39 protein-coding genes (1 of these 39 running past the window's edge) are annotated in these 57671 nt (G+C 41.8%); 25 read left to right on the top strand and 14 right to left on the bottom strand.

What is annotated here, in order from left to right; genetic code table 11:
• The 4 genes from BLS32_RS17775 to BLS32_RS17760 all read right to left on the bottom strand — a co-directional run.
• On the bottom strand, positions 1–588 hold the 5' end (the start) of the coding sequence (locus BLS32_RS17775; protein WP_170227613.1) for a T9SS type A sorting domain-containing protein. The gene continues 918 nt to the left of window position 1, outside the view; 588 of the gene's 1506 nt are visible here — the first part of the coding sequence; the start codon lies at positions 586–588; the stop codon falls past the left edge of the window.
• Positions 589–742: 154 nt separating this feature from the next.
• On the bottom strand, positions 743–1132 hold the full coding sequence (gene msrB, locus BLS32_RS17770) for a peptide-methionine (R)-S-oxide reductase MsrB (RefSeq protein WP_091399305.1): 390 nt from the start codon (positions 1130–1132) through the stop codon (positions 743–745).
• A 22-nt stretch (positions 1133–1154) separates the two neighbouring features.
• Positions 1155–1655 carry a peptide-methionine (R)-S-oxide reductase MsrB gene (msrB, locus tag BLS32_RS17765; RefSeq protein ID WP_091399301.1) on the bottom strand — a complete coding sequence of 167 codons (501 nt, stop codon included), beginning with the start codon at positions 1653–1655 and terminating at the stop codon, positions 1155–1157.
• Positions 1656–1658: 3 nt separating this feature from the next.
• A complete protein-coding gene (locus BLS32_RS17760) occupies positions 1659–2522 on the bottom strand; it encodes an alpha/beta fold hydrolase (protein WP_091399298.1) in 864 nt (287 codons plus the stop codon).
• A 74-nt stretch (positions 2523–2596) separates the two neighbouring features.
• Here BLS32_RS17760 and BLS32_RS17755 point away from each other — a divergent pair, with 74 nt between their 5' ends.
• From BLS32_RS17755 to BLS32_RS17720, 7 genes are all read left to right on the top strand, one after another.
• Complete coding sequence (locus tag BLS32_RS17755; RefSeq protein WP_091399295.1) at positions 2597–4531, top strand: alpha-1,4-glucan--maltose-1-phosphate maltosyltransferase; 1935 nt, start codon at positions 2597–2599, stop codon at positions 4529–4531.
• Positions 4528–6159: a maltokinase N-terminal cap-like domain-containing protein gene (locus BLS32_RS17750; protein ID WP_091399292.1), complete on the top strand. Its 1632-nt coding sequence runs from the start codon at positions 4528–4530 to the stop codon at positions 6157–6159. The genes BLS32_RS17755 and BLS32_RS17750 overlap by 4 nt, the downstream gene beginning before the upstream one ends.
• Before the next feature lie 306 nt (positions 6160–6465).
• A complete protein-coding gene (locus BLS32_RS17745) occupies positions 6466–7827 on the top strand; it encodes an RCC1 domain-containing protein (RefSeq protein ID WP_091399289.1) in 1362 nt (453 codons plus the stop codon).
• Positions 7828–7859: 32 nt separating this feature from the next.
• The gene (glgB, locus tag BLS32_RS17740) at positions 7860–9764 is read left to right on the top strand and encodes a 1,4-alpha-glucan branching protein GlgB (RefSeq protein WP_091399285.1); all 1905 of its coding nucleotides are present in this window, start codon (positions 7860–7862) and stop codon (positions 9762–9764) included.
• Between the two features lie 204 nt (positions 9765–9968).
• Entirely contained in the window at positions 9969–12365 is a 2397-nt protein-coding gene (locus BLS32_RS17730; protein ID WP_091399279.1) for a glycoside hydrolase family 31 protein, read from the top strand.
• A gap of 41 nt (positions 12366–12406) precedes the next feature.
• Positions 12407–13225, top strand: coding sequence for a M48 family metallopeptidase (locus tag BLS32_RS17725; protein ID WP_091399277.1), 819 nt, complete (start codon positions 12407–12409; stop codon positions 13223–13225).
• Between the two features lie 128 nt (positions 13226–13353).
• Positions 13354–14682: an MFS transporter gene (locus BLS32_RS17720; protein ID WP_091399274.1), complete on the top strand. Its 1329-nt coding sequence runs from the start codon at positions 13354–13356 to the stop codon at positions 14680–14682.
• Between the two features lie 30 nt (positions 14683–14712).
• On the opposite strand, the gene BLS32_RS17715 is transcribed toward BLS32_RS17720, so the two are convergent.
• From BLS32_RS17715 to BLS32_RS17700, 4 genes are read right to left on the bottom strand one after another with little or no spacing between them, the layout of a single operon-like run.
• The gene (locus BLS32_RS17715) at positions 14713–15435 is read right to left on the bottom strand and encodes a head GIN domain-containing protein (protein WP_091399270.1); all 723 of its coding nucleotides are present in this window, start codon (positions 15433–15435) and stop codon (positions 14713–14715) included.
• A 19-nt stretch (positions 15436–15454) separates the two neighbouring features.
• Positions 15455–16522, bottom strand: a complete 1068-nt coding sequence (locus tag BLS32_RS17710) for a DUF4097 domain-containing protein (RefSeq protein WP_245699508.1) — start codon at positions 16520–16522, stop codon at positions 15455–15457.
• Positions 16506–17051: an anti-sigma factor gene (locus BLS32_RS17705; protein ID WP_091399264.1), complete on the bottom strand. Its 546-nt coding sequence runs from the start codon at positions 17049–17051 to the stop codon at positions 16506–16508. The genes BLS32_RS17710 and BLS32_RS17705 overlap by 17 nt, the downstream gene beginning before the upstream one ends.
• On the bottom strand, positions 17045–17602 hold the full coding sequence (locus BLS32_RS17700) for an RNA polymerase sigma factor (RefSeq protein WP_091399261.1): 558 nt from the start codon (positions 17600–17602) through the stop codon (positions 17045–17047). The genes BLS32_RS17705 and BLS32_RS17700 overlap by 7 nt, the downstream gene beginning before the upstream one ends.
• Positions 17603–17766: 164 nt before the next feature.
• Between BLS32_RS17700 and BLS32_RS17695 the strand changes: the two genes are divergently transcribed.
• The 5 genes from BLS32_RS17695 to BLS32_RS17675 all read left to right on the top strand — a co-directional run bounded on the left by BLS32_RS17695 (position 17767) and on the right by BLS32_RS17675 (position 24736).
• Positions 17767–18954, top strand: coding sequence for a fibronectin type III domain-containing protein (locus BLS32_RS17695; protein ID WP_091399257.1), 1188 nt, complete (start codon positions 17767–17769; stop codon positions 18952–18954).
• 185 nt (positions 18955–19139) lie between these two features.
• Positions 19140–21590 (top strand): endopeptidase La, encoded by a 2451-nt coding sequence (gene lon / locus BLS32_RS17690; RefSeq protein ID WP_091399255.1) that lies wholly within the window; start codon positions 19140–19142, stop codon positions 21588–21590.
• Between the two features lie 87 nt (positions 21591–21677).
• On the top strand, positions 21678–22706 hold the full coding sequence (porQ, locus tag BLS32_RS17685) for a type IX secretion system protein PorQ (protein ID WP_091399253.1): 1029 nt from the start codon (positions 21678–21680) through the stop codon (positions 22704–22706).
• Between the two features lie 11 nt (positions 22707–22717).
• Entirely contained in the window at positions 22718–23410 is a 693-nt protein-coding gene (gene cmk, locus BLS32_RS17680; protein ID WP_091399250.1) for a (d)CMP kinase, read from the top strand.
• A gap of 69 nt (positions 23411–23479) precedes the next feature.
• Entirely contained in the window at positions 23480–24736 is a 1257-nt protein-coding gene (locus tag BLS32_RS17675; RefSeq protein WP_091399248.1) for a nucleoside permease, read from the top strand.
• A 48-nt stretch (positions 24737–24784) separates the two neighbouring features.
• Here BLS32_RS17675 and BLS32_RS17670 read toward each other — a convergent pair whose 3' ends face one another.
• Positions 24785–28039 (bottom strand): T9SS type B sorting domain-containing protein, encoded by a 3255-nt coding sequence (locus BLS32_RS17670; RefSeq protein WP_139171809.1) that lies wholly within the window; start codon positions 28037–28039, stop codon positions 24785–24787.
• Between the two features lie 273 nt (positions 28040–28312).
• Here BLS32_RS17670 and rpsA point away from each other — a divergent pair, with 273 nt between their 5' ends.
• From rpsA to BLS32_RS17645, 6 genes are all read left to right on the top strand, one after another.
• Entirely contained in the window at positions 28313–30094 is a 1782-nt protein-coding gene (gene rpsA, locus BLS32_RS17665; protein WP_091399242.1) for a 30S ribosomal protein S1, read from the top strand.
• A gap of 147 nt (positions 30095–30241) precedes the next feature.
• A complete protein-coding gene (locus tag BLS32_RS18780) occupies positions 30242–30376 on the top strand; it encodes a hypothetical protein (protein WP_255314675.1) in 135 nt (44 codons plus the stop codon).
• A 345-nt stretch (positions 30377–30721) separates the two neighbouring features.
• Positions 30722–31600 carry a hypothetical protein gene (locus BLS32_RS17660; RefSeq protein ID WP_139171808.1) on the top strand — a complete coding sequence of 293 codons (879 nt, stop codon included), beginning with the start codon at positions 30722–30724 and terminating at the stop codon, positions 31598–31600.
• A 49-nt stretch (positions 31601–31649) separates the two neighbouring features.
• Complete coding sequence (locus tag BLS32_RS18735; protein WP_245699507.1) at positions 31650–35399, top strand: DUF7619 domain-containing protein; 3750 nt, start codon at positions 31650–31652, stop codon at positions 35397–35399.
• Positions 35400–35505: 106 nt separating this feature from the next.
• Positions 35506–38310 (top strand): T9SS type A sorting domain-containing protein, encoded by a 2805-nt coding sequence (locus tag BLS32_RS17650; protein ID WP_091399237.1) that lies wholly within the window; start codon positions 35506–35508, stop codon positions 38308–38310.
• A gap of 73 nt (positions 38311–38383) precedes the next feature.
• Positions 38384–38881 carry a DoxX family membrane protein gene (locus tag BLS32_RS17645; RefSeq protein WP_091399234.1) on the top strand — a complete coding sequence of 166 codons (498 nt, stop codon included), beginning with the start codon at positions 38384–38386 and terminating at the stop codon, positions 38879–38881.
• A gap of 54 nt (positions 38882–38935) precedes the next feature.
• On the opposite strand, the gene fumC is transcribed toward BLS32_RS17645, so the two are convergent.
• Positions 38936–40333: a class II fumarate hydratase gene (fumC, locus tag BLS32_RS17640; RefSeq protein WP_091399230.1), complete on the bottom strand. Its 1398-nt coding sequence runs from the start codon at positions 40331–40333 to the stop codon at positions 38936–38938.
• A 290-nt stretch (positions 40334–40623) separates the two neighbouring features.
• On the opposite strand from fumC, the gene BLS32_RS17635 reads away from it, so the two are divergent.
• On the top strand, positions 40624–40803 hold the full coding sequence (locus BLS32_RS17635) for a hypothetical protein (RefSeq protein WP_091399228.1): 180 nt from the start codon (positions 40624–40626) through the stop codon (positions 40801–40803).
• A gap of 45 nt (positions 40804–40848) precedes the next feature.
• Here the strand turns inward: BLS32_RS17635 and BLS32_RS17630 are convergent, their stop codons facing one another.
• Both BLS32_RS17630 and arsC read right to left on the bottom strand, forming a co-directional pair.
• Positions 40849–43308 carry a TonB-dependent receptor gene (locus tag BLS32_RS17630; RefSeq protein ID WP_091399225.1) on the bottom strand — a complete coding sequence of 820 codons (2460 nt, stop codon included), beginning with the start codon at positions 43306–43308 and terminating at the stop codon, positions 40849–40851.
• A 94-nt stretch (positions 43309–43402) separates the two neighbouring features.
• On the bottom strand, positions 43403–43744 hold the full coding sequence (gene arsC, locus BLS32_RS17625) for an arsenate reductase (glutaredoxin) (protein ID WP_091399223.1): 342 nt from the start codon (positions 43742–43744) through the stop codon (positions 43403–43405).
• Positions 43745–43843: 99 nt separating this feature from the next.
• On the opposite strand from arsC, the gene BLS32_RS17620 reads away from it, so the two are divergent.
• From BLS32_RS17620 to BLS32_RS17610, 3 genes are read left to right on the top strand one after another with little or no spacing between them, the layout of a single operon-like run.
• The gene (locus BLS32_RS17620) at positions 43844–44833 is read left to right on the top strand and encodes a CPBP family intramembrane glutamic endopeptidase (protein ID WP_091399220.1); all 990 of its coding nucleotides are present in this window, start codon (positions 43844–43846) and stop codon (positions 44831–44833) included.
• Entirely contained in the window at positions 44820–45884 is a 1065-nt protein-coding gene (locus BLS32_RS17615) for an AMP-binding protein (protein ID WP_091399326.1), read from the top strand. The genes BLS32_RS17620 and BLS32_RS17615 overlap by 14 nt, the downstream gene beginning before the upstream one ends.
• A 12-nt stretch (positions 45885–45896) precedes the next feature.
• Positions 45897–46178, top strand: coding sequence for a GNAT family N-acetyltransferase (locus BLS32_RS17610; RefSeq protein ID WP_170227614.1), 282 nt, complete (start codon positions 45897–45899; stop codon positions 46176–46178).
• Between the two features lie 2 nt (positions 46179–46180).
• Here the strand turns inward: BLS32_RS17610 and BLS32_RS17605 are convergent, their stop codons facing one another.
• Positions 46181–47803 (bottom strand): M1 family metallopeptidase, encoded by a 1623-nt coding sequence (locus tag BLS32_RS17605; RefSeq protein ID WP_091399324.1) that lies wholly within the window; start codon positions 47801–47803, stop codon positions 46181–46183.
• Positions 47804–47853: 50 nt separating this feature from the next.
• Positions 47854–49482, bottom strand: a complete 1629-nt coding sequence (locus BLS32_RS17600; RefSeq protein WP_091399321.1) for an acyl-CoA carboxylase subunit beta — start codon at positions 49480–49482, stop codon at positions 47854–47856.
• Between the two features lie 202 nt (positions 49483–49684).
• Between BLS32_RS17600 and BLS32_RS17595 the strand changes: the two genes are divergently transcribed.
• From BLS32_RS17595 to BLS32_RS17585, 3 genes are all read left to right on the top strand, one after another.
• A complete protein-coding gene (locus tag BLS32_RS17595; RefSeq protein ID WP_091399214.1) occupies positions 49685–50329 on the top strand; it encodes a DUF47 domain-containing protein in 645 nt (214 codons plus the stop codon).
• A gap of 28 nt (positions 50330–50357) precedes the next feature.
• A complete protein-coding gene (locus BLS32_RS17590) occupies positions 50358–51437 on the top strand; it encodes an inorganic phosphate transporter (protein WP_091399211.1) in 1080 nt (359 codons plus the stop codon).
• Between the two features lie 227 nt (positions 51438–51664).
• Positions 51665–57671 (top strand): beta strand repeat-containing protein (locus BLS32_RS17585; RefSeq protein WP_091399209.1); only part of this gene is annotated, 6007 nt, incomplete at its 3' end.

Raw genomic sequence — 57671 nt, 5'->3', positions numbered from 1 at the left:
TACAAGCCAGCCGTCGATAAATCCGTGAAAATTGGTCACATCGCCATTCACAACCCTGATATTGCCATCATAAGAATACGTTTGTCCGGCCACAATGTATCCGCCATCGGTAGTTTGCCTGATTTCATAAGCCGATTCTTTGTCGTCGCCACCGTATTTGTGCTGCCATTCAATCGTTCCAACGGCATCAAGCTTTATGATCCAGTAATCTTTGTCGCCGTGGTCATTCGTAATGTCGCCATTATTGGAATCAGAATAACCTGCCACGATATAACCGCCGTCGGTGGTTTGAATGACACTGTTTGCCTGGTCGTCAAAAGTACCGCCGTAGGTTTTTTGCCACTCGATAGTTCCGGTATTATCAATTTTTACAACCCAATAATCGTTGCCGCCGTGGTTGGAAACAACATCTCCATTTGTTGAATTGGTATAACCGGCAATAATATATCCACCATCATTCGTTTGGGCGATGCTGTTTGCATTTTCATTCCCTGTTCCGCCATAGCATTTCTGCCATTGAATGGCCGGCGCTTGTGCAAATGTTTGTAAAGCTGTGAAGAGCAATGCGCAGAGTAGTATTTTTTTCATTTTCCGTTTCATTATTTTCGCGAAGGTATTGTATTCTTTTAAAACGGTATAATTTTGAGTGTTAACATTTTATTGTAATGCATTTGATGCAAAAAGCGCCCATTTACAAGAATATATTTCCGCAAATGGGCGCTCTTGTTTTGTGTTAAGATTGCTATTTTTTCAAATCTACCGACAGCGAATTCACGCAATACCGCGTTCCGGTTTCTGTAGGGCCGTCATCAAATACGTGTCCAAGATGGCTTCCGCAGGTTGCACATAAAATCTCTGTACGCAGCATCCCGTGCGTCGAGTCCTTAATATATTCGACTTTTCCAGGAATGGATTCGTCGAATGAAGGCCAGCCACAGCTTGAATTGAATTTAGAACTGCTTTCGAATAAAGGTTCGCCGCAGGCTCCGCAGCAATACGTGCCTTTTTCAAAATCTAAATTGTATTTTCCGGAATGCGGCATTTCAGTGCCTTTTCCACGAAGAATGCGGTAACGTTCCGGGCCGAGTTCGGCTTTCCATTCTTCTTCTGATTTTTTAATTGGATAATCCATGGTGTTTTGTTTTTGGTTGAAATTATTTCTTCTCCGGAATGAATTTAATGGAAACCGAATTGGTGCAAAACCGTTGTCCGGTCGTTTCTTTCGGGCCATCGTCAAAAACATGTCCTAAATGTCCGCCGCATTTGGCGCAGGTCACTTCAGTACGCGACATTCCGAATGTATTGTCGGTCGTATAATTTACCGAGCCTTTGATGGCTTTGTCGAATGAAGGCCAGCCACAATCCGAATGGAATTTCGAATCTGAATTGAAAATGACATTGCCGCAGGCGGCACAAACGTATTTTCCTTTTTCGAAGGTATTGACATAGTCCCCTGTAAATGGCCTTTCGGTTTCTTTTTCGCGCAAAACCGCATATTGATCCGGCGTTAAAACTTTTTTCCATTCCTCATCTGTCTTTACCACTTTACCAGTTGGCGGCGTTGGTGTGGCAGGAGGTGTGGGTTTTTTCTTTTCCTGCCCTTGGCAAGAAGCCATTGAAAACAGGATCATAAATAAGAATGCTAATTTTTTCATGGTTTAATTTTTAATAAAGTTGATTGTTTTTTGGATCACTTCGTCATTGCCGAGAATTTTGCGGTGTCCGAGCCCTTTGGTGATCATTAGTTGTCCGTTTTTGAGATGTTTGTGGATGTGGATCCCGGCTTTTACAGGAACATCTTCATCGTCGTTGTCGTGAATAACAAGTACCGGGATTTCGGTTTTCCCTGCCGCTATATACGCAGAATAGCTGTCCATGGATTGCTGTATTTTCTTTTCAAAATGCTCGCGGAGCAAAGCGCTGAATTTGTGTTTCAATCCGAGTTGTAAAATAAAATCGTCTATAATATCGCTTACAATATCGCCGCTTCCAATTGTCACCAGATGATTGATTTTTAAGCCTCTTTTTACCGCATTTAACGATGACATTCCACCAAGCGAATGGCCGATTGCTGCTTCAAACGGGCCGAATTGTTTTTCAATTTCGAGGATGCTTTCAATGAACTCGGTCATGATCGTGGTTTTTCCTTCCGATTTTCCGTGGGCAGGCGCGTCAAAACTGATGGTGGAATAGCCTTGCTTGATCAATTCATCTGCAAATTTCACGAGTTGTGTGCCGCGCCCTGACCAACCGTGAACCAGCAGGGTTTTTTTATCTGAAGTTCCGTATTTATAAACAACAATATCTTTTTGGATAGAAGGAATGTTTATCGTTTTTTGCAAACTATTGGCGTCCATTTCGATTTCACGTTTCGGAATCTTGTGTTTCATCGGGGTTGTGAATAATCTCGCGGCAAAAAGCACGGCCAGTTTCGGTGAAATAAACGCTAAAAATTTAGCAGAGGCAATAATAAACTTAGGAATTTTCAACGATTGAGCCGCTTTCTTTGATTTCTTTGCCATTTCACTAATTTTCCATGCAAGTTATTATTTTATGCAAATTTTATTAAATTTAGAAGTCATAAATAAAACATAAAATGCAGAATCAAACCCGAATAGTTATTGAAAACGTTTTACCGCAACTCGACAGCGGCGCTTTTTTTATCAAGAGAATTACAGGCCAAACCGTTACTGTTACTGCAGATGTTTTTTCAGATGGGCACGATGTCATCGAATGCTGCGTCAAATTCAAACATGAGAACGATGACAATTGGCAGGAAGTGCGGATGCAAGCCACTGAAAATGATGCTTGGACAGCCGAATTCAAAGTTGAAAAACAAGGCCATTATACTTATTTTGTTGAAGGTTGGGTCGATTATGCATTGAACTGGCAACACGGCACCGAACGAAAGATCCAGGACAACCAGCATGTAAAATCAGAATTGCTTGAAGGTGCAGAGTATGTCAATGCAATTTTAAAAAGTGCCGATAAACTAGAAGCCGCTTATCTTAAAACCGCCGCCAAATCATTTGCAAACGAAAAAGACTATGACAAAGCTATTGAAACGGCAATGTCGCACGAATTGACAGCAATCTTCAAAAAATATCCTGTCCGTTATCTCGCCAATCAATCGATTGCGTTGAAGGTTTACGTAGATAGGCCGAAAGCTTTATTCAGTACTTGGTATGAATTTTTCCCACGCTCGGCTTCAGAAATCGACGGCAAGCACGGTACTTTTAAAGACTGTGAACGCTTATTGCCAAGAGTGGCTTCGATGGGTTTTGACACGTTGTATTTTCCGCCGATCCATCCTATAGGGGAAGTCAACCGCAAAGGAAAAAACAATGCAACGAACGCGCTGAAAGGCGATGTGGGTTCGCCATGGGGAATCGGATCACAATATGGCGGGCACAAATCGACACATCCTGAACTCGGAACGATTGACGATTTTAAAGCATTGGTCAACAAAGCAAAGGAACTCGGCATTGAAGTGGCGATGGATTATGCTTTGCAGGCTGCGCCCGATCATCCGTATGTAAAAGATTTTCCACAATGGTTCAAATGGCGTCCGGACGGAACAGTGCAATATGCCGAGAATCCGCCAAAAAAATACCAGGACATCCAACCGATTTATTTTGAAAGCACAGATTGGAAAAACCTCTGGAAAGAACTTTTAGACGTAGCATTATTCTGGATCGAAGAATGCGGAATCCATATTTTCCGTGTAGACAATCCGCATACAAAGCCGTTTTATTTCTGGGGCTGGCTAATCGCCGAAATCAAAAAAAAACATCCCGATGTGTTGTTTTTGGCCGAAGCTTTTACGCGTCCTAAAATCATGAATGAGCTGGCCAAACAAGGCTTTTCGCAATCATACACTTATTTCACCTGGCGGAATTCCAAAAAGGAACTCATTGAATACGTCACCGAACTTACCCAGACGGAACAAAAAGAATTTTACCGCCCGAATTTCTGGCCGAATACGCCTGATATCAATCCGTATGCGCTTCAAGGCAGCAACGAAGCGGTGCATTTGCAAAAATATTTTTTAGCAGCAACGCTGAGTTCGAGTGTCGGGATTTACGGGCCGGTTTTCGAATACATGGTTTCGGCAGCAATACCAGGAAAAGAGGAATACCTCGATTCTGAAAAATACGAATTCATCAAATGGGATTGGAATAAAACAAATAAACTGACCACCGTGATTTCGCGACTGAACCACATCAGGAAAGAACGTCCTTCATTGCAACAAACTAACAATATCGTATTCTGCGACACGACAAGTGACCAGGTCATTGCGTATTATAAATATGATGATGATAAGGAAGATGAAACATTAATGATTGTTAGCCTGGATCCTTATTACCCGAAACAAGCGACTGTTCGCCTGCCATTAAAATCTATTGGAAACCAACCCATAAGAGTTCATGATTTAATCACCGGAAACAGTTACATTTGGGATAAAGAATGGAATTTTGTCGAATTGCACCCGGCACTTCCGTTTCACTTGTTTAAAATTCAAAGGCAATGATAGAAAATAAAATCAATGAGGATGGATTCCAAAATCCGTTTGTATTTAAAACCGACTGGAAAAATGCCCTTGAAGATCCTGAATTTGTCAAGATATTTTCATCTGATATTTTAGAGCAATACATTGTCAACAAGCGTTGGTATGGCGGAAAAGCCAGCACATTAAAGTATATTGAGATCGTAGATTCTTTCAAAATTACCTCAAAGAAAAATACCTATTTCGGTGTGTTGCTGGAAGTGAATTTCAAGGAAGCTTTTTACCAGCATTATTTCATGCCAATTTCATTCATGTCGGAAGAAGAGCTTGATACGAATACCATCATTGCTCCTGTAAAAATGAACGGACAGGAAGGTTTTTTAGTTGATGCTTTGCATCAGGAAGATTTCCGTAAACTGCTGTTTGATAAAATTGTAAGTGAAAAAACAAAAGACCATAAAGTTAAATTCCACCGCGGCGAAAAGCTCGAAGAAACCGAATATGTGAGTTCGAAATTCATGGGTGTTGAGCAAAGCAATACATCGATCATTTACAACGGAACTTTAGTCTTAAAGATCTTCCGACGCATTTATATGAGCACCAACCCGGATTATGAAATCAGCCGCTTCTTAACCGAACGCATGGATTTCAAAAGCTCGCCCGCTTACAAAGGCAGCATCAGCGTGAATTTATCCGAAGGAAATATGACGCTTGGACTCATGCAGGAACTCGTTCCAAACCAGGGCGATGCCTGGCAATTTATGCTTGAAGAAGTTGACCGTGTTTTCGATAACCTCAAAACCAAGAAAATAAAAGTTGCGAAACTACCTGATATTGACTTGTTCAAAAGACTGAAAATCAACGAAGTGCCGCACGAAATAATTGATTGGGCGGGATTGAGCATTTTCATGCGAATGCATACTTTAGCCACGCGTACCGCAGAAATGCACATCGCCCTTGGAAGCGATATTCACGATACGGCTTTTACGCCAACGACTTACAACGGCGATTATACCGTTTGGCTCAAAAATCGCCTGACCTATCAGTTTCAAAACCGCTTAAACATACTCGAAAATAATCTGCACAAACTCGACGGGCTTGCGCTTGAACTTGCAAATCAATTTCTTGACAACAAAAAGGAAATCCGTAAATTATTCCTCGATTTCGACTGGACAAAGATGAAATCGGAACGCATCAGGATTCACGGTGATTACCATTTAGGGCAGGTTTTGGTGAATGGCGACGACTTTTATTTGCTGGATTTTGAAGGAGAGCCTGAAAGTACGATCCGCGATCGAAAAGTGAAGCAGCCGCCATTGAAAGATGTGGCCGGCATGTTCCGCTCGTTCCATTATTCAATTTATGCGACGATTTTTAACAACAAAGACAAATATCCATACGACCAGAAAGAACTGTTCCAGGCCGGGGAAATCCTGTTCAAATATTTCGTCGGCGTGTTCATCCAAACGTATACTGAAGTCGCACAGGCCGGAAATTTAAACATTGGTTATAGAAAAGAAATCGACTTTTTACTCAAATATTGCATTCTGGAAAAAGCGGTTTACGAACTTGGATATGAACTCAACTCGCGCCCACGCTGGGCTGTGATTCCGCTCACTGGAATTTCGAGTATTATGGAATTTAAGCAATAATATCAATTAAGTGATTTATAATCAGGAGCCCTTTCCTGCTGTCCGCTTTATCTTTTGCTTTGCTGCGCTCCACAAAAGGATGCCGCTTCCATCAGGGCTAGGGCATTTAATTAAAAAGAACATTGTCCAAATGCATAAAATGATTCGAATAAGGAGCAGTTTCATGTGTCAGTTTATCGATGCTTGTTCATTGGTTCTCAACTATATTTCTTTGTTTCGACATATCGGAGCCAATTGAAAAATATTGAAAATTGGAGCTAAAATTTCACAGCATTCAATAAATTAAAACAATAACACAGCAACCAAATGAAAAAAATTATTCCGCTCTTCCTAATTTTAATATCCGGATACACACGGGCACAATGCTTTGAATCCATCGCTCCAGGTTATCAGCATACGCTAGCGTTAAAATCCGACGGAACTTTATGGGGCTGGGGAAATAACAATTCTGGTCTTTTGGGAAACGGCTCCCAGGAACCTTTGAATTTGCCAACACAGATTGGTGTTGAGAACAATTGGAAGACATTAACCTCCGGATCCTCATACCACAACGCCGGGATTAAAAATGACGGAACTTTGTGGGCTTGGGGCAATAATGAGTATGGGCAATTGGGTGATGGAACAGCAACTTCAAGTTCAATTCCGATACAGGTCGGCCACGAAACCAACTGGGTTGCAGTCGATGCAAGTTTTAGATATACGGTCGCTTTAAAAAACGATGGCACGTTATGGGTCTGGGGTGGAAACAACTCGGGCCAGTTTGGAAACGGTACTTTAGCAGGCAACCTTCTTCCTGAACAAATAGGACACGACACCGACTGGAAATCTTTTGAAGCAGGCCAAAATAACATCAGCGCTATTAAAACCAATGGTACTTTATGGATATGGGGAAATGGTCCCGCGCTTGGCAACGCGACTCCAGGAGATAACTTGTTTCCAAGGCAGGTCAACAACGATAACGACTGGAAATCGATTTCCCTTGACTCTTCATTTGCCATCGCTCAAAAGACAGATGGTACTATATGGTCGTGGGGAGATAACGTTAACGGCGAGTTGGGAAATGGCACTTTCATAAGCAGTACGCTTCCAACGCAAATTGGATCAGACACCGACTGGGAAATTGCTGCGGCTACAGCCGGGTCATCGGTTGCTGTTAAATCTGACGGAACTTTGTGGACCTGGGGCTTCAATATGTTTGGAGCACTTGGAAATGGCAATTTCACAAACAATCCGTTTCCAATTCAGGTTGGTACTGCGAATGACTGGCAATCTGTTTTTCCGGGAAATGCGCACGTTTTTGCATTGAAAACCGATGGAACATTATACGGCTGGGGCTGGAATATTTTCAATCAGGTTGGTAACAATACTACGACAGATATTAATGTTCCAACGTTAATTACAGGTGTTTGTAGCTTGTCTGATCAAGGCTTTACTACAGAAAACACATTTGTAGTTTATCCGAATCCAGCAAATGATGTTATTTACATTCAAAATGTTCAATCCAAAACTATAGATGGTTTTATGATCTCAGACTTATCAGGAAAGAAAGTAGTCAGCAATGCCGGAAATATATCCCAAATAAATATCACAGCATTACAAAAAGGCGTTTACATTTTACAAACCTTTTCAGGAGCTGAAACTTTCATCCAAAAAATAATCAAACTATAACTCGATATATACAAGCGCAAAAAATACAACTGATGAATCAAACCATATCACATTCACTTTTCACCGATTTCGACATCAACCTTTTTAAAGCTGGAAAACATTTCCGCCTCTACGAAAAACTAGGTGCGCACCTCATAGAAGTTGATGGCGTCAAAGGAACCTATTTCGCAGTCTGGGCGCCATCTGCACGCTCGGTTTCTGTCGTAGGCGATTTCAATTACTGGATTCAGGGCGAACATCAGTTGTTCGTGCGCTGGGATGGAAGCGGCATCTGGGAAGGCTTTATTCCAGGAATCGAAAAAGGCGCGGTTTACAAATACAAAATCCAATCAAATAACAACGGTGTTATTACCGAAAAAGCCGATCCATTTGCGTTATACTGCGAACATCCACCGCAAACAGCTTCTGTCGTTTGGGATCTCGAATACAAATGGTCCGACAAAGATTGGATGGAAAAGCGCCGCGAAACAAACGCGCTCGACAAACCCTATTCTGTTTATGAAGTGCATTTGGGTTCCTGGAAAAGAAACGCCGAAGGCAAATTCTTTACCTATTTAGAACTTGCCGAAGAACTCGTAAACTACATCAAAGAAACGGGATTCACACATGTTGAATTCATGCCGATCATGGAATATCCATACGATCCGTCCTGGGGTTACCAACTGGTAGGCTATTTTGCGCCAACGTCGCGTTTTGGGAAACCGCAGGATTTTATGTTTTTAGTCGACAAATTACACCAAGCCGGAATCGGGGTCATTTTAGACTGGGTTCCGTCACATTTTCCAAGCGACGCACATGGTTTGGGATTTTTCGACGGTTCAAATTTGTACGAACATCCCGACATGCGAAAAGGCTATCATCCTGACTGGAAAAGCTTGGTTTTCAACTATGGACGAAACGAAGTGCGTTCCTTTTTGATCAGCAACGCGATCTTCTGGCTTCAGCATTATCACGCCGACGGTTTGCGTGTGGATGCAGTCGCTTCGATGCTGTATCTTGATTATTCCAGAAAAGACGGCGAATGGGAACCGAATATTTTCGGAGGCCGCGAAAACCTCGATACGATCAGTTTCCTTAAAGATTTTAATGAAGCCGTGTATTCCAATTTTGATGGCGTCCAAACTATTGCTGAAGAAAGCACGTCTTTTCCGATGGTTTCGCGCCCGACATTTTTAGGCGGACTCGGTTTCGGGATGAAATGGATGATGGGTTGGATGCACGATACACTACAGTATTTCCAAAAAGAACCGGTTTACCGAAAATACCACCAAAACGACCTGACATTTTCGATGACCTACGCATTTAGTGAGAACTTTATGTTGCCGTTGTCGCATGATGAAGTTGTGTATGGAAAGAAGTCAATTGCAGGCAGAATGCCGGGCGACGAATGGCAGAAATTTGCGAATTTAAGATTGCTTTACGGCTACATGTTTACGCACCCGGGAACAAAATTGTTGTTCATGGGTGCCGAATTCGGGCAAAGCAGGGAATGGAATTTCGAAGGCAGCCTTGATTGGCACTTGCTGGAATTCGGGTATCACGATGGCGTCAAAAAACTAATTACCGATCTGAACAAATTGTACAAAACCTATCCGGCTTTATACGAAAAGCAATTTAACGCCGACGGTTTTGAATGGATTAATTATTCTGATCACCAGAATGCCGTAATGTCTTACATCCGCAAAGGAAACAACCCAAAAGAAGATGTAGTCGTTGTATTGAATTTTACGCCCGTCGTTCGCGAAAATTACCGCATCGGATTGCCTAAAAAAGGAAAACTTACACAGATTTTCAACAGCGACGAAACCAAATACAACGGAAGCGGCATCGGGAATTCAAAAGCGATCAAAATTGCAGCTGAACCTTGGAACGGACGCGAGTTTTCAGCTGAATTGGTTTTACCGCCATTGGCGGTTACCGTTTTTAAAATGTCTTAGATAAACCGTTTTTTAACCACAAATTACACGAATCCTCACTAATTTTAAATTTGTGTAAATTTGTGTGATTCGTGGTTAAATTTTTAAAAGCATTACGACAACGTTTGCGTGAAAAACTTCTGAAATCGTTTTCAGAAACCACAGGATTTTGTATGTTTGGAACCGTTGCAATCATGCATTTTAGCTCATTAGAACCCCATAATTATGATCACAAATACAGAACTCGAATTTAAAGGCGATTTATATCCATCGAAAATAGTTGAAGTAAAAAAAGATGTTGATTCTGTGTTTTTTTATACCGATAACAATGTCATCCTGAAACTTACAGTACTTCGCGACAGCCTGATTCGCTTTAGATATACGACAAAAGGCTATTTCAGCAAAGACTTTTCGTATGCGATCGATAAAACGCAATCGCATGGTTACAACTTTCTCGAACTGACAGAAGAAACTGATAATTACGTCGTAACGACTAACAAAGTCATTGTTAAAATCCATAAAGTCGATTTGCGGATTGACATCACAGATCTTGAGGACAATTCGATTCTCGAAGATGAACTCGGATTTCACTGGGAAGAAAGCTATCAGTTTGGCGGGAATATCGTCAAAATGAGCAAGACTTCCAAAGATGGCGAAAGCATTTACGGGCTGGGAGACAAGGCTTCACACCTGAACTTAAAAGGAAAAAGGGTTGAGAATTGGGCTACCGATCAATATGCGTTTCACAAAGACCAGGAACCGTTGTATAAAGTCGTTCCGTTTTACATCGGGCTTCAAAACAAGCAATCTTACGGTGTGTTTTTCGACAATACGTTCCGTACTTTTTTCGATTTTTCTCATGAAAGACGAAACGTCACCAGCTTTTGGGCAGAAGGCGGCGAAATGAATTATTACTTTATTTATGGCCCGCAAATGTCGGATGTCATAACAACTTATACACATTTAACAGGAAAACCTGAACTGCCACCGTTGTGGGCTTTGGGTTACCACCAATGCAAATGGAGTTATTTTCCGGAAAGCAAAGTGAAGGAAATCACGAGCAAATTCCGGGAACTCAAGATTCCGTGCGATGCGATTTATCTCGATATCGATTATATGGAAGGTTTCAGGTGCTTTACCTGGAACAAAGAATATTTCCCCGATCCGAAACGAATGGTTGCCGAACTCGCCGAAGACGGTTTTAAAACAGTCGTTATCATTGATCCCGGAATCAAAATCGATAAAGATTACTGGGTATATCAGGAAGCGCTTGAAAAAGATTATTTCTGCAAACGCGCCGATGGCCCGTACATGAAAGGAAAAGTATGGCCGGGTGAATGCAATTTTCCCGATTATACCAATCCGGCAGTCCGCGAATGGTGGGCCGGATTGTTTAAAGAACTGATCTCCGATTTTGGCGTTAAAGGCGTTTGGAACGATATGAACGAACCGGCCGTCATGGAAGTTCCAGGCAAGACTTTCCCGCCTGATGTACGCCACGATTACGACGGAAACCCATGCAGCCACAGAAAAGCACACAACATTTACGGAACACAAATGGCACGTGCGACTTATGAAGGCGTGAAGCAATTTGCGTATCCGAAAAGGCCATTTATCATCACAAGATCGGCGTATTCCGGCGCACAACGATATACTTCATCGTGGACCGGCGATAATGTCGCGTCATGGGAGCATTTATGGATCGCAAACATTCAGATGCAGCGCATGTCGATGTCGGGAATGGGTTTTTCGGGTTCTGATATTGGCGGATTTGCAGAACAGCCTTCGGGCGAATTGTATGCACGCTGGATTCAGCTTGGCGTGTTTCACCCATTTTGCAGGACGCACTCATCGGGCGATCACGGCGACCAGGAACCTTGGTCTTTCGATCCGGAAGTCATTAACATTACGAGGAAATTCGTCGAAATGCGCTACCGATTGCTGCCATATTTGTACACAATGTTCTGGGAATACATTAACGACGGTGTTCCGATGCTGAAGCCTCTAGTATATTTCGACCAGGAAGATCCGCAAACGCATTACAGAACGGACGAATTCATTTTTGGGAATCAGATTTTGGTCTGCCCGATATTGGAACCAAACGCGCAAGGCCGCAGAATGTACCTTCCTAAAGGAAACTGGTACAACTACTGGACCGAAGAATTGGTATCGGGAATGAAAGAATTGTATGTTAAAACCGATTACGATCAAATTCCGATTTTTATCAAAGAAGGCGCGATTATTCCGAAATATCCTGTCCAGCAATATGTGGGCGAATTGGAATTTGATGAAATTACGCTTGACGTCTATTTCAAAATCGGAAAAGAAAAATCGATGCTTTATGAAGACGCGCAGGATGGTTACGATTACAATAAAGGAAGATACAGCTTGTCGACATTTACCTTTAAAGGAAGCGAAAACCAACTCGTGGTCCAGCAATTTAATGAAGGAAAATTCACCGTTCCCTATTCAAAATACAAAATCAACCTGCATGGATTGCCGTTTAAAGTAAAACGCATTTACATTGATAATGAGCGTGCTGAGTTTGAAACGGTTGCATTCGACGGCGAAACATTGGTAATTGATAAAGATTTCACGGAATTGCATATCACGGCTGAATAATATTAATGATATATTTGCCATGAAATGTTAAATTTTGAACCATGAAAAAACAACTTTTATTGATCGGGATGGGCCTTGCAGCAATTGTTTACTCGTGTGCGACCAATCCGTTTACCGGAAAAAGCACTTTGGCCTTGGTTCCGGATTCCCAGATTTTGCCATCTGCTTTTGCACAATACACCACTTTTCTCGGACAGAATAAAGTGATTACAGGAACGACAGATGCACAACGTGTGACCAATGTTGGCACAAAAATAAAAACCGCTGCTGAAAGATGGCTTAATGCCAATGGATATGCAGGTTATTTAAAAGATTACCAATGGGAATACAAGCTCGTTGACAGTAAAGAAGTAAATGCCTGGTGTATGCCAGGAGGAAAAATTGTTTTTTACACAGGAATTCTTCCGATCACAAAAGACGACGCCGGAATGGCAGTTGTTATGGGTCATGAAGTTTCCCATGCATTATTAAACCACGGACAGCAACGAATGAGTGCCGATGTTTTGACGCAGCTTGGAGCAGCTGGAGTTGGCGCGGCAGTTGGAAGCAAAAGCGAAACCACGCAGGCAATTGCAATGCAGGCATACGGAGTTGGAACACAATATGGCGTGACTTTGCCTTTCAGCAGAAGCAACGAAAGCGAAGCAGATAAAGTGGGTTTGACATTAATGGCGATTGCAGGTTATGATCCGACAGTTGCTGTGGCTTTCTGGGAAAGAATGGCTGCACAATCAGGCGGACAGGCACCGCCGGAATTTATGAGTACACACCCATCAGACGCCACCAGAATTGCAAACCTGAGAAAACTGATTCCTGAAGCCAAGGCAGAAGCTGCAAAATTTGGCGTAAAATTCAAATAAAAAAGTACAATCATATCAAAGCCGTTCTGAAAAGGATGGCTTTTTTTATGTTTTGAAATAATTAAGATTTTCCGGCTTTTAAAAAGTCTGGTAAAAAATAAATACATTCGCAGTATAAACGACAAACTATGGCAACGCTTGAAAAAGGAAGCAGGAAATTACTGAATGCATGGGCATTTTACGATTGGGCAAATTCGGTTTATCCGTTAACGATCTCATCGGCCATTTTTCCCATTTTTTATGAGAAGCTTTTTACGGGTAGAGATCATTATATTCATGTTTTCGGGACGACTTTAAAAAATTCAGCACTAATCAGTTTTGTGACTGCCGCGGCTTTTTTAATGGTCGCATTCATGTCGCCATTGCTTTCCGGAATTGCCGATTATGTTGGGAACAAAAAATCGTTCATGCGCTTTTTTTGTTACCTCGGAGCGTTATCATGCATGTGTTTGTATTGGTTCAGCCTTGATAATATTTATGTCGGATTGTTGTTTTATTTTCTCGGATTGATTGGCTTTTGGGGAAGTCTGGTGTTTTACAATTCCTATCTTCCGGACATTGCCTATCCGGAACAACAGGATAAAATAAGTGCAAAAGGCTATTCCCTTGGCTATATAGGAAGTGTAATTTTACTGATTTTTAACCTTGCCATGGTAATGAAACCGGATCTTTTCGGAATTACCGGAGAACCGTTGGAAGCAGCCATCAAAGCCATGAAATATTCATTTATAAGCGTTGGGATCTGGTGGATCGGCTTTAGCCAATATACCTATTATTATCTGCCGAAAGGCAATAAAAATGCCAATAGGAAAGTCACCGGAGCTGTCGTTTTCAATGGTTTTCGCGAACTTAAAAAAGTCTGGGAATTGTTGAGTGCCAACATTTCATTGAAAAGATATTTATCGGCTTTTTTCGTTTACAGCATGGCCGTTCAAACAGTAATGCTGATCGCGACTTATTTCGGGGCGCAGGAAATCCAATGGTCGAGTGAAAGCGAAAGCACGACCGGATTGATCATTTGCATTTTAGTGATTCAGCTGGTTGCAGTGCTTGGAGCGGTTGCAACGTCGCGCGCTTCGGCAAAATTTGGAAATATCCCGGTTTTGATTGCGATCAATATTTTTTGGGTGTTGCTTTGCATTGGCGCTTATTTCATTACTTTGCCGATTCATTTTTACGTGATGGCAGGTTTGGTTGGATTGGTCATGGGCGGAATCCAGGCGTTGTCGCGTTCGACTTATTCGAAACTTTTACCGGAATCGGATGATACGGCTTCGTTTTTCAGCTTTTACGATGTATCGGAGAAAATCGGGATCGTCATCGGAATGTGTGTATACGGAATCATCGATCAAATCACAGGAAGCCCGAGGTTTGCCATTGTTTTTCTGGCTGTATTTTTTATTGTAGGCGTTATTTTATTATTCCGCGTGCCAAAAAAAAGCGCCTTAAATCAATAAGACGCTTTTTCAATAATTAACCCTTTTATTTTAAGATTTCTGGATGCTTCCGGAGCCCGAAACTTTGGTGTCTTTTTTCTTCGGATCGCCTTTGTAAGTGATGCCACCTGAACCGGAAACACGCGCTTCAAAATTTCCGGAGCAATTCACTTTACAGTCGCCAGAACCTGAAACTGCAGCGTTCACGTCGTTGCTCGCCAAGTCATACGCATTCAAATCGCCCGATCCTGTGATGCGGCATTCAAAATTCTGTGTTTTCCCCTGAAGTGTCAAATCTCCCGATCCTGTCATGGCTGCAGTTGTTGATTTTGCTTCTACATTTAATTTAACATCGCCCGAGCCAGTGAGTTTTGCTTCGAAAGTATCGGTTTTGATCGTGCCTTTTGAATTTACATCGCCCGAGCCTGTTAGGCTTACACCGTCAAGACTTTCATACGGAACGGTAATCCTGATCCCTTTACCAACGCTTGGGCGGATATTTTTTCCTTTATCGATATAAATTTTTAAAGTGTGCTGAACGACTTCAACTGTAACGAATTCCAAAAGGTTTTCTTCTCCGTTAATATCAATGTTTCCTTCTTTTCCCGGGACTAAATCCACATCAAGAAATCCTGAAATGTCAACTTTGTCGTAATCTACAGTGGTCATTTTTTTAGAAGCCATTTTTCCGTTTCCGGTGATTTTCCCCGACGACCATTGTGCATTTGAAACTGCCGAAAGCATTAATGCTGCTAATAAAATTGTTTTCTTCATTTGATTGATTTTTTGTTGATTATGGATTTTTGGTCAGGCTGACATTGCCGTAATTTGATGTGATTGAAACTTTATTGGTGCCTTGTTTTTTGTAATAACCCTGGTAGCTTTTGCTGAAATTGGTTTCCTGTTTGGAAGTCAGTTCGATATCGCCGTCATTTTTAAAATTGCCGAATTTAAGGCTGATGTCAAAATCAAATGAATAAGCCGGGCTGTATCCGATACCGACAGAAGTGTAACCCGAATTGACATTGATGTTTCCGGCTTTCGCACCCATTTCATCCACAGTCAGCTTGCTGTATTTGGTGTTGACTTGCAAGTTATTCAGGATTTCGCCGACTTTGATTGTCAGATAATCGCCGATGCCTTCGAGATTCGAAATTTTTCCGTAGTTGAGTTTTCCGTAGCTACAATCGTATTTCAGGTTGTTTCCGTTGGTGAAATTGATGTCTGTGTAATCGGCTTTGAGATTGATGTTGCCGAAATCGTTGATCGAAAGCCCGGAATAATCGGCGCTTACACTGCCGTTTTTCACATAATCGACACTTGATTTATTGCAATATTCAATGTCTATGATGTTGCTGTTTCCGCTAAGTTTTCCCATTGTGACTTTCCCGTATTTGCATTTGATGTTCACATTGGCAAACAAATCAGCCGAAAGGACATCGCCATATTTATTGTTGATTTTTACGCTTCCGTTTTTTGGGATTTTGATCGTGTAATTGATTTCGAAACTGTTGTTTTTGCCATTTGTATTTCCTGATGAATTGGAAATTACCGTTTTTGCAGTGACCATGCTTTTCAAAGCTTCAATTTCCACATCAATGTCATCGATTTTTTTATTGACCCATTCTTCGCGGTCACCGCTGACTTTGATCTGGATGTCGAGTTCAATTTTGTCTTCATTCCAGGTGGTCACGTAAACATTTCCGTAGGAATTCTGGATGTCAATTCCGGCGTCGGGATTTACGATATAGGCTTTTTTAATGCTTTTTTGCTTCGTGAATTTTCCGATTTCTATTTCATGAGCCTGGGCCAATGCAGGAATCATCAATATAATAATGAGTGATTTAAGTAGTGCTTTCATGTGTGGTATTGTTTATTTTTTCATTGTCCTCGATGTGCTTGAGCACGTTTTCAAGGAATGAAATCCGGGTTTTTAAGTTGCGGATCATGGCATAAATAATTTGCCTGCTTTCCCCGTTTTTGATTAATTCGAGTTTAATTTTTTCATAATCGGCGTCAAGCGCTTTCATTTGGATTAACGCATCGGCGACGATTTGTTCATTCTGTGGCGATTTTTTCTCTTTCACTTTTTCAAGTTCGATTTTGATCATCACCGTAAAGATCGAATCGGTTTCGCGGGTTTGTCTTGAAGCAAACTCCAGGCTGCTGTTTTTTGATTGATTGTGATTGTAATTAAAAAAAGTAAAAAAACCCACGATGATCAATATTGAAGCGGCAATCGATAGCGAATACCAGCGGTTTTGTTTTGATTTTTTACGGGATTGCTTCGCTAAAAACCGGTCGTAATGGTTCTCATCGGGTTCGTGAATATCCCATTGGTTTTCGAACTTTACAAAAAAGTCATCCATTTTGTCATTTTCCTTTAACATGTTTCCTCTAATTTTTTTCTTAAACTTTCTTTCGCCCTGCTGATCGTCGTACGGCAATTGGCATAGCTGATATTCAGGATTTCTGTAATTTCTTCCTGGTCATAACCTTCGATATAATGTAGTGTAAGCACCATCCGGTAATTGTCTTTGAGGCTTTCGATCGTTTGAAGAACCTGATTGACTTTTAGATGGTTGAAATCAACGCCTGGTTCGTTGTGGTTTGCGTCATCTTCCACTTTATACATGATCTTTTCAAAGTCATCAGTTTTGAAATGACTTTGTTTTTTGTAGAAATCGATGCTATAATTGATGATAATTCGCTTTAACCATGCGCCAAACGCGACTTCCTGACGGTAATCATCGATTTTAGTGAACGCTTTCAAAAAGCCTTCCTGCATCACATCTTCGGCAAAATGAGCATCTTTCACAATTCGATAGGCCACATTATACATCGCTTTGCAATAGCGGTTGTAAATCTCAAATTGTGCTTTCTGGTTTTTTTGCCGGCAAAGCGAAATTAATTCCTCGATATTTTGTTTAGCTAAACTCAAACAGTTGGTTATGATTTAAAACAAATGACGGTACTTTTTATGGTGTGTTACAGTTTTATTAAAAATAATGTGATTTTTTTTTCGTTCGAACGGATAGGAAGTTATGAATTAATTATATTTGGGACGTTCAAAAAAATTCAACCAATCTATATACCTTAACCACAATGAGTAAGTCTAAGTTTTTTATCTTTATAATAATCGTTGCGCTGGGATTTAATTTTATCGGATGTGACAATGAACCAATTGACCCTGCGATAAGTCTTGAAAACCCTGAAACCGAAGCCTGTGCATCGCCGGCTTTATTGGCCGTGAGTGATTTTATAGGAGGCAATAAAGTAAACGTGAGCTGGGATGGCGATGGGGAAACCTGGCAAATCCAATATGGGATCAAAAATTTTGCAATCGGATCAGGAACAGCAGTAACTGCTACCACCAATCCAACTAGCATTACCGGACTTGATTCCACCAAAGAATATGATTTTTACATCCGTACGGTTTGCAGTGCCACAGAATTCAGCGAGTGGGTTGGGCCGGTTGCCGTAGGAAATGTCATCATCAACACGTGCGATATTCCTTCAAATGTTACTGCTATACGGGGTGCCACAAACAATACAGTCGTAAATGTGACCTGGGCTTCTACGGCAAGTTCCAATTGGGAAGTGCAATATGGCGCTGCCGGATTTGCGTTAGGAGCAGGAACGATTGTGCCTTCAGCAACGCCTACTAAACAAATCACAGGATTGCTGGCTGCCAACGGATATGATTTTTATGTAAGGACAGTGTGCTCTGCAACTTCTTCAAGCACCTGGGCCGGGCCGGTTCATGTTGATCCTGTAGGGACAACGAATCCCGGAACAATAGATACCACGCCTGCATTAATGACTGCAAACATCGATGGGGTGCAATACAATGTTTTAAGGCCATTCTTTTATCAGGTACTGGGCAATGATATCAATGTAGAAAATGATGGTGCCGATCCAGGTGTGCCGCGTTTTATCAAGCTTCAGGGAACAGACAACACGACGACGGTCAATACAAACAATTCCCGTGAAATCAACTTGTATATTCCTGATACTATGTGGACACCGGGAACGTATCCATTGCATTGGGAAACAGGTTTTGAAGATCCGCTTTGCTGGGTACGATTCGTCGTTTTTTCCGTTCCGGATATTGATGCAAGAATTACCGATGGTTCATTGACGGTTACCGAATTCAACAGAACGACCAAAAGAATAAAAGGAACTTTTGAGTTTACTTACGAAAAAATTAATGATGATGGTGACGTGATCGGAACGGCCAGGGTAACTAATGGGACATTCAATTACGGTCTCGATGATCCTTATTTTGATTGATACTTACAAACTATAAAATATTTAAATCCGCTTCGGCGGATTTTTTTATGGCATAAATGTTGTCTCCTAAAACCATCGCATGAAAAACGCGCCATATATCGATTTTAAAGCAATCGAAAGCTTACATGTGTTATATTTGTTCATCCAATTACAAACTTAAATGTCATTTTGACCATATTTCAGATATGCCAAATCTAAAAATCCTAACTATTGACAATTTGTCACTACAAGAATTCGATTCGGAAGCAGAATTAATTCCGCTTTTAACGCCCGAGGACGAAGAAGAAATGAACAATGAAGAATTGCCCGCTTCATTACCGATACTGCCACTTAGAAATACCGTGTTGTTTCCCGGAGTGGTCATCCCGATTTCCGCCGGAAGGGACAAATCAATCAAACTCATTAACGATGCGAATGCCGGAGATAAAATCATCGGTGTTGTGGCGCAGCAAAATGAGGAAGATGAAGATCCGACGAAAAACGACATTCACAGAATAGGAACTGTTGCCCGGATCTTGCGCGTATTAAAAATGCCTGACGGGAACATTACCGTAATCCTTCAAGGTAAAAAACGTTTTGAAATTGATTCTGTAATTGAAGAAGTTCCGTATTTGAGGGCCAGTATCAAAGAAGTACAAGAGAAACGCCCTGGCAAACACGATACTGAATTTCTGGCGATTCTCGATTCGATAAAAGAGCTTGCGATCCAGATCATTAAAGAAAGCCCGAACATTCCAACCGAAGCGACCTTTGCCATTAAAAATATTGAAAGCCAGTCTTTCCTGATCAATTTCGTGTCTTCAAACATGAATCTTACGGTGAAAGAAAAACAGGATTTGTTGGCTATTAATGCGCTCAAAGAAAGGGCTTTGGAGACGCTGCGTTTTATGAATGTGGAGTTTCAGAAACTCGAGTTGAAGAATGACATTCAGTCCAAAGTGCGTTTTGATCTAGATCAGCAGCAACGCGAATATTTTCTGCACCAGCAAATGAAAACCATCCAGGAAGAACTGGGCGGCGTTTCCCAGGATCAGGAAATTGAAGAAATGCGGGTCAAAGGAAAATCCAAAAAATGGGATGATGTTGCCGCGAAGCATTTCGAAAAAGAGCTTTCAAAAATGCAGCGCATGAACCCGCAGGCACCTGATTTCGGGATTCAGAGAAATTACCTCGAACTTTTCCTTGAATTGCCGTGGAATGAATTTTCAAAAGACAATTTCGATTTGAAACGAGCGCAGAAAATTCTCGATAAAGACCATTTCGGACTCGAAGATGTGAAGAAAAGAATGATCGAACACCTCGCGGTCTTGAAATTACGCAATGATATGAAATCCCCGATTATCTGTTTAACTGGGCCTCCAGGAGTAGGTAAAACTTCGATTGGAAGATCAGTCGCCGAAGCGTTAGGCCGTGAATATGTGCGCATTTCCCTTGGCGGATTGCGCGATGAAGCGGAAATCCGCGGACACAGAAAAACATACATCGGTGCGATGCCGGGAAGAATCATCCAAAGCCTTAAAAAAGCAGGAACATCCAATCCGGTTTTTGTTTTGGATGAAATTGATAAACTGTCTGTCAGCAACCAGGGCGATCCGTCATCCGCATTGCTCGAAGTTTTGGATCCCGAGCAAAACAGCGCTTTTTATGACAATTTCCTTGAAATGGGTTACGATTTGTCGAAAGTGATGTTCATCGCAACATCCAATAATTTAGCAGCCATTCAACCGGCTTTGCGTGATAGGATGGAAATCATCAAAATGTCGGGTTATACGATCGAAGAAAAAGTAGAGATCGCACGCCAGCATTTATTCCCGAAACAATTGAAAGAACATGGACTGACTTCTAAAGATTTAACCATCGGAAAGAAACAATTCGAAAAAATCGTTGAAGGTTATACCAGGGAATCCGGAGTACGCGGCCTCGAAGCTAAAATCGCACAAGTCATCAGAAATGCTGCAAAATCTGTAGCGATGGAAGAAGAATACAACAAAAAATTGACAGATGCCGATATCGTAAAAATATTGGGTGTCCCAAGAATGGAGCGCGATAAATCTGAAAGCAATGAAGTGGCCGGAGTGGTAACAGGTTTGGCATGGACATCTGTTGGAGGCGATATTTTGTTCATCGAATCCTTGATTTCTAAAGGAAAAGGCTCGATGACAATGACCGGAAATCTCGGAACTGTGATGAAAGAATCGGCAACGATTGCGCTCGAATACATCAAAGCAAATGCCTCATTATTGGGAATTGATCCTGAAATGATTTCCAAATACAACATTCACATCCACATTCCGGAAGGTGCCACGCCAAAAGACGGACCAAGTGCTGGAATCGCAATGCTAACATCATTGGTATCTTTATTGACCCAGAAACGCGTAAAGAAAAATATCGCGATGACTGGGGAAATCACCCTTCGCGGAAAAGTACTGCCTGTGGGCGGAATAAAGGAAAAGATCCTCGCAGCCAAACGCGCCAACATCACCGAAATCATCATGTGTGCGGAAAACAAGCAGGATGTTGACGAAATCAAAGCCGAATATATTGAAGGCATGACCTTTCATTATGTCAGGGAAATGAGCCAGGTGCTCAAGTTTGCGATTACCGACGAAAAGGTCAAAAACGCAAAAACACTTTAATTGAAAACGGCTAAATTTATTAGCCGTTTTTTTTATTAAAAATAATATCTTCGCAAACGCGTTATAGTTTTCAGAAATCGCCCACACATGACCCATAAATTCCTCTGCTTTTTTATTTTTTTATTTGGCGCTGCCGCGTACAGTCAGATAGGAGGAAAGTCTGTTTACCAATTTCTGAACCTGGTGACTTCGCCAAGGCAAGCTGCTTTGGGAGGCAAAACGATTACGATTTTTGATTACGACGTGAACCAGGCGAATTTTAATCCGGCGACGATCAATCCTGAAATGGACAACCATCTTGCGATCAATTATGGCAGTTATTTCGGAGAAGTGACTTACGGAACGGCTTCCTATGCGTATACTTATGACCGGCATGTGCAGACTTTTCAGGCTGGCGTCAATTACGTGAACTATGGGCAATTTGACGGTTACGACGAAAATGGAGAAGAAACAGCGAGCTTTACCGGAAGTGAAATCGCCTTGTCTTTCGGATATGCCTACAACATTCCATATACCGGTTTCCATATCGGCGCGAGCGGAAAACTAATCTCTTCGAGCCTTGAAAGCTATCATTCTTTTGGAGGCGCTGTCGATTTAGGCGGATTGTACATTGATGAGGACAACGACATCAATTATGCGATCGTCGTCCGGAATATAGGAACACAATTTACGACTTATGCCGGAAATCCTGAGCCTTTGCCGCTTGAGATCATGGCGGGAATTTCACAGGAAGTCGAAAATGTACCGATTCGGTGGCATTTGACTCTAGAAAACCTGCAGCAATGGAAAGTGGCTTTTGCCAATCCGGCACGGGCAGAAAATAATATCGACGGCGGATCGACACCTGAAAAAGTGTCTTTTTTTAACAATGCGTTGCGCCACGTAATTGTGGGGGCCGAATTGTTTCCGAAGAAAAGCATCAATATCCGATTGGGTTACAATTTCAGAAGAGGTGAAGAATTGCGGATTGTAGACCAGCGGAATTTCAGCGGAATTTCAGCGGGGATCGGAATCAAAATGGGCTGGCTCAAATTTGATTATTCATACTCCAGATATACTGTGGCGGGAAACACAAGCCTTTTTGGGCTGACCATCAATTTCGCCGACGAATACTAAATACTTGCATTTTGAAAAAAATTACGATTGCCATTGACGGATTTTCATCCACAGGAAAAAGCACTTTAGCAAAGCAGATCGCTGCCAAGCTCGGTTATGTTTATGTTGATACCGGCGCGATGTACCGTGCAGTGACTTTTTTCGCGATGCAAAACGGTTACATCAATGCCGAATCATTAGACAAGCAAAGTCTGATCAACAGTTTGCCATTTATCAAACTGCATTTCGAATTTAATGCCGCTCTTGGCTTTGGTGAAATGTTCTTAAATGATGTGAATGTCGAATCGGAAATCAGGACGATCCAAGTTTCGGGTTTCGTAAGCAAAATCGCTGAGGTATCTGAAGTTCGTGCCAAATTGGTCGAACAGCAACAGCAAATGGGAAAAGACAAAGGCATTGTCATGGATGGACGCGACATTGGGACGGTTGTTTTTCCCTATGCCGAACTCAAAATATTCATGACTGCAAGCGCGCATACACGTGCCCAAAGGCGTTTTGACGAATTGCAGCAAAAAGGTCAGGATGTGCCTTATGAAGCAGTGCTACACAACGTTGAAGAACGCGATTATATTGATACGCACCGAGACGATTCGCCTTTGCGAAAAGCAGAAAACGCAATTGAAATCGACAATTCACAACTTACGCGTGAGCAACAATTTGAACAGGTTTTAACATTGGTAAGCAACATTGCTAAAACGTTGTAATTTTTTGTTTATCTCATATTTAATATTAGTTTTACGGGCTGTTATTTTTCAAACACCAAAACAAATATTATGAGCATAAAATTCAGATTGATTTTAATGAGCTTCCTGCAGTTTTTCGTTTGGGGCGCGTGGCTGATTACCGTTGGAAATTACTGGTTTGGGACCAAGCAATGGAGCGGTGCCGAATTTGGCGCGATCTTCGGGACGCTCGGACTTTCTTCGATCTTTATGCCGGCACTCACCGGAATTATTGCAGACAAGTTTTTAAACGCTGAAAAATTATACGGAATCCTTCATATCCTTGGCGGAATCGCCTTGGTGTATCTGCCGCAGGTTTCTGATCCGCAGACTTTTTATTATGTCATTTTTGCGGCGATGATCTGTTATATGCCGACAATCTCTTTATCAAATTCGGTAGCTTACAGCATTTTGAAGAGTCGTGATTTTGATGTGGTAAAAGTGTTTCCACCAATTCGCGTTTGGGGAACGATCGGATTTATCGTGGCGATGTGGATCACGAATTTATCCGGGAATAAAGCTTCGGCGAATATGTTTTACATTGCTGCTTTTGCGGCATTCGTACTCGGCGTTTATTCTTTTACCTTACCGAAATGCCCGCCGCAAAAACTCATTGCAGAAGATGCGTCTTTGTTTAAGAAATTGGGTCTGGATGCTTTTAAGTTGTTCGGGCAATATAAAATGGCGTTGTTCTTTATCTTTTCGATGTTCCTTGGCGGCGCATTGCAATTGACGAACATGTATGGCGATACATACTTATCAGAGTTTGCGAAAGCGCCGGAATATGCGAATTCATTCGTAGTGAAATATTCAACGATCATCATGTCGATTTCACAGATATCTGAAACCTTGTTCATTCTTGCGATTCCGTTTTTCCTGAAGCGCTTTGGAATTAAGCAAGTCATGCTGATCAGTATGCTGGCCTGGGTGCTGCGTTTTGGGTTGTTTGCTTACGGAAATCCGGCAGACGGACTTTGGATGATCATTTTATCTTGTGTCGTTTACGGAATGGCCTTCGATTTCTTTAATATTTCCGGATCCTTGTTTGTTGAAACGACGACCGATTCAAAAATTCGCTCCAGCGCACAGGGATTGTTCATGATGATGTCTAACGGATTTGGCGCTTATTTTGGCGGACGGATCAGCGGGATCGTTATCGATAAATATTTTACGCACGGAGATAATGTCCGGGACTGGCACAACATCTGGCTGGCATTTGCGGCTTATGCCTTGGTGATCGCGATTGCATTTGCGGTGTTGTTCAAGCACAAGCACGATCCGAAAGAGGTGGAGGCGATTTCACATTAATTGCAACAATTCAATAAAAAAGCCATCAGTTACATGATGGCTTTTTTATTATCGCTTCATCGCAAAATGCCCTTTGAAGATCTTGCCGTTTTCGCGGGTAACAACAAACCAATAATCATCAGAAGGAAGGTCATGGCCGTTGAGCTTGCCGTCCCAGCCGGCATCATTGGCGTGCAAAACCTTGAGCAGTTTTCCGTAGCGGTCAAAAAGCGAGGCTTCGAGCTGCGGTTCTGCTTCAATGTTTTCAATCTTCCATAAGTCGTTGTAACCGTCGTTATTCGGCGTGAAAAACCTTGGGTAATTTAGTATGGATACTTCAAATGTTTCACTCGGGCAACCATTAAGGTCTTTAATGTAAACACGGTAATTTCCCGGTTTTAGTCCGGTAAAAACATTGCTGGATTGGAAATTTATATTATCAAGCGAGTAACTGTAATTTCCTGTATCCGGCTGATCAATTGCCACTGTAATCCAATTCTGATCGTCAGTCCAATCGCTGATCTCGACACTTTTTACCGTTGCAATTTCCGAAAGGATCACATCAATATTAAAAAGCGTATTGCAGCTCACGCCATTTTGGATTTCTGTGACAAGAAGCGTATACAATCCCGAACTTGAGATCGTGATTTCAGTAACATCTATAGCGCCTGTCGACCATAGATAATGCGCATAACCTTTATCAGCATGAAGCGTTACGGAATCATTCGGACAGATGTAAAACGTTTGTGACATCTGCAATTCTGTCATTTCGTTTACGATCAGGTCGAATGCAACGATGCCATAACAATCGCTGCGGTTGTTGTATTCCACACGGGCATAAATGGTGGTGCTTTCCGATGTGAAATTATCAGGTAGCGGATTGATATCGGTTGTGGCATCGCCTGGTGAATTGTGGTAGGTAATGTTGTAAACCAACGGATTCAACAGGCCGAGAATGTCCGGATTCTGGCTGATGAGGTTAAAATCGGCTTTGCTTGTATTGTCGGGATTTTCACAACGCACGATGTTTCCGGGCATATGTATCGTACTTAGTATAGAAGGCAACAAGCCTACATCTACATCCCTGGTAGAAAAACTGCCGCAGCCGTCGTTGACTTTAAATCGGTATACGCCGGCATCAAGGTTTGTGAACAACGGATTGGTTCCGTTTGGAACAGAGAAAGGCAAGCCGTTTTTTAAGACAATTTCGTAAGTAAGCGGTGCAATGCCAACGGCGCTGACCGTTACATCTGAAAATAAGCCATTACAGGTTGTTTTATCAACGCCCTGGATTTCGAGCGCGCCGTTAAAGGTAAATGTCTGTATGGTTTCAATACAGGTATGCAACAGTCCTATATCGCCACTTTCATAACTTGTAAAATATTTGATGATTCTGAAATTACCATTATAGCCAATGTTTGGGGTAGTGCTTGTTAAAATATAGGAATTCAGGGCTGTAGGTACGGTTCCTTCCGGGTATGCAACATTTGTCTCCGGATGTCCCCAGGTATTTGTTGAGGGATTGAACTTTTGCAGGAAATAACTTTTGCTGGTCAAGTTGTCGGTATTTAAAAAAGTCAGGTCGAATGAACCGCAGTATTGCACAATGTTGTAGGTGTTGGCCGTGACATTGTATCCGTCTACCGTAATGGATTTTTGGTGAAGAACGTTGCAGCTGTTAACCACGTCGAAGCGGTAATTTCCCGGAGGCAGGTTGTTGAGTGAGAATATGGTTGGGTCAGTGGTATTGATGAAACGGGACATATCGTCATTGATCGCTGCGCCAGTATATGCCGCCGGGGCTGCGGTAAGCTTCACTGAAAGCAAGGGCGTTGACTGCCCTTTGATCCGCAAGGAGCCTTTTCCGATTTCGCAAGTCGCGGTTTGGTAAATGTCTACTTTTGTTTCCAATCCAGGGACATCAAAAACGACAGGAAAAGTTTTCCCGCATTCGTCTGTTATGGTAAGTTTATAGCGCCCTTCAGGAAGCGAAGGCATTACCAATATGCCATTTGCATTAATGAATGATGAAATGTTTAGCGGTGTTGCCAATGAATAAGTGGGTGAAACAGACAGCCATGCAGAAACAATGCGGCCATCTGCAGTAATTGTTGCCTTGCTTTTATTGGACATGCATCCTGGATAACGAACCAGCGCCACAGCAGGCGCCCGGTTTGGCGGAATCAATACAACTGATGCTGTTTCGGTATGGCCGCATGCATCTTTAATTTCAATGGTATAATTCCCAAAGGGAACCGGATGGGTGTTGTCGCCAAAAGCCACTGTTGGCGTTGTATAGTTTGTAGTGGCAGCTGGTGCGGTAAAGCCAATAGGCGCATTCAGGAAATTCAACTGATATGGGCCTTTATAGTTTGACGCCGCAGCCGTTAAAAAGTAATTTCCGCAAGCAGCAGTTGTCCCGGTCAGGGTAATCTTGATCTTTTGGTTGACAACGCTGTTCCTGAAAAAAAAGTTCGTACAATTGTCGGTAACAGTCAGTCTGTAAGAATAGATCTGGTCGTAGGCAAAAGGAATTTCCGTTTGCACGTCATTTTGCGCCGGATCGCCGCTTGTAAGGATCCGGTTAATGGCTACCGGGCTTCCGCCGCCAATGGGAAAAATTTCATACAACAGGTGTAATGGGTATGTCAGCGCCGTGCTTGCTTTTGGGTACAAGGTATTTGAAACGATGATCGAACTGCAGGTAGGCAATTCTTCTACAGGAAAAGATGCAGGCGTAATTTGTATCAGCGGAGCTACCGTAAATAAAGTGTAAGTCATTACCCAGCCCTGCCCGCAAATATCGGTAACCCGAACCTGATAAACCCCGGCAGGCAATCCGGTAAAAGTGGGAGAGGTTTGCCTTGGAATAGTCACCGGTCCCGAAATGACTTCATAAAAAGCCCCGGTTCCCGAAAATACATCAACGGTCATGGTGCCGAGATTCCCACAGGTAATATTTGTACCTGAAATGGTATATGCCAGTGGTGTGATGCGTTTGTCTATGGTAATGGTTTGTGTAGCCGATGTGCTGTTGTTGCTTTGCGTGGCCAAAATCCGGTAAGTTCCGCCGGCAAGGTGATCGAGAAATCCGACGCTTAAAACCGCAATCGGGTTGGCGCCCGGTTCTCTATAAACAGTATAGGTAATTGCCGCGCCCGGATTTGCATTTTGCGTTGCCATGGTCAAAGTGCCGTTTGCAGAACAGGTTTCATCTGTTTTTGTAACCGAAAGTGAAAACTGGGCCTGTGCAAAAGCGGCATAGAAAAGCAGGAACAGCAACTTCGCACGTTTCAAAAAAACATTGCGGTCGGCGGGGTGCAAACTTTCTATTTTAAAAAAGGCTGTCAATCAGGTGGTATTTAGATTTGAGGGCTGAAATATATAGAAAAAATATGAATCTGGTGTTAAATGTCTATAACTTACCCGATAACATCGGTAAAAGTTTTAATATGCGAAAAATATGTATTACTTTTGCGCACCTTTTGGCGGAGAAGTATTTCCATTAGGCATTGATTATTTAAACGCAAACAACTTCTGTTTCGTATCCGCGAAAGAAATTCAATTGAAGCAGAATACAAATTTTTATCAGAACATATGTCTGAATTATTAAAATCACAAGAAGAGTTTTTGAACAATTTCAACTGGCACAATTTCCAAGAAGGAATTGATGCAGTTGACGAAAGCAACCTGAAAGAATTCGAAGAATTGGTTTCAAAAACCTTCATCGCTACTGACCAGGAAGAAGTTGTAGAAGGAACTGTTGTAAGAATTACTGAAAGAGACGTGATCGTTGACATCAACGCGAAGTCTGAAGGTGTTATTTCTCTAAACGAATTCCGTTACAACCCAGCTTTGAAAGTAGGGGACAAAGTAGAAGTATTAATTGACGTTCGCGAGGACAAAACAGGTCAATTGGTATTGTCTCACAGAAAAGCACGTACGATCAAATCATGGGATCGCGTTATTTCTGCTAACGAAACAGGTGAAATCGTTAATGGTTTTGTGAAATGCAGAACTAAAGGCGGTATGATCGTTGACGTTTTCGGAATTGAAGCGTTCTTGCCAGGTTCACAAATCGATGTGAAACCGATCCGTGACTACGATGTTTACGTAAACAAAATGATGGAATTCAAAGTTGTGAAAATTAACCACGAATTTAAAAACGTTGTTGTTTCTCACAAAGCGCTTATCGAAGCGGATATTGAAGTACAGAAAAAAGAGATCATCGGACAATTGCAAAAAGGACAAGTGTTAGAAGGTGTTGTGAAAAACATCACTTCTTACGGAGTATTTATTGACCTTGGAGGTGTTGACGGATTGATTCACATTACCGACCTTTCTTGGTCAAGAATCAACCACCCAAGCGAAGTATTGGAATTAGACCAGAAATTGAATGTGGTAATCCTTGATTTCGATGATGAGAAAACAAGAATCCAACTTGGTTTAAAACAATTGAACGCGCACCCATGGGATGCTTTGAACGCTGACTTGAAAGTGGGTGACAAAGTGAAAGGTAAAGTAGTGGTAATCGCTGATTACGGTGCATTTATCGAAGTGGCTGAAGGTGTTGAAGGTTTGATCCACGTTTCTGAAATGTCTTGGTCTACGCACTTGCGTTCGGCTCAGGATTTCGTAAAAGTTGGCGATACTGTTGAAGCAGTAATCCTTACTTTAGACCGTGAAGACCGTAAAATGTCATTAGGCATTAAACAATTGTCACAAGATCCATGGACAGACATCACGTCTAAATATCCTGTAGGTTCTAAACATTCAGGTATCGTTCGCAACTTCACAAACTTCGGAATTTTCGTAGAATTGGAAGAAGGAATCGACGGTTTGATCTACATCTCTGACTTGTCTTGGACTAAGAAAATCAAACACCCGTCTGAATTCGTAAACGTTGGTGAAAAACTTGACGTTGTCGTATTGGAATTGGATGTTGACGGACGCAAATTGTCTTTAGGCCACAAACAAACGACTGCTAATCCTTGGGATCAGTATGAAGATTCTTTCGCTGTAGGAACAGTTCACACAGGAGAGATTTCTGAAATCGTTGACAAAGGCGCTACTGTAGAATTCGGAGATGATATCGTTGCTTTCATTCCAACACGTCACCTTGAAAAAGAAGACGGAAAGAAATTGAAAAAAGGCGAATCAGCTGAATTCAAAGTAATCGAATTCAACAAAGAATTCAAAAGAGTAGTTGCTTCACACACTGCAATCTTCCGTGAAGAAGAAGAGAAAAATGTGAGAAACAATAACAACGACAACAATTCATCGTCATCGACTACAAATGCACCGGCTGCAACTTTAGGAGACAACAATGATATTCTTGCCGGTTTGAAAGCCAAAATGGAGAAAAACGAGAAAAAATAATTTTTCGTTCTTTATAAAAGGAAGCCTTACAGAAATGTAGGGCTTTTTTTATTAATAAAATTTTAAGAATCTATATTTTGACTGTATTTGAGCCGTTAATTCCTTAATTACCAGATATTTTGATTCACATATTCATTATAAATCAATATGAAAAAAACATTACTTTCTCTTTTTGCTTTGTTTGTCTTTATTACAATCCACGCGCAAACCATTCCATTTCCAGAAGGGAAGCTCAAAGGTTTTCTAATGTTAGCTATGCCTACACACGGCGAATTGGCCTGAATTGAATATTTCACTAACCTTCGAGAACTTGATGTTACGATGCTGCCACATTTAAAGAAACTTACATGCGGAAATAACTACAGGCTTAGTTCGCTAAATTTGTAAGGAATGAACGAACTTGAAACTTTATATTGCGAAGCAAATAATTTCAGTGTTTTTTACATTCACGATCTTCCAAGGCTGACTTCACTCAACTTTGCAACCGGCTAATGGTCTTTGAATGCAGGAAATCCCTGTGCGGTGGTTTTAGAAAACCTTCCGGGGATTACTTCAATTAATTGCAGAAGCACAAATATTACATCGCTGCAAATCAGTGGAGTTCCTTTAGTCTCTTTGAATTGCGGTTTGAATCAGCTGACAACCCTCGATTTATCGGGAATTCCGACACTTAAAAAATTATATGCCGATAGCAATTTATTGACTTCAATAGACTTGTCACCAGTCCCAGAACTTAATGATCTAACATTGTCTACAAACTTACTTACTGCGATAGATTTTTCGGCTGTGCCCAATATAGATGCGCTTATGCTCGAACACAATCAATTGACCAATCTTGACCTTAGCAACTTATCGCAACTGCAGCAGGCTTCCCTGGCTTACAATTCCCTTGAGTACCTCTTTATGAAAAATGGAAGCTATATTCCCAGCACTTTTTCATTAAGCTACAATCCAAACCTGAAATATATTTGCTGTGACGAATCAAATCTTACTGGTTATAAAAATAAAGTGAACTCCTTGGGCTATAGCAATTGTGAAGTCAACAGCTATTGTTCTTTTAATCCCGGTGGCGCGTATTTTACACTTTCCGGGAACAACCATTACGACTATGACAGCAACGGCTGCAACATTACAGACGAACCTTTTAAATCGTTAAAATTTCGAATTTCCAGCGGAAATCAAACTACCGATTATGCAGTAGCTGATGCATCAGGAAATTATCGGATTCCGGATTCTAAAGGGAATTATATGATTGTCCCAATTGTCGAAAATCCTAATTTTTATAGCGTTTCTCCAGCATCTGTCAACATCAGTTTTCCATCTGAAATAAATATTCTGGAGCAAAATTTTTGCATCATACGTAATGGAATTCACAATGACCTGGAAGTAACAATTTTACCAACAAACGTTGCAAGGCATTTCAAACTCAAGATTTATCAAAAAATAATGATTTTTTTTAACTTCTTACAGCCTTGCAGAAATGTAAGGCTTTTTTTATTAACATAATCTTAAGATTTTGATTATTGCACTATATTTACGCTCTAAATATTTAAGAATGAGAAAATTCTACTTTGTTGTTTTAGCCTGTTTGCTTAGCCATTATGGAAATGCCCAGGTCATTCCATTTACCGATCTTGCGCTTAAAAACCTCTTGCTGCACTCCATGTGCGTAGATACAAATGATGACGGTATCCCAGATGCGACGCTAGATTTCAATAACGATAATGAAATTACAGATGACGAATCAAACCTGATAAGGAATTTATATTTGGATGGCCCGATCACTTCAATCAATGATCTATTATTTTATTTTTCGCAAATGCAAGTGCTCAGCATAAAAAACACTGCAATTAAACGCATCGATTTGGGCGACTTTAACTTATTGAGAGATGTTAAAATCAATAACAATACACAATTGGTAGCGCTGTATTTGTACAATTCCAGTATTGAAAAGCTTGATGTGTCAAACAATAATCTAAAGACTTTCAGGATCTTAACTTCGCCATATCTAACAGAAGTGAATTGTTCCAATAATGCACTCACTACATTGAACATTAAAGATCAGTCCTATTTGGCAAAATTTGATTGCAGCAACAACCAGTTGAAAACATTAACACTGAGGAACTTCAACTCACTTACTGATTTGAATTGTTCCAATAACAACCTGCTAAAAATGTTTGTGACAAAAACGAATGAAACCGAATTTGTAAACCTGGATTTTAGCAACAATACGACACTGTCATCCATTTGCTGCTTTGATTGGGATGTCGCATTATTTCAGCAAAAGGCAACACAATATGGGCTTTCCGGTATTGCGATCAACACAAATTGCAATTATGATCCGGAACCGTGTGTCGATGGGGCGATATGCTTTACCGATGATGTCTTCAAATATTATATGGTAAATTATGCAGGTTTGGATGCCAACGTTGACGGTGAAATCCAGTATACTGAGGCCGCAGCACTTACAGAAATGAACCTCGGCGGCAGGCCCAATAACATGGAAGGGCTGCAATACTTTACAGGAGTAGAAAACCTCACAATGTTCGATATCAGCAATTGCTATTCGATTGATTTAAGAACGATGAGCCAGCTCAAAACATTAAAGGTTGAAAACAATATTGTAAACGATCTCAACATTAATAATTTAACAAATCTACAGACGATTGAAATCAATGGAACAAGCAATTTTAGCTATTTATATTCCGATGGGCTCACGTCGCTCACTTCGATCCGCTGCAGGAACAACAGAATTTTAAGGCTTTTTTCTTTTCCAGGCGCGGTAAACCTTTTAACAGTCGAATGCAGCGGCAATCCTTTCCTTCAACGTATAAACCTTCCCGACGCAACAGGTCTTACTTCATTGAAAGCGGGTGGGAATATTTTAACAACGATTACGCTTGGGGCAACAACATCATTAAAAGAGCTGGATTTTAATTCGAACAAGATGACAGCATTTAATTTTGCACCTTATACGCAATTGAACAACCTGAACTGTGCTTCCAATTTGTTCTCAACAATCAATTTCACCGGGCTCGACCAGGTTGAAACCATCAATTGTGCGGACAATAAAGTCGGGCTCATTGACGCTTCTGTATTACCTAACCTGAAAAACCTATATTGTTCGAACAACCAGATCCTGTCAGACATTTTTCTGAAGAATAACAATCCAAATGCGGATTTGCTGACATTCGAAATGAATAATAATTACATGCTGAAGCACATTTGTGCAGATCCCGCAGATTTTCCCGTGATCCAGGCCAGCATCGATGATACAAGGATAAACGGGATTGCCATCGATGGAAATTGCAACTGTACCGGCACCTGTACAGATCATATTGTGTACATTCCCGATGCTGCTCTGAAAGCAAAATTAGTTGCTGCAAATTCGGATAATTTGACTGCGCATATTATCGGGGGCACGAGTTATGGAAAAATCGACACCAACGGAGATGGCGAAATCCAGCTTTCAGAAGCCATTCGTGTAGGAACGATGTATGTAAATGATTCCCATATAATCTCGATGGAAGGAATCAATAGCTTTGTTAACCTGAGCTTGCTTCAATGCCGCGGCAATACTATCAATGCACTTGATGTAACGAATTTGTACCAGTTGGGAAACCTAACTTGCAGCATCAACCAAATGGCGTCTTTGAATATCAGTGGATTATATCGCCTGAATTCCATTGATTGTGGTGTAAATCGGCTAACCGGAACATTGGACCTAAGCAATTTTGAAGACCTGTCTGATGTATGGATAAGCGGAAACCAAATAACAACCTTGTTGATGAAAAACGGCAGTATAGAAGACCGGTTTTACTTTGAAAGCGTGCCAACGCTCCGTTACATTTGTGTGGATGAAGGCCAGGCAGATGCAGTCGCAGCGCAAGCGCTCGTAAATGGATATGCTTCCTGTGTAGTCAATTCGTATTGTTCGTTTACTCCAGGCGGAAAATACTACACAATCAGCGGAAACAGCAAATATGATCTTGACAATAACGGCTGTACAGATGCTGATTTGCCGTTCGACCACATGAAAATCAACTTTAATAATGGCACAACAACAAGTACGCTCATTGCAAATGCTTCGGGAGAGTACCAATACCATCTTAAGGAAGGCAATTATACGATAAATCCTGTTGCAGAAAGGCCTGATTATTTTAATGTATCGCCAACAAACGTTTCATTGCTTTTTCCTGAAATGGGCAGCCCGGTTCTGCAGGATTTCTGCATTACAGCCAATGGACAGCATCCAGATCTTGATATCACGCTGGTGCCGGTTTCTAATGGAATGGCCGGGTTTGTTGCCACGTACAAACTTGTTTACAAAAACAAAGGAACAAACACGCAATCAGGCACTATTGTCCTGAATTACCAAAATGAAATTACCGATTTTGTAAGTGCTGATCCGGCAATAAGCACATTGGGTTCGGGAAGCATTTCATGGGATTTTGCCAACTTGAAACCTTTTGAAACACGAAGCATCCTTGTCAAAATCAGGATTCATGCTCCAACAGACCCTATGCCGGTTACTGCAGGAACAATTATAGAATATGCTGCAACAATTGCATCGGCAATGGCCGACGAAACGCCACTCGACAATACATTTCAATTTCGCCAGACAGCGGTAAATTCGTTTGATCCAAATGACAAGACCTGTCTGGAAGGCACGAAAATTTCGCCTGATATGGCTGGAAAGTATGTGCATTATCTTATTCGCTTTGAAAATACCGGAACTGCAAATGCACAAAATATCGTAGTGAAAGACCTGATCGATACCGAGAAATTTGATATCAATTCCCTAATTTCAAATGATGGAAGCCATCCGTTTGTCACCAAAATTTCAAATGGAAACAAAGTCGAATTCATTTTCGAAAACATCAACCTGCCATTCGACGATGCAAACAACGACGGTTATGTGTTGTTTAAAATCAAAACAAATCCAATACTCACTGTAGATGATTCTTTCAGCAACTCGGCCAGCATTTATTTCGATTACAATTTCCCGATCGTGACCAATACGGCAACGACAACCATTGCAGCTTTAGCGGTTTCCGATTTTAAATTTGATGATTACTTTACTTTGTTTCCAAATCCTGCAGGCGATGTTTTGAACATCCAATCTAAAAAGCAAACGGTCATTTCATCTGTGAGCATTTACAATGCTTTAGGGCAATTGGTTTTGGTAAACACCAACTTTCAGCAATCTAAAACGATCGATGTCTCGGCTTTAAAAACCGGGAATTACATTATTAAAATCAATTCGGATCAAGGCACTTCAAATGCAAAATTCATCAAGAAATAACAAAAATCGATACTTTTTAAGCCTTGCAGACATGTAAGGTCTTTTTCATTAAGAAAATTTTAAGAATTACTTCGTTTTTACATATATTTACCAAAAACAGTTACTTATGAAAAAACTTTATGTTTTAGTGCTTGCTTTGGTTTCTTTGTACATGAATGCCCAGATCATCAATATTCCAGATCCGAATTTTAAATACCAGATGACCCATGCTTCGCCCGACGCGCCGTACCAACTCGCAAAGGACGCAGCTGGCAATTACATAACAGTTGATGTCAATCACAATGGCGAAATAGAAATGGACGAAGCAGCTTCGGTAGCATTTATCTGGACATCTGGAGCGTTTGGAAATCCGTTGGTGCCAATGCAAACCCTCGAAGGCATTCAAAGTTTTCAGAATCTTAAAGAGTTGTGGGTGGCTACTCAAAATATTCAGACACTCGATCTTTCTGGTATGCAGTCGTTAGAAAAATTAAAGGTTTCTTATGGGTACAGCGTCAGCATCCAGCAATTGCATCTGAATAATATGCCTGCACTGAAGCAACTGTCAATTACTGGGATAAACATCCCGACATTCTCATTTACCGGAACAACAAACCTGCAAACCCTAATCTGTGATCATACGACTGCAGCAATTGATTTTTCATGGTTTCCAAACCTTAAATCACTCAAATGGACGTACAGTACCGGGCTCAATCTGAGTAATATCAATTTGTTAACCAACTTAGAAGACTTGGATTTGAGTTACAACCAACTCGCATCGTTAAATATTGACGGGCTTACTAATCTAAAGACGCTCAATGTTTTGCGCAACAATCTCACGGCTCTTAATGTGGCCACATTTCCGGGATTGACTACTTTCGTGTGCTCCCAAAACCGCCTGACAGAGATAAACCTGAGCATTAATACGGCACTGATCAATCTAACGTGCCTGGCAAACCGCTTTACAAGCCTGGATGTATCGGCAAATACAAACCTTAAAGTTTTTAAGTGTACCAACAATGCTTTGACCCATTTGGAAGTGGGCACACTCATCAACCTGGATACATTGGCCTGCGCTATAAACCCGATTCCCACACTCGATGTACAAAATCTTTCTCATTTAAAATCTTTGGAAATCGTAAGTACAAATGTAGCCGAACTCAATTTGTCGAATTGCCATGAACTCGAAATATTGCAGCTTGACAATGCTTTTCTGACTTCTTTGGATCTGAGTGCTTTGCCTAACCTTAAAGAATTGAGTTGTGCATCAAATCCAATTAGAAGTATTGATTTTAGTGCCCAGTCGATGTTGAGGTTGGTGAATCTTTTTCGTACAAATATTCAAACCGTTGACATCAGCAACCAATCGATGCTGACAAGTTTTAACGTGGCCTACAACACGCAGCTCACCACGATATTTGCAAAAAACGGTACGCTCGAATCTACGTTTCGCGTAGACGGCAGTCCGGCGATTCAATATGTTTGCACAGATGAAAACCAGGTCGATGACCTCAAAAGTATTTTATCAGGTTATGGGCTGGCTTCGACAGTAGTCAATTCCTATTGCTCATTTGTTCCCGGAGGCACTTTTTATACGATTCGCGGAAACAGCCATTTTGATGATGACGAAAATGGTTGCGACGATTTAGATCTGATTTACCCAAATTTAAGGCTTGGTGTAACAGGCAATGCCGCAACAGGCGGTGTGATCTCAGATCATTTAGGAGCTTATCGCATCGATATCCAGTCGGGCACTTATACGCTGGAGCCTACACCGGAAAACCCTGGCTATTTTAATTTTTCACCGCCAACTGCAACTATAGGATTCCCATCAGCCGCAAGTCCGTTTTCACAGGATTTTTGCGTCACAAGAAATGGAAACCATCCCGATTTAGAAATTATAGTGATTCCGTTAGGAGCTGCGATTCCGGGTTACAGTACAGATTATAAAATCATTTATAAGAACAAGGGAACGCATGCACAATCGGGTGCAATCGTTTTTAGGTTTGATGATGCCGTTTTGGATTTTGATGCTGCAGTTCCAGCGCCAACTCCTGCGACAGGGTCGTTGTCCTGGAATTTCAGCGATTTGCAACCTTTTGAAACCAGGGAAATCATGCTGGCGTTGCATGTACATTCTCCAATGGACATTCCTGCCGTCAATACTGATGACGTTTTAACCTTTCATGCGACGGTTAACAGTCCGTCCACAGACGAAACGCCAGGCGACAACACTTTTGTATTGCAGCAAATTGCAGTTAATTCTATGGATCCGAATGACAAAACCTGTCTGGAAGGAAAAGAAATAGCACCGGAAATGGCGGGCAAATATGTACATTACCTGATCCGTTTTGAAAACACTGGAACATTTCTCGCCAAAAACATCGTTGTTTCAGATGTTATCGATACCGATAAATTTGACTTGTCGTCTTTAGTAGCGCTTGATGGCAGTCATAATTTTACTACAAAAATATCAGGCAGCAAACTTGAATTCCTATTCCGCGAAATCAATTTACCGTTTGACGATGCTAGCAACGATGGTTATTTATTATTCAAGATCAAGATTAAGCCAACGCTCACTTCGGGCGATTCTTTCAGCAATAAAGCCGAGATCTATTTCGATTACAATTTCCCTATTCTGACTAATACGGCAACGACAACCATTGCAGCGTTAGCAATTACCGATTTTAAATTTTCAGATTACTTCAAGTTGTATCCAAATCCGGCAAACGATGTTTTAAATATACAGCTTAAAAAAGAGGTCAAAATTTCTTCTGTAAGCATTTACAATACTTTAGGACAGTTAATTTTGATTAATACCAATTTTAGCCGCTCTGGATCGATTGATGTTTCGGCTTTAAAATCCGGAAATTATTTTATCAAGGTCAATTCAGATCAAGGAACTTCTAATGCAAAGTTCGTCAAGAAATAAAAACATTCAAACTTATGTAAAAGCCTTGCCACGTGCAGGGCTTTTTTTGTAACTTAGGTAGAAATGAAACACTATGAAAAAGTTCTTTGGAAAATTAAGAAAAGCAATTGAAAAGCGCGGAACCGACATTTTACGGATTTCCGTTGGGATCGTATTTTTCTGGTTCGGATTCCTGAAATTTTTTATTGATGCCAGTCCGGCCGAAGAAATCGCTTCAAGAACCATCTCATTAATCACTTTTGATTTGATGAAGCCCGAAGTTTCGATGCCTTTCCTGGCTGTTCTCGAATGCCTGATCGGAATTGGTTTGCTGACAAAAAAATACATGAAATATGCCATTCCGGTCATGTATTTCCAAATGGCGGGAACACTGCTGCCGTTGGTTATTTTTCCGGATGATACCTGGGAAACATTTCCATTTGTACCAACGCTTCTTGGACAATACATCATCAAAAATGCCGTGCTTATTTCTGCCGGAATCGTGCTTGGCGCCATCGCAAAAGGAGGGAAGCTCATCAACAATCCGGAAATTGCCCAGAAAGCCAAAGCTGAAGAAAATCAAAAAGAATAAAAAAGCCCGCGACGTTTATAGATCGCGAGCCAATTATTCATTGTTAACTATCAATTACTTCAAGCTTCCAACCATTTCTTCAGGTTTTACCCAGGCATCAAAATCTTCAGCAGAAACATAACCCAAACGAACCGCTTCGTCTTTTAAAGTCGTTCCGTTTTTGTGTGCCGTTTGTGCAATTTCAGCCGATTTATAATAACCGATTTTGGTATTCAAAGCTGTAACCAACATCAATGAATTGTCGACCAATTCTTTAATGCGTTTGTAATTTGGCTCAATTCCAGAAGCGCAATGTTCTTCAAACGACACACAAGCATCTCCTAACAACCGCGCCGATTGCAGGAAGTTTGCCGCCATCACGGGTTTAAAGACATTTAGTTCATAATGCCCCTGCATGCCGCCAACAGCGATCGCAACGTCGTTCCCGATAACCTGGGCACAAACCATCGTCAAAGCTTCGCATTGTGTCGGGTTTACTTTTCCAGGCATGATCGAAGAACCTGGTTCGTTTTCAGGAATGATGATTTCCCCAATTCCAGAACGCGGGCCAGAAGCGAGCATTCTAACATCATTTGCAATTTTATTCAAGGAAACGGCCAATTGTTTTAAAGCGCCATGTGCTTCAACAATCGCATCGTGTGAAGCCAAAGCCTCGAATTTATTTGGGGCAGTTACAAAAGGCTGTCCGGTGAATTTTGCAATGTATTCTGCTACTTTTATGTCGTAACCGTCAGGTGTATTCAATCCTGTTCCAACGGCGGTTCCGCCAAGGGCAACTTCAGATAAATGTGAAAGTGTGTTTTTCACGGCTTTGATTCCGTAATTCAATTGGGCAACATAACCAGAAAGTTCCTGTCCTAGAGTCAGCGGCGTGGCATCCATTAAATGGGTGCGCCCGATTTTTACGACATTGTTGAATTCAGATGATTTTGCTTGCAAAGTGTCGCGCAATTTTTCTACGCCCGGAAGCGTGACTTCAACAACGGCTTTATAAGCTGCAATGTGCATTCCTGTTGGGAACGTGTCGTTTGATGATTGTGATTTGTTGGCATCGTCATTTGCTTTTACAACAGCTTCGCCTTCGCCGATTTTGAATCCGGCAAGCACCTGCGCGCGGTTTGCAATGACTTCGTTCACATTCATATTGCTTTGCGTGCCCGATCCGGTTTGCCAGATGACGAGTGGAAACTGGTCGTCTAATTTACCGGCCAGGATTTCGTCGCAAACGGCAGCAATCGCATCGCGTTTTTCAACGGATAGAACACCGAGGTTGTGGTTTGCATAAGCTGCGGCTTTTTTGAGATAAGCAAAACCTTCGATGATTTCTTTTGGCATCGATGCCGATGGCCCGATTTTGAAGTTGTTGCGGGAACGTTCGGTTTGCGCGCCCCAATATTTGTCTGCCGGGACTTGAACTTCGCCCATCGTGTCTTTTTCTATTCTGTATTCCATTGTATTGATATGTTGGTTTTATGTTTGAATGTTGATTTGACTTTGAAACCCTAGCCCCGATAGCAGTGGAAATCCTTTTTGAAGCTTGCAAAGCGAAAAAAGATTGCAACGGATAGCGGGAAACAGCTCCTAAAAATAAAAAAATACCTAACAGCCACTGGCTGTTCTCCTTTTAATTTCAAATCCAAAAATACGGATAAATGTTATTTTATGAAAATTGATTTGGTTTTAATTGGTGAGAAAAAATAATAAACTTACATTTGCTCATAATTCAAAAAATTCCGGAAAACATGTTTGAATTTTCACAGTATTTAGGCTTTTTACTCTTCCTTTCGATTCTTACTTTAGGATTCTGGCTGATGTTTTTCTTGGTAGGATTCGTTTCTTACTGGGTTGGCGGTGCAAGCTGGGAGCTTTACAAGGAAAAGAGAGCGAAGAAAAAGCACGAAGATCAGCAATCAGCTTTATAGCTTTTGATTGCCACAAAAAAAAGGAACTCATTGAGTTCCTTTTTTTTATCCTGGAAATTCATCACTTCCGCCGTTGTCGTCACCGCGTTTTTTCTGCTGTTGTTTTTCCCCTTTTTTCTGATTGAACCTGTAAGTAAAGGAAAGTGTGGCCTGGCGCGTCCTCCATTGCATTTCGCTATATGAATTCAGGCTTTCCAGATAGGTTTCGGTAATTCGTTTGCGCGAATTGAACAAATCCTGCACGTTTAGCGCAATGGTCGCCTTGTCTTTTAATAAATCTTTGCTGAAGCCGAGGTTTACTGCGCCGTTCCCTTTATTTTTTCCCTGCGCCGTATTTTGTGGGCCGTTATACGTAAAATTCGTTTGCCAGTCGATTTTGTATGGAAGCGATATTTTAGAAGACAATCTTGTAAACCAGGAATTTGCCGTGTTGTTGAGGCTTTCGTTAACCGTAACAGGCAAACCTTGTTCGGTGACAGTGTATGAATATTCGCCTTCGGTTTTGTTGCGGAAGAAATTAAAATTGCTGTTGAGTTTCCACCATTTGAACGGATTGTAGTTTAAGGTGAACTCAAATCCAAAACGGGTTTCCTTACCCAAATTAACCGGCGAGCTGTAAATTACCGGCGTGCCGTCTACAAATTCTCCCGAAGGTGATCTTACAAACTGGAAAGAATCGGTTGTTTTGTTGATGTATGCCGAAGTACTCAGCGTTAATTTGCTCCAGCGTTTTAGAAAACCCAAATCAAAAGCGTCGGTTAGTGAAGGATCTAAATTTGGGTTTCCTTTAAAGATGTTGATCGCGCTCGAAAGGCTTGAAAACGGATTGATGAAACGGCCGCGCGGGCGTGAAATCCTTCTGCTGTAATTCAATGAAACGCTGCTTTTATCTGACACTTCATAAGTGAAAAAGGCGCTCGGGAAAAAGTTGTTGTATTTTTTCGTACTGAAATCGGCTGCCGTTAACTGGTTGATCGTGATTTTTGAATCTTCCCAACGCAGTCCGAGCAAGATCGAAAATTTATTGATTTTAGTACCAAATTGCGAATACAGCGCATTGATCTGTTCGCGGTAATCCAATACGTTTGTGTAACGGTAATCGTTTTCAAACAAACCTGTCATTGCATTTAAATTGTCTACTTTATAATCCGTGAAAAGCTTGTTGAAATCGCCTTTATAACCGGCTTCGAACTGGCTGGCTTTGCCAAGCGGCAATACATAATCGGTCTGGACGATGTTGCGCTGCTGCGTTTGGACATTGGCTGTATTTGTAATTGAAAGGTCTGTAATTTCCGAATTGTCGTTGTCGCGGTTTGATGAAAACGAACCATCGATCGTTAATTTGTGGCCTTCTTTTGTGAAATTCTTGACAAAATTCGTGTTGAATTCAGCTGATTTGCTTTCGCTGAACTGATCGTTAAATCGGTAATTGGTATATTGAAAAATATTTTGTGCATTAAAATTATCCGTGATTACCGTTTCAGGATTTCCACCGCTGTTCCTGCGTACATTGATGCTGTTGCTCCAGGTTGTTGATTTGTCTAAATACCAATCCAATCCAACATTTGAATTGTAGCCTTCGCTTGACCTTTCATTTTCTCGGCGTTCATTGGTATATTTTGAAGTGACGCCGTCTAAAAAATACTGGGAATCTGTTCTTGAATTTCCGTTGTTTTGTCGGTTGCTGTAGCCTGTGGTCGTGTATAAATTAAATTGCTCGGTTTTGTAATTTACATTTCCCGAAACACCATAATTTTTCGGATCTCCGGCAGATAAAATAATGGTTCCGTTGATGCCCTGGTTTTTTCCTTTTTTGAGGATGATGTTCAACAATCCGCCGCCGCCTTCTGAATCGTAACGCGCAGACGGATTCGTAACGACTTCTACTTTATCAATTGCATCGGCCGGAATCTGGCGCAATGCTTCGGAAATATTGATCGCATTAGACGGACGTCCATCAATTAAAATCCGAACATTGTCATTTCCGCGCAAAGCGATCGTTCCATCGGCATCGACCGTAACTGACGGAATATTGTCGAGTACATCGCTTACGGTTCCGCCTTTTACAAGCAGATCCTGCCCGACGCTGTATACTTTTTTATCGAGTTTAATTTGAACCGTTGTCGCTTCGGCACGTACTTCAACGGCCTGGAGTTGCGTCGCATCTTCATCGAGTCCGACAGTTCCCAGATTGGTGTTTTCAGTAATGTTTTTGGATTTGATTTCAGTGGCTTTGAAGGAAATGAACTCGACTTTGATGTCGTAAGTTCCTGGAGTCACATCAACGTCAAATTCGCCTTTGTTGTTTGTAATTCCGCCGGCGATAGATTTTGGGTTTTTGGTATTGGTCAGCGTAATTGTTGCGTATTCTAAAGGTTGCTTGCTGATTTTTTCAGTTACATTTCCGGTAACTTTAACTTTTGTGGCTGCCGGTCTTTCTTGTGCAAAACTTGTAAAAACCGATAGGAGTAAGGTGAGGAAAAGTGCGAATGTGATTTTTTTCATAGGTTATAATTAAATGCTCTGCGTAAGAACACAAAAGTAGGAGTTGGTTTAGCGGGCGTTTCACAAAGGTTTGTTAAAACATTTAGCTTGGATATTAAATAATTTCCGCTGCTTTTTCCATTGGTCTTGCGATGATTGCTTTGTCGCCGTTGATGACGATCGGGCGTTCGATCAGGATGGGATTTTGAACCATCGCTTTGATGATTTCGGCATCGGATAAAGTTTTGCTTTTGAATTTTTCGATCCAGATGGGTTCTTTCGTGCGAACAACTTCTATCGGTTTCATGCCGAGTTTCTTGATGATGGATTGCAATTCGTCAAATGTTGGGACGTCAACCAGATATTTAATGACTTCAAATTCTTTTCCGGATTCTTCAAGAAAGGCAAGGCAACTCCTTGATTTTCCGCAGCGTGGATTGTGTAAGACCTGGATCATATTTATGCTATATTTTTTTACAAAGTAATTGATTTAATTTTAAAAATAACCTAAATTGGACCAACGTAAAATTGGCTGCAGCCGAGAAAATCAAAACGCATGTTTATAGAACAAGGCATCAAGCCTGAAAATAAATTCTGGAAATACCTGATTGGTTCAACCCTGATCATTTTTGCATCGGCAGTAGGAAATTTACCTTTGGGAATTGGTGTTTTCATCAAAGCATATACAACCGGAAAAGGCATTCCGACTTCCTCGGTTGATTTAATGACGATGCTTGATTCGAACCTGACTTTATTTTTACTGATGCTGTCGTTCGTATTTGCGATCATCGGTTTTTTTATAGTAGTCAAATACCTGCACCACCAAACCATTCGCGAGGTTACGACTGCCAGGAGAAAAACCGATTGGGGCAGGATTTTATTTTCTTTTGCACTATGGGGCATTTTTACAGCTGCTGCAACGGCTTATTCGTATTATGAAAACCCTCAGGATTTCATCGTCAATTTTAAGCCGGTTCCTTTTCTGATCTTGCTCGTCATTTCAGTTGTTATGATCCCGATTCAGACTTCGACCGAAGAATATGTTTTTAGGGGTTATTTAATGCAGGGTTTTGGAAATTTGTCGATGAACAAATGGTTTCCGCTTCTGATGACTTCGGTAATTTTCGGGACAATGCACATTTTAAATCCCGAAGTTGAAAAAATCGGATACATTTCGCTCGTATATTATATAGGTACAGGTTTGTTTCTGGGAATTTTGGTTTTGATGGATGACGGGCTTGAGCTTTCCCTGGGTTTTCACGCCGCTAACAATCTCGTTGGTGCACTGCTGATTACATCCGATTGGTCGGTTTTCCAAACGGAATCGGTGTTGAAAGATGTTGCAGAACCAACTGTAGGCTATGACATTCTTTTCCCAATCGTGGTTATTTTCCCCATACTTTTATTTATCTTTAGTAAAAAATACGGCTGGAGCGATTGGAAAGACAGGCTTACCGGAAATTTGGTTTTTCCATCCGAAGGCATTTCCCAGCTCGCAGACGACCGACTCATTAATGAAATACCAGAAGACAATGACAACGCTTAACGCAACCCCAACGTATCATAACGTTCACAACAGTTTCAAGCTCAACGGCTTTCACCTCGATAAAGATGATTTATGCCGTGTGGCCTACAGTTTTATTAAAGAAGGCGATGATTTTGAAAAACCCGTGGGCAATTTTCTGCTTGACTGGTTTGACAACAATCCGTACATCGACATCAATACTTCAGGAAGCACGGGAACACCAAAACGCATTCGCGTAGAAAAACAGGCGATGGTCAATTCGGCGTTGGCAACAGGCGATTTTTTCGATCTTGCTCCGGGGAATAAAGCGCTTCATTGCCTTCCGGCGAAATACATCGCAGGCAAAATGATGTTCGTTCGCGGATTTATTTTAGGTTTAGACATGGATTTTGTGGCCCCGAATTCGACTCCGCTAAAAAACAATGACACGGTTTATGATTTTGCTGCGATGGTTCCGTTGCAGGCAAAACATTCACTGGAAGAATTGAAAAACGTCAAAAAAGTCATCATCGGCGGCGTTTACATCCATAGGACGCTTGAAGATGCATTGGCAGAATTGCCAACAGAAGTCTATGAAACATACGGCATGACCGAAACCATCACGCATATTGCCGCGAAAAGAGTAGGCGAGCAGGCTTTTACGGTGTTGCCAAATGTCACGATTTCTTATGACGACAACAATTGCCTCGTGATCCATGCGCCAAGAATTTCCGACGAAGTCATCGTAACCAACGACCTTGTTGAATTGGTCAATGAAAACCAGTTTATTTTCCTGGGACGTTTTGACAATGTCGTAAACAGCGGCGGCATCAAATTAATTCCGGAACAGATTGAAGAGAAATTATCAGGCAAAATCCAGTCGAGGTTTATGTTTGGCGGGCTTCCGGATGAGCAGCTTGGAGAAAAACTTGTGTTGGTGCTCGAAGGGGAAGAACGCGCACTCGAGCCTCATGTTTTTGAAGAGCTCGATAAATATGAACGTCCGAAAGCCATATTATTTGTTCCAAAATTCGCCGAAACCGAAACCGGGAAAATGATGCGAAAAGAAATATTAAAAGAAGCCGCAAATTAAGCGGCTTTTTTGTTGGATGTTAACAGGCGCATGTTATTTGGCTGTCATTTTCAGGTGCAATTGTTTTGGGATGCGCAGCGTTTTTTATATCTCGATTGCCTGTATTTAGAGCCTGATTTCCGGGGAATGAAAATTGGTGATCGGGTTTTTGAGCACCTGAAAGAAGTTGCAAAAGCAAATCATTGCGGGAACATTCAATGGCAAACGCCGGTATTTAGTGAAAAAGCAATTGGGTTTTACCGCAGGATCGGCGCATTTGAAAAGGAAAAATTGCGGGTTTTTATCAATCTGTGAAATTATAGTTTTTGAACTTCGACATAAAACCTGTTTTGCGCGACGGTTACATCTTTAATATTTTTAACGGTAAACTTCGTTGATTGCCATTTATTGCTTGCGTTTAAGCGAAAATTTTTGTGATTCGCAGTAATTTCAACAGGCATTTCAAAATCAGGCTCATCGGTAACCCAACGGTATTCGACTGCTTTTTTATTTTTGCGGAGTTGCAGGATCGGGATGTTTTTGTAACGAAGGTATTGATTGAAAACCGGCGTCAGGTACATTCCGGTTTCTGCATTAAAAAAATCAACGGCATCTTTTGTTTCAATGATCTGGTGGCGGAAATGGTTCGAATAATCCAAAAGCACTTTCCAGAATTTTGTATCCTCATTGATTATGCTCCGGATCGTATTCAGCATCAGCGCGCCTTTGTAATACATATCGCCCGAACCTTCATTGTTCACGCCATATTTCCCAATAACAGGCTTGTCGTTCTGCACGTTTTTTTTGAGTCCGTTGACATAAGCCATTGCTTTTTCAATCCCAAACTGGCATTCTAAAAACACGGTTTCGGAATAACAGGTAAAGCTCTCGTGAATCCACATATCGGCCACATCTTTAGACGTAATGCTGTTGCCAAACCATTCGTGTCCACTTTCGTGGATGGTGATAAAATCAAACAACAATCCGTTTCCGGTGCCCGACAGATCACTGCCTTTGTAACCTTGCTTGAAGTTGTTTCCATAAGCTACTGCGCTTTGATGTTCCATGCCGAGATAGGGCGTTTCAACCAATTTATAGCCGTCTTCAGGAAACGGATAGTTGCCAAATTTCGATTGAAAACAATCCATCATCGGTTTGACTTCCTCAAAATGTTTTTTTGCAATTTCTTCGTTATAAGACAGCACATAATAATCAAGATCCAATCCTTTGTAATGGTCATGAATGTGTGCATAATCGCCGATGTTGGCCGTAATGTCATAATTGTTGATTGGGTTTTTGACTTCCCAATCCCAGCGTGTATAGCCGTTTTTTAAATCCTGGCTTCCGATAAATCTGCCGTTGGAAACATCCATTAAACCATTTGGAACAGCGATTTTAATGGTCGCGCCATTGTCCGGTTCGTCAGATTGGGAATCTTTTACAGGATACCACAAACTGGCTCCGGTTCCTTGTACGGCCACGCCAATCCACGGTTTTCCGTTTTGATCTTTCGAAAATACGAATCCGCCATCCCACGGTGCACGTTTGGCAACAATAGGATTTCCAGAATAATACACACGGATTTTTTGCTGGGAATTTTTTAGAACCGGATTTTCAAAAGAGATAAAAACCGCATCGAATTCCCGTTTATAAGGTAATTTTTTGGAGTTAAAAATAATGCTGTCGATTTTCATGTTTTCGAACAAATCGACCTGGATCTTATTCGTTTCTTCAACAGCTTTAAAAGCGATTTCGTTATAGCCGGAAATGAATCTTTCATCAGGATTGACCTTAATATTGAGATCATAGTGAAGCACATCGTATGACGTCCTTTCAAAACGAAGGCCGCCGTGAAGGGAATCCCTTTTGGTAAAATTTTCCTGGGCGAAAATGTTCTGGAGTCCGATACATAACAATGACGCAATTGCAATTTTTCTCATAATGCCAAATTTCTCCATTTAGTAACTATTTTTATTTTTTGTCACCGAAATCAGACCTGAATCACGCCCAGATTAAATTTCTTTTCAATAGGCGCGTGGTTTGCCGCTTCTATTCCCATAGAAATCCAGGTTCTGGTGTCAAGCGGATCGATAACTGCATCGGTCCAGATTCGTGACGCTGCATAATAAGGAGACACCTGTGCATCGTAACGCGCTTTTATTTTGTCGAATAATTCAGCTTCTTTAGCCTCATCAACGACTTCGCCTTTGGCTTTTAATGAAGATGCTTCGATTTGCGCGAGCACCTTCGCGGCCTGAGTTCCGCCCATCACGGCAAGTTCGGCACTTGGCCAGGCAAATATCAATCTCGGATCGTATGCTTTTCCGCACATCGCGTAATTTCCTGCCCCGTAGGAATTTCCTACGATTACGGTAAATTTCGGCACGACCGAATTCGAAACCGCATTCACCATTTTCGCGCCGTCTTTAATGATGCCGCCGTGTTCCGATTTGGAACCAACCATAAATCCGGTAACATCCTGAATGAAAACGAGCGGGATTTTCTTCTGGTTGCAATTCGCAATAAAACGCGTGGCCTTATCGGCAGAATCTGAATAGATCACACCGCCAAACTGCATTTCGCCTTTTCCGGATTTGACAACTTTTCTTTGATTGGCTACAATTCCCACAGCCCAGCCGTCAATTCGGGCATAACCTGTTAAAATGGTTTGACCGTAGCCGTCTTTATACGCTTCAAATTCAGAATTATCGACCAAACGGTTGATGATTTCCATCATGTCATACTGTTCGTTCCTTGCTTTTGGCAAGATTCCGTAAATGTCTGCTTCGTTCATTGCCGGTTTTTCAGACTTGATCCTGCTGAAACCCGCCTTATCAAAATCGCCGATTTTATCTACGATATTCCGGATCCTGTCCAAAGCATCTTTATCGTCTTTTGCTTTGTAATCGGTTACACCTGAAATTTCACAATGCGTCGTGGCACCGCCAAGAGTTTCATTGTCGATCGATTCGCCAATTGCAGCTTTTACTAAATAGCTTCCGGCGAGGAAAATACTTCCGGTTTTATCAACGATCATCGCTTCGTCGCTCATGATTGGCAGGTAAGCGCCACCGGCAACACAGCTTCCCATAACGGCTGCAATCTGGATAATTCCCATGCTGCTCATGACGGCATTGTTCCTGAAAATACGCCCGAAATGCTCTTTGTCTGGGAAAATTTCGTCCTGCAACGGGAGATAAACCCCGGCGCTGTCAACGAGATATATAATAGGTAGACGGTTTTCGATAGAGATTTCCTGCGCACGAAGGTTCTTTTTTCCGGTGATCGGAAACCAGGCTCCGGCTTTTACGGTCGCGTCATTGGCAACAACAACGCATTGCTTTCCTTTGATGTAACCAATTTTCACCACCACTCCGCCCGATGGGCAACCGCCGTGTTCTGCATACATGCCATCGCCGGCAAAAGCAGCAATTTCTATGCTTTTTGCTTTCGGGTCAAGCAGGTAGTCGATGCGTTCTCGGGCAGTCATTTTGCCTTCACCATGCAGTTTTTCGATGCGTTTTTCGCCGCCGCCAACTTTCACTTTGGCAAATCGCTGTTTTAAATCGGACAGTAAAAGTTTGTTGTGGTCTTCGTTTTTGTTGAAGTTCAAATCCATATTGCTATTGTCTTGTTGGGCAGAATAAAATAAAAATTCGTACGAATTTGTTTCGTATTTTTGAGTTGCTAAAGTACGAAAACGATTGAAATAAAAAATATCCGGCACCGCAATCGTTCAAAATTTGGCAAGGCCGTAATTTTTTATAAATTAATGTTAACTTAACATTGGAAGTTTACATTTGCACCATAAAATTTCAGACATGACATTAAACAGCATTTTCCAGTTTTTAGTTCCGAAAGACAAGAAATTCCTACCGCTTTTTGAACAGGCTGCGGCCAATTTGATCCTTTTAGCAGAAACACTTCACGAAGCGATCAACGTTCCAAGGGTTGAAAGGGAAGAATATTTCAGGAAAATTGAAGAACTTGAAGCCAGAATTGAGGAAATTACGCATACCACGCATCTGGAATTGAGCCGTAATTTTATTACGCCTTTTGACCGCGAAGACATTCACTCCCTGATTAAAGCGATCGATAATGTTGCCGATTACATGCATGGAGCGGCGAGCAGGATGCGTTTGTACCAGGTAGAAAAAATCACAAAATCGATCCGTAAATTAACCGAAATCAACCTTGAGGCTTGTCAATTAATTGGTGTAGCGATCGGGGAGTTGAAAGACCTCGAAAACCACAAGAAAATCAGCGATGCCTGCAAGAAAATCAACAAGCTTGAAAGCAAAGCCGATACTGTTTTTGACAAAGCGGTGGCTGATATTTTCGAAAATGAAACCGACGCGAAAAACATCATTAAATATAAAGAAGTATTGTCGGCACTGGAATCTGCATCGGATAAATGCAAGAGCGTTGCTAATGTTTTAGAGCAGATCTCTGTGAAGCATTCCTAAATAATAAGTTTAAAACGAAACACACTTTATGGATTTTACGTTACTTATTATCATCATCATCCTTGCTTTAATTTTTGACTACATCAATGGTTTTCACGATGCGGCCAATTCGATTGCAACGATTGTTGCGACTAAAGTACTAACGCCTTTTCAGGCCGTTTTATGGGCAGCGATGTTCAACTTTGCGGCTTATTTTATTTCGAAATATATCATTGGAGAATTTAAAATCGGGAATACGATCGCCAAATCGGTGGATGAGCATTTCATCACGCTTGAAGTCATTTTAGCCGGACTGGTCGCGGCGATCATCTGGAACCTGGTAACCTGGAAACTTGGGATTCCGTCCTCATCTTCACATACTTTACTTGGTGGATTTATGGGCGCAGCATTGGCGAAAGCCGGTGTTTTCTCCCAGATCATTGACGGAAAAGAAATCGATGTCATCAATTATGCTAAAGTGGTACCAACTTTTCTATTCATATTCCTTGCGCCACTCATTGGTTTGATCATCGCCTATTTTATAACGGTACTGATTTTAAACATCTGCAAAAAAGCAAATCCATCCAAAGCCGACCGCTGGTTTAGAAGGCTGCAATTGGTTTCTTCGGCTCTATTTAGTTTGGGGCACGGAGGAAATGACGCGCAGAAAGTCATGGGAATTATCGGGGCAGCTGTCATTTGTTACCACATGAACATGGGCGATGTGGCCTATACTTCGCTTGAAAGCGCCGATCGTTTTGCGCATTTTGTTGAAGATTGGGGCTGGGTTCCATTCGTGAGTTTCACCGTAATTGCACTTGGAACATTGAGCGGCGGGTGGAAAATTGTTAAAACGATGGGAACGAAGATCACTAAAGTCACGCCGCTTGAAGGTGTTGCTGCCGAAACAGCCGGAGCGATCACTTTATATTTAACAGAGCATTTCGGGATTCCGGTTTCGACGACACATACCATTACGGGAAGTATCATTGGGGTTGGGATTACCAAGAGAATCTCGGCAGTGCGCTGGGGCGTCACGATCAATTTACTTTGGGCTTGGGTATTGACGATTCCGGTTTCAGCCTTGCTTGCAGCGATCGTTTATTATATCTTCAGTATTTTCATGTAACAGAATTACATACGCAAAAGCAACATGCTTTTATACAAAAATGCTCAAAATGGGCAGATGTATAAAAGCATTTTTTTTGGATTTGATAATAAAGGACTGTTAAAAATAATAAAAGAATGTTTTTAGTCGATGATTTAAGCATATAATCGAAATTGCGGATTATTAGTAACGAGTGATATAGGTTTGGATGTACATTCGCTGGCTAATTAAATTTATTCCAAAATTTTATGATTAAAAACTACCAAACTTTTTGCAAAGGCAGGGATGCTGTGCTTAAAGGAAAAAGCCACGTTTCGTGGTTGAGTAGCGTCATGCTGATGCTGCTGTTTTTCTCAGTGTCTGAAAGTTATGCTCAGGCAAGTGCTTATACTTTTGCACAAACCTCAGGAACTTTTACGCCACCTGTATCAGGTTTGGTTGATGCTGCTGGAGTAACTTCAACTGTTCCCGCAGCGATTTTAGCTACCAATTGGGATGATAACAGGGTTACATTGACAATGCCCTTTAGCTTTTCATTTGCTACGGTAAATTACAATCAGGTGACACTTTCTGCAAATGGATTTTTTGTATTTGGTTCATCCATTTCAGCAACTGGTGCTGGCGCCGATTTCGTGAGTGGTACAAATCTAGATGGATTGTATTTGGGTGGAACCATTACAAATTCTGGAGTAGCGGCTTTCAATGTCGACCAGCAAATCAATACAAGTACAGCGTTTACGGCCACTAGAAGTACTTCTTCAGCTGTGATGACAGCGGTGTCTTCAGTTGCCGGACTTAAGGTTGGGATGCGTATTGAGGGAACTGGTGTTACATCTGGGACAATCATTACAGCAATTGGAACAAATACGATTACACTTAGTAAGATCCCTAATAGTGCCGGAAGTGCCAGTTATACTCCGTATTCTGGAGTCTATGCTTCGGTTTTAGGAACTTCGCCAAATAGATCATATGTAATTACATTAGTAGGAGCGAGGCGTTATCAAATTGCTGCCGATAGTTTTGATTATCAATATATTCTGAATGAAGGAACCAATACGGTTCAAATCGTATATGGAAGTTCAAGTACAACTTCTACTGCGGCAAATAACGTTCAAGTAGGAATCAGGACAACTACATCAGATTTCTCTTCAAGAACAACAGCTACAAGCTGGGCATCTACAACAGCAGGATCTGCAAATACGGATAAATGCGCGGTTTTAAATACGATTTTGCCGGCATCTGGCTTAACATTTACATGGACACCAGCGGTTTTGACTGCTTGTGTTACTCCAACAGCACAGCCAACCGCATTGGTATTTAACACTGTAACAACAACGTCAATTACAGGTTCGTTTACAGCAGCAAGCCCTGCACCAAGCAAATACCTTGTTGTAAGAAGTACGAGTGCTACAGCACCAACTCCGGTAAACGGAACAACTTATGCTGTTGCTGCTACAACTTTAGGAGCGGGGACTTATATTGTACAAAATTCAAATGCAGTTACTTTTACCGACAGTAGTTTAACCTCTGGTGTAAAATATTATTACTATATATATTCTTACAATGATGTTTGTACAGGTGCTCCGTATTACAATTCGGTATCGCCTTTAAGCGGAAACAAAGCTACGGCTTGTGCAGCTGCTACATCATTGGCCAATACAAGCATTACAAATGCTTCTGCCAGCTTAACCTGGACAGGTTCTGGAAATTATATCGTTGAGTATGGCGCTACCGGTTTTACGCAAGGAACAGGCGCGACTGCAGGAACAGGTGGTACGATCGCTTCAAGCGCAGCTACTTCACCATATACGCTCAGCGGGTTATCGGCAAGCACAACTTACCAGGTTTATATCAGACAAGTGTGCCCGATTGAAGGTTATAGTGCGAATTCGGCAGCTACATCATTTACTACTTTGTGTAATGGAGTGGCATTGCCGCTTTCAAACGGATTTACTTCAACGTCAATTCCGTCTTGTTGGAAAATCACACAAGTTACATCTGCAACGACAAATCCGGCAATTACATTTCCTGCATCGGGTACTAGCCCTACAACTTCTGCATTAACAACTTTAGGCGCCAATATGGTGATGTTCGGGTCCTTTACCTCAAGCACTGCGGGCGGACAACAAAGATTAATGGCTGCACCATTAACGACGGTAGGGAATACCAGTGTTGATGTGAATTTTCAATGGAGAAATGAGAACAATGCTTCTTATAGTACAGCAGCATTCCTAAATGAAGGCGTTCAGGTGCAATATTCGCTAGATGGTATTACTTATGTAAATGCCGGTTCGTTTTTTCCAAGACATGATGCAACAGTAACTTCTGGTACAGCAGTATGGAAATCGAAAACCGTAACATTACCGGCTGCGGCTGCAGGTGCTGTAAAACTTTATGTAGGTTTCTTGTTTACTGCCCAGGCAGGGGACAACTGTTACCTTGATGAAGTGAGCATTATCGAAACGCCAAGCTGTATTGTTCCAACGACAGTTGCAACTGCAAGCGTTACGGCACATACTGCAAATGTTACTTTTGCTTCTGCTGGAACAAGCTTTATTGCTGAATATGGACCAACAGGCTTTACTCCGGGAACTGCAGGAGTTGCAGGAACAAACGGAACTGTGATAACAGGAACTTCTTCGCCTATTGCGCTTTCAGGTTTGACTGGCAGTACGGGTTATGATGTATATGTACGTCAGAATTGTACCGCAGCAAGCAATGGTTACAGTGCAAATGGAACTAAAGCTTCATTTACGACTGCAGTAGCATGTCCGGCACCAACGGCTCCGGCAAGCAACTCAGTAACTGCAAAAACAGCGAATGTTACTTTTACAGGAACAGGATCAAGCTATATTGTTGAATATGGACCAACAGGATTTACACCTGGAACAGGAGCAACCGCCGGAACAAACGGAACTGTTGTTACAGGAACGTCTTCACCAATAGCACTTTCAGGCTTAACGCCGGTCACAGGTTATGATGTCTATGTAAGAAGCAATTGTATTGCGGCCAGCGATGGTTTTAGCGTGAACACCACCAAAATTTCGTTTACGACTTTGGTAGCGTGCGCAGCTCCAACTGCTCCAGGAAGAAATGCACTTGCGGCAAGAACTGTCAATATTACTTTCACAGGTACAGGATCAAGTTATGTCGTTGAATATGGACCAACAGGATTTACGCCAGGAACATCAGCAACTGCCGGGACAAATGGAACTGTTGTTACAGGTTCGGCTTCTCCGGTAGCACTTTCAGGTTTAACACCAAGTACTGGATATGATGTGTATGTAAGACAAAATTGTACCGCTGCCAGCGATGGATACAGTCTTAACACTACGAAACTTTCATTTACGACTTTGGTCGCTTGTTCAGTTCCGACATCACCATCGGCGGGAACGATCACGCCTCATACCGCAAACATTTCGTTCACTTCAACAGGAACTGCTTTTGTTGTAGAATATGGACCAACAGGATTTACTCCGGGCTCAGGAATTACGGCTGGTACCAATGGAACTATTGTTTCAGGAACAGCGTCTCCAATTGCGCTTTCAGGACTTGCCGGCAATACAGCTTATGATGTCTATGTAAGACAAAACTGTACGGCTGCAACTGATGGATACAGTACAAATTCTACAAAAGCGTCTTTCACAACATTAGTAGCTTGTGCAGCTCCAACAGCTTTAACAGCAAATGCAATCACGACGACTGGTGCAAGCATGGCATTTACCGGAAGCGGTTCATCTTATATTATTGAATACGGTCTTTCAGGTTTTACACCAGGAACAGGAGCAACTGCAGGAACAAACGGAACTGTTGTTACGGGTTCTGCATCTCCAATTGCCATTTCTGGATTATCATCTGGAACTACTTACGATGTTTATGTAAGAAACAATTGTACAGCATCAAGCGAAGGTTATAGTCTGAACAGCACAAAAGCTACTTTTGCGACTTTGTGTACGCCAACTACTGCTTTTCCAAGTACAGAAACATTTGCGTCATATCCTCCGAATTGCTGGAGAGAAGGTTTGTCAGGAACTGTTGCGGCAGGTCCTACGACAACTGGTGTCGATGTAAATGCCTGGACTGCAGACGGATTTGCGAACTCTGGTTCTACTGGTGCTGCAAAATTCAATATTTATGACGAAAATTTGGTGAGCTGGTTGCTTTCGCCTCAATACACCTTGAATCCAAATTTAAGATTGAAATACAATGTTGCAGCCAATCAATACGGTACTTCAACGGCGTTAACCAGTGCTTGGGAAAGTGATGACAGCGTACAATTGCTTATCACCACTACTGCAGATAATACAAACTGGACCGTTTTGAAAACATACAATACTGCAAATGTTCCGGCTTTTGCAGGCCAACTGGAATCAATCGATTTGCCTGCAACTTACAATGGACAAACGGTTCGTTTTGCATTCAGGGTTGTTGAAGGTGTCTCAGCAGGTGCTGCCGATATTGATTTCTTCATAGACAATTTCACTATCGAAGGAATTCCACCGGCATTGACTTTAAGTGCTGCTACAAGTACGATCTGTGCAGGCGAAAATTCAACTCCGGTGACCATCACTTCTACACATTCAAATTACGACACTTATGTATGGTCTCCTGCTACAGGTGTAAGTGGCACTCCAGCTGCAGGTTATACATTTAACCCAACAGCTACAACAACTTATACGCTTACAGCTACGCAAACAAGCGGCAACATGTTGACAACTACGGCTACCCATACCGTAACTGTAAACCCGGTGCCAACAGCAATTGTGCTTGATACGCCAACAGCATCGATTTGCGTAGGAAGTATTCAAAAAATTGAAGCGACTGGCGGAGTTGCGGTATTGTCAAAAGGGGCAAGTTCGGGAACGATCAACCTCGCTATTCCAGACAATAGCGCTACAGGAGTCCAAAGGGCATTGGCCGTTTCGGGAATTCCTGCAGGAGCGACAATAAATAAAGTTGATGTTACTTTTAGCCTTACACATAGTTTTCTACCGGATGCCGAAGTCACATTAACTGCTCCTAATGGAAAAGTGATTGCGCTGGTAGCAGATCAGGGCAGTACTACTGTCGCTGGTTCTTACAATGATGTCGTGATTACTTCAGACAACACTGCTCCGGCATTGGCTTCTACTGCAGCTGCAATTACCGGAACATTTAAAGCAAATGCAGTAACTGCGGGAAGTTTAAAAGGTTCGTTCGGATCAAATTTAACAACTAATTTTGCTGATTTGCTTACTACAGTAAATGGAAGCTGGACTGTTGGTGCCTATGATGATTTTGGTTCAGATACAGGAACTCTTGTGAGTTGTTCTATTTCGATAACTTATACTGCCCAGTCAATAACATGGTCACCGGCAGCAAACTTATTTACTGATGCGGCTACGACGGTTGCTTATGTAGCAAATACGCATGCTGCAACAGTTTACGCTAAACCGCTGACGACAACAACATATATCGCAACTTCAGTTACCGGAACTTGCCAGAAATCGGCTGCTTCACTAATTACGGTGAACCCGATCCTAACGCCGGCATTTGATGCAGTTGCACCAATTTGTTCAGGGGCTGCCTTATCGGCTTTGCCAACAACATCAACAAATAGTGTAACAGGAACCTGGTCTCCAGCGTTAAACAATACCGCTACAACAGAGTATACGTTTACGCCAACAGCCGGACAATGTACGAGTGCAACGCTTACGAAACTAACCATCACGGTAAACCCGATTGTAACGCCTATATTCGATGCAGTAGCGCCAATTTGTTCAGGAGCTGCCTTATCGGCTTTGCCAACGACTTCTACAAACAACGTAACAGGAACCTGGTCGCCAGCATTGAACAATACGGCTACTACACAGTATACGTTTACGCCAACAGCCGGACAATGTACCAGCGCGACGCTTACGACGATGACCATCACGGTTAATCCGATTGTAACACCAGCATTTACGCAAGTGTCACCAATCTGTTCAGGGGCTGCCTTATCGGCTTTGCCAACAACATCAACAAATGGTGTAACAGGAACCTGGTCACCAGCATTGAACAATACCATTACGACTCAATATACGTTTACGCCTACTGCCGGGCAATGTGCCACTACAACGACGATGACCATTACGGTGAACCCGATTGTAACGCCTACATTCAACGCAGTTGCACCAATTTGTTCAGGGGCTGCCTTATCGGCTTTGCCAACGACATCAACAAATAGTATTACGGGAACCTGGTCACCGGCATTGAACAATACCACGACAACTGAGT

It is taken from the genome of Flavobacterium noncentrifugens (assembly GCF_900100375.1).
Classification (GTDB): domain Bacteria; phylum Bacteroidota; class Bacteroidia; order Flavobacteriales; family Flavobacteriaceae; genus Flavobacterium; species Flavobacterium noncentrifugens.
This window is presented reverse-complemented; position numbering and strand designations above follow the sequence as displayed.

Bases quoted from the DNA above. Each gene is read 5' to 3' on its own strand.
- msrB (WP_091399305.1), bottom strand. From the start codon at position 1,132: ATGGATTATCCAATTAAAAAATCAGAAGAAGAATGGAAAGCCGAACTC.
- msrB (WP_091399301.1), bottom strand. From the start codon at position 1,655: ATGAAAAAATTAGCATTCTTATTTATGATCCTGTTTTCAATGGCTTCT.
- BLS32_RS17760 (WP_091399298.1), bottom strand. From the start codon at position 2,522: ATGGCAAAGAAATCAAAGAAAGCGGCTCAATCGTTGAAAATTCCTAAG.
- BLS32_RS17755 (WP_091399295.1), top strand. From the start codon at position 2,597: ATGCAGAATCAAACCCGAATAGTTATTGAAAACGTTTTACCGCAACTC.
- BLS32_RS17750 (WP_091399292.1), top strand. From the start codon at position 4,528: ATGATAGAAAATAAAATCAATGAGGATGGATTCCAAAATCCGTTTGTA.
- BLS32_RS17745 (WP_091399289.1), top strand. From the start codon at position 6,466: ATGAAAAAAATTATTCCGCTCTTCCTAATTTTAATATCCGGATACACA.
- glgB (WP_091399285.1), top strand. From the start codon at position 7,860: ATGAATCAAACCATATCACATTCACTTTTCACCGATTTCGACATCAAC.
- BLS32_RS17730 (WP_091399279.1), top strand. From the start codon at position 9,969: ATGATCACAAATACAGAACTCGAATTTAAAGGCGATTTATATCCATCG.
- BLS32_RS17725 (WP_091399277.1), top strand. From the start codon at position 12,407: ATGAAAAAACAACTTTTATTGATCGGGATGGGCCTTGCAGCAATTGTT.
- BLS32_RS17720 (WP_091399274.1), top strand. From the start codon at position 13,354: ATGGCAACGCTTGAAAAAGGAAGCAGGAAATTACTGAATGCATGGGCA.
- BLS32_RS17715 (WP_091399270.1), bottom strand. From the start codon at position 15,435: ATGAAGAAAACAATTTTATTAGCAGCATTAATGCTTTCGGCAGTTTCA.
- BLS32_RS17710 (WP_245699508.1), bottom strand. From the start codon at position 16,522: ATGAAAGCACTACTTAAATCACTCATTATTATATTGATGATTCCTGCA.
- BLS32_RS17705 (WP_091399264.1), bottom strand. From the start codon at position 17,051: ATGTTAAAGGAAAATGACAAAATGGATGACTTTTTTGTAAAGTTCGAA.
- BLS32_RS17695 (WP_091399257.1), top strand. From the start codon at position 17,767: ATGAGTAAGTCTAAGTTTTTTATCTTTATAATAATCGTTGCGCTGGGA.
- lon (WP_091399255.1), top strand. From the start codon at position 19,140: ATGCCAAATCTAAAAATCCTAACTATTGACAATTTGTCACTACAAGAA.
- porQ (WP_091399253.1), top strand. From the start codon at position 21,678: ATGACCCATAAATTCCTCTGCTTTTTTATTTTTTTATTTGGCGCTGCC.
- BLS32_RS17675 (WP_091399248.1), top strand. From the start codon at position 23,480: ATGAGCATAAAATTCAGATTGATTTTAATGAGCTTCCTGCAGTTTTTC.
- rpsA (WP_091399242.1), top strand. From the start codon at position 28,313: ATGTCTGAATTATTAAAATCACAAGAAGAGTTTTTGAACAATTTCAAC.
- BLS32_RS18780 (WP_255314675.1), top strand. From the start codon at position 30,242: ATGAAAAAAACATTACTTTCTCTTTTTGCTTTGTTTGTCTTTATTACA.
- BLS32_RS18735 (WP_245699507.1), top strand. From the start codon at position 31,650: ATGAGAAAATTCTACTTTGTTGTTTTAGCCTGTTTGCTTAGCCATTAT.
- BLS32_RS17650 (WP_091399237.1), top strand. From the start codon at position 35,506: ATGAAAAAACTTTATGTTTTAGTGCTTGCTTTGGTTTCTTTGTACATG.
- BLS32_RS17645 (WP_091399234.1), top strand. From the start codon at position 38,384: ATGAAAAAGTTCTTTGGAAAATTAAGAAAAGCAATTGAAAAGCGCGGA.
- fumC (WP_091399230.1), bottom strand. From the start codon at position 40,333: ATGGAATACAGAATAGAAAAAGACACGATGGGCGAAGTTCAAGTCCCG.
- BLS32_RS17635 (WP_091399228.1), top strand. From the start codon at position 40,624: ATGTTTGAATTTTCACAGTATTTAGGCTTTTTACTCTTCCTTTCGATT.
- BLS32_RS17630 (WP_091399225.1), bottom strand. From the start codon at position 43,308: ATGAAAAAAATCACATTCGCACTTTTCCTCACCTTACTCCTATCGGTT.
- arsC (WP_091399223.1), bottom strand. From the start codon at position 43,744: ATGATCCAGGTCTTACACAATCCACGCTGCGGAAAATCAAGGAGTTGC.
- BLS32_RS17620 (WP_091399220.1), top strand. From the start codon at position 43,844: ATGTTTATAGAACAAGGCATCAAGCCTGAAAATAAATTCTGGAAATAC.
- BLS32_RS17615 (WP_091399326.1), top strand. From the start codon at position 44,820: ATGACAACGCTTAACGCAACCCCAACGTATCATAACGTTCACAACAGT.
- BLS32_RS17605 (WP_091399324.1), bottom strand. From the start codon at position 47,803: ATGAGAAAAATTGCAATTGCGTCATTGTTATGTATCGGACTCCAGAAC.
- BLS32_RS17600 (WP_091399321.1), bottom strand. From the start codon at position 49,482: ATGGATTTGAACTTCAACAAAAACGAAGACCACAACAAACTTTTACTG.
- BLS32_RS17595 (WP_091399214.1), top strand. From the start codon at position 49,685: ATGACATTAAACAGCATTTTCCAGTTTTTAGTTCCGAAAGACAAGAAA.
- BLS32_RS17590 (WP_091399211.1), top strand. From the start codon at position 50,358: ATGGATTTTACGTTACTTATTATCATCATCATCCTTGCTTTAATTTTT.